The following is a 57671-nucleotide window of genomic DNA, read 5'->3' as shown; positions in this document are numbered from 1 at the left end:
GGCGGCGGGGGTGAGCCCGGAGCGGGCGATCAGTTCGGCGGCGAGCGCCCGGCCGTCGGAGCCGGTCTGCAGCAGGGCGGCCAGGGTGCGGGCGCGTTCGCCGCCGGCCAGGAAGGGGCCGAGCGGTTCGCGCCAGATCGCGCCGAGGAGTTCCTTGTACTGGTAGGGCGCCTCGGGCAGCTCGCGGTAGAGCGGGTGGTCGACGGTGACGGAGGCGATCTCGCCGAGCAGGATCACCCGGCACTCGTCGCGCAGGTAGGGGTCGGCGTCGCGCAGGCCGTGGATCCAGGCGGTGACGGCGGGCGCGGCGAGGGTGCGTTCGGTGGGCAGACCGCGCCAGACCAGGGTGTTGAGGACGGACAGCGGCAGTTTGACGGTGCAGCGCTCGGGGTGGGCGGTGTTGAAGAAGGAGCGGATGGACTGCTGGGGCAGCCGTGGGTCGCCGTCGGAGGGCAGCGGGACGATCTCGCCGGAGGCGATCCAGGGCGCGAACAGCGGGACGATCGTCTCGTCCCACTGCCAGGGGTGGACGGGCAGCAGCAGGTAGTCGGCGGCGGCCGGGCCGAGGGCGGCGCGCAGCGCGTCCGGGTCGTCGAGTTCGCGGGCGTACAGCTGCTCGGGCCGCTCCAGGCCGGGCACGCCGCGGTACTCGGCGAGCCGGCGGTGGACGGCGATCCAGGGCAGCGGGCGCGGGGTGCGGGCCTCCGGGGCCCAGCGGGCGGCGTCGGTGGCGGAGAAGCCGATCCGGCCCTTGTTGGGGACGATCCAGGGGTGGCCGTCCTGGCGGCCCTCCAGGGCGGGGTGGTCGAGGTCGGCGAGTTCGGCGGCGGTGAGCGCGGTGGCGAGCTGGTGCGCGTCGGCGGTCAGGGTGGCGGTGAGTTCGCGGATCAGGTGGCCGGTGGTCTCGCCGCGCAGGCCGAGGGCGTGCCGGGCGTGCGGGAGGAAGCGCAGCGGGTCGAGGCCGTCCGGGTCGGAGCAGCGGACCGACTCCGGGTCGACCCGCCAGCTTCCGTACGCGCCGCGGCGGGCGGTGAAGCGGTACTCGGCCTCGGGCAGCCAGAGCAGGTACTCGCCGTCGGAGGCGGCGCGGACGGGGGTGAGCAGTTCCTCGTAGGCGAACTCGCCGAGCATCTTGGCCAGCAGGGCGCGCCCGGCCCGCCGCCAGTGCCCGGCGGTCAGGTGCGGGGGCAGGTACAACGGCGGTTCAGCGGCCGACGGTTGCGGCACGGGTCAGCTCCTGGGGACGGGGGATGGCGGGGGTGCTCTCGGTGGGGGTGCCCTCGGCAACAGCCGCGGCGGCGCCCGCGGCAGCGCCCGCAGCGGCGGGGGCGGTCCCGGGCGGCGCGAAGCCGGTCCAGGCGGTGCGGGCGGGCAGCCGGTGGACGGTCCGGCCGGTGACGGCGTTGAGGATGACGGCGGCCCGGTGGGCGCCGAGCCCCAGGTCGGGGGCGCCGACGCCGTGGGTGTGCAGTTCGGCGTTCTGGACGTAGAGGCCGCCGGTGAGTTCGGGCCGGGTGGCGACCCGGTGGTCGAGGTCGACCCGGTAGCGCCCGTCCCCGTCCCAGTCGATCAGCCGGGCGAGTGGTTCGAGCGCGGTCGGCCGGGCGGCCCGGTAGCCGGTGGCGAGCACCACGGCGTCGGTGCGCAGGACGTGTTCGACGCCGGAGTCGCCGTGCCGGCAGTGCAGTTCGAGGCCGCCGCAGGGGCCGGGGCGGGCTTCGGTGACGGCGGTGCCGGGGGTGATGTCGACCGGGGCGGTGTCGATCGGGCGGCCGATGGTGCGTTCGTAGAGGTGGTCGTGGATCTCGGCGAGGGTTTCGGCGCTGGCGGCCTTGTGCAGTTGCCACTGGGCGGCGACCAGCGCGTCCCGGACGGGTTCGGGCAGGCTGTGGAAGTAGTGGGTGTAGTCGGGGGTGAAGTGCTCCAGGCCGAGCTTGGAGTACTCCATCGGCGCGAGCGCCCTGGTCCGGGTGAGCCAGCGCAGCCGGACGCCGTCGCCGTCGTGGCGCCGGAGCAGGTCGAGGAAGACCTCGGCGCCGGACTGCCCGCTGCCGACCACGGTGATGTCCCGGGCGCCGGCGAGGTCGCCGCGGCGGTCCAGGTAGTCGGCGGAGTGGAAGGCGCGCGGGTGGCCGTCGAGGGCGGTGAAGGCCGCGGGCAGGACGGGCCGGGTGCCGACGCCGAGGGCGAGGTTGCGGGCGTGCACCTCGGTCCGCCGCCCGGTCGCGGTGTCGGTCAGCTCGGCCCGGAAGTGCGGGGCTTCCCAGTGCAGGGCGGTGACCTCGGTGCCGAAGCGGCAGTTGGCGAGCCGTTCGGCGGCCCACCGGCAGTAGTGGTCGTACTCGCGGCGGGGCAGTTGGAAGCGCTCGGCGAAGTAGAACGGGAAGAGCCGGTCCTGGTCGCGCAGGTAGTTGAGGAAGGACCAGGGGTTGGTCGGGTCGACGAGGGAGACCAGGTCGGCGAGGAACGGCACCTGCATCCGGGCCCCGTCCACCAGCATGCCGGGGTGCCAGCGGAACTCCGGGCGCTGGTCGCAGAAGAGCGTGCGCAGGCCGGGGACGGGCGCGGCGAGCGCGGCGAGCGAGAGGTTGAAGGGGCCGATGCCGACGCCGAGCAGGTCGTACGGCGGCTGGGGTGCTGGGGTGTCCACGGGGGTGTCCTAGGCGACGAAGGGGACGCGGGCACGGACCATCAGGGCGGCGCGCTTGTCGGGCAGGTCGAGTTCGGTGTCCAGCCGGAATCCGGCCTGTTCGAAGGCCCGGACGGAGCGCCGGTTGCGGACGTCCGGTTCGGCGACGACCCGTTCGCAGCGGGGCCGTTGCCGCAGGATCCGCTCGGCGAGGGCGGCCAGCAGGACGGCGCCGAGGCCCCGGCCGCGGCTCTCGGCGGGGCCGATCAGGAGGTGGACGCCGGTGTCGTGCGGCCGGGCCGGGTAGTGCCGGGCGAGCGGGTCGAGGTCGGCGCGGTAGACCTCCCAGTAGCTCGTCGCGGCGCCGTCGAGCAGGCCGAGGCAGGGCACGCTGCGGCCGTCGCCGTCGAGTTGGGCCCGGAGGTGCCGTTCGGTGGCGTCGGGCGGCCCGGCGAGCCGCCAGAACGCGGCGATCTCGGGGTCGTTCATCCACCCGGCGAGCAGGTCCAGGTCGGTGGGCAGTCGGACCGGGCTGAGCCGGAACTCGCCGGCCGGGGTGGGGATCGCGCCCCATCCCGGCGGGTCGTCGAGCAGGCTCATGCGCCCGCCAGCGGGTTGGGGATGTCCACGTAGACGGACTGGGTGGCGACCGGGCCGACCAGTTCGTCCAGGCCGTTGATCCGGGTGAGCAGGTTGGCCTTGCAGGGCAGGGTGGGCGCGTCGAGCAGCAGCCCGGGCAGCGCCGAGCCGGTGGCGGCGGCCCGCGGGCCGGCCAGGAAGCGGCGCAGCCCGGCCAGCAGCACGGTCTCGTCGGCGAGCCCCTGGCTGCCGAAGGCGCCGACCAGGCCGAGGACGTGGTTGATGCCGAGGTAGTAGGCGAAGTGGTGGTCGATCACCTCGTCGGGCAGGAAGGTGTCGCTGTGCTCGCCGAGCCCGGGCAGCCGCGCGGTGAGCCGGTCGGCGGCGCTCTCCCGGTAGTAGTAGCCCTGGTTGTCGCGGTAGCGGCCGCCGCTGGGCCAGCCGTCGGCGTCGAGCAGGACGAGGCTGTTCTGCTGGTGCGCCTCCAGGGCGATGCCGGCCGTGCCGTCCAGCCAGAGGACGGGCAGTACGACGGCGTCCAGGTAGCGCAGGAACCATTCGGCGGCGACGGTCCGCAGCGGGCGGCCGCAGCGGACGGCGAGCGCCCGCAGGGTGTCGCCGAGCCGGGACGGCACGGTGTCGCCGGTGCCGAGCGGCTGTTCGGCGACCAGCCCGGCGACGCACAGCGCGCGGTCGGCGGGGGCGAAGGGCTGGGCGCGCAGCACGGTGTCCAGGCCGCCCGGGTCGCCGAGGGCGGGGTGGTCGACGCCGATCCAGGCCGGGTCGCGGACGATGTCGAAGCCGGGGTGGGCACGGTGCCATTCGGCGGCCAGGCCGCTCTCCAGCAGCCGGTGCACCTCCAGGCCGCGGTGGAGTTCCTTGCGCAGGTTCTCCCGGCGGGAGTTGGTGATCCGCAGGCCGAGCGAGAGCTTGAGCATCCAGGGGGTGCCGGGGCGGTAGACGGTGCGCACCGAGGAGGTGGGGTACCAGGGTTCGCCGGCCGGGCCGAGGTCGTGCAGCAGCCCGTCGGCGAGCAGGGCGGCGACGGCCGGGCGGTGGGCGAGTTCGCGGGCCTGCCAGGGGTGCAGCGGCAGGGCGGCGGTGCCGGGCGGCAGGGCGGCGTGGTCGCCGAGCAGGTCCGCGGTGATCCGGTCGGCGCTGTCGGTGAGGGCGGAGCCGGCGGCGAGCAGGTCGCGGTGGACCGCGTACCAGTGGAGTTGGAAGGAGCCGTGCAGTTCGGGCGAGTAGGCGGCGCTCTGGGCCGGGCCGAGGCCGTCGCGGCTCTTCGGGGTGGGGTGCAGCGGGTGGCCGAGCAGCAGGGACTGTTCGGCGGCGAGGAAGTGCGAGCGTTCCGGGCCGCCGGCGGGGGCGGCGGTGCGGCGGTGGGCGAGGATGTCGGCGGTGCGGACGACCGAGTCGGCGACCCGGGCGGCGAGGTCGGCGACCTGCCCGGGGTCGGGGCGGTCGGCGGCCGCGGCGGCGAGCAGCGCGGCGGTGGTGACGGCGTCCACGGGGGCGTCGGCGGTGCCCTCCCCGGCGGAGAGGACGGCGGGGCCGAACCGGTGCCAGCCGCCGGGCGACCAGTAGCGGACGGGGGCGGAGAGCCGGGCGGCGCCGCCGAGGACGGCGATCCGCAGCCGGCCGTCGGGGCCGGGGCGGGCGCCGGTCTCGCGCGTCCAGCAGCGCAGCAGGGCTTCCAGGGCGGCCTGTTCGGCGGCGACGGCGGGGTCCGGGTGCAGCAGCGGATCGGGCTCGGCCGGCCGGTCCGCGTGCAGCAGCGGGGCGGGCGGGGCTCCGGTGAGGGCGGTGCTCAAGGCTGCTCCTTGGGGCGCGTGGGGGTGCGGACGCGCGCGGGTGGTGGAGAGGATCGGCGGGCGCTCGCACCGTCGCGTCAGGTAAGGGTTACCTATCCCTGACGGGTGATCACAAGGTCGGCTCACTCGTCCGGGTGAAGATCGGGGATTGTCCGCGTCCGGCGCGCGGGGCCCTGCTGGGTCGGCGGGCCGATCGTGGCCACGTCACGGATCGGTGACCTCCGGTCAGGGCCGCAACCCGGGGGGCGGCCGCCGCCGTCCTGGTGACCGGTGGAAGACTCCACAGCGGCGAGTCGCCGCACGACAGCCCGATCGAGCACAGGGGGAAGCGCACACATGCCATCGATCCACCGGTCAGCCATGGCCGTCGCCCTCGTCACGGGGACGCTGCTCGCGGCGAGCGCCTGCGGGCCGGACGGTCCGGCGGGCGACGGGGGCGGCAGCGCCGCGCCGCCGCCCGCGTCCAGCACCGCCGCCCCGGGGAGCGGCGTGATCGGCGGGATCACCCTCCCGTCGGGCATCCCGACCAGCCTGCTGGAGGGCCTGCCGAAGTCCTGGGACGACCTGAAGAAGTGGAAGTTCGAGGACTGGGACTCGTGGGCGTCCAAGCACGTCTTCAACAACCCGGTGGTGAAGGACTTCTGGAACCCGGACAAGATGGGCGACTCCAAGCCCGCCGATCCGGCCCCGCCCACCGCCAAGCCGGCCGCCGACAACGGCGTGACGGACCCGGACCCGCCGGTGGTCAAGGCCGTGCCGGTGCCCCGCCCGTACACCAAGCAGCCGTCCGGGAAGGTGTTCTTCAGCGCCCAGGGCGGCCGGGGCAACTGCTCGGCGACGGTGATCACCGACCCGCAGCACCCCGGCAAGAGCAATCTGGTCTGGACGGCCGGCCACTGCGTGCACGCGGGCAAGGGCGGCGACTTCTTCAAGGACCTGGTCTTCGTGCCCGCCTACAACAACTCGGGCGCCTCCAGCGGCGGCAAGAAGGCCCCGCTGTCCGAACTGGCCCCGCTGGGCACCTGGTGGGCCGACCTGGTCACCACCTCGCCGCAGTGGATGGTCGAGGGCGGCGGCACCGGTGACGCCGCGAACCAGTACGACTTCGCCGTCATGCGGGTGCACAACCAGAACGACTCCGGCAAGTCGCTGGAGGAGACGGTCGGTTCGGCCGTCCCGGTCTGGTTCGACGCCCCGCGCGACAAGATGTCCGTCGCGGCGGTCGGCTACCCGCTCTACAAGCCGTTCGACGGCCAGGAGCTGTACAAGTGCGACGGCGGCAAGCCGACCCGGCTGTCGTTCGACGCCAAGCGCCCGTCGATGCTCACCATCGGCTGCAACATGACCCAGGGCTCCAGCGGCGGCGGCTGGTTCGCCACCATGCCGGACGGGAAGACCGCCCTGGTCAGCAACACGTCCATCGGCACCGAGGACCACACCTCGCTGAGCGGCCCGTACCTGGAGACGGTCGCCAAGCAGGCGCTGGACTGGATCTCCAAGAAGCCGTAGGCCCTTTCCGGTCGGACCGGACCAAGCCGTACGGGCGGCGGAGGCCGCCCCCGGGGGACGATGCAGCATGCCGAAGCACACCGGCCGCGGACCGCGGCGCCGATCCGGACCGACCGGCGCCGCGGTGCTCGCCGTGCTCGCGCTCGCCGCGACCGCCTGCGGGCCGGACGACTCCGGCGCCACGGCGGCCGCACCGCCGCCCGCCCTCCCCACGTCGGCCCCCACCAGCCTGGGCGACCTGACGGGCTGGAAGGTGGAGGACTGGGCCCGGTTCGTCTCCGGCAGCGGCTTCGCCAACGAGGTGGCCCCGGGCTTCTGGTCGACCACCCGGATGGCCGCCGCCAAGGGGCGGGCCACCCCGGAGTACCCGCTCACCGCCGCACCGGACGACGGCCGGCCGGACGCCCCGCCCGCGGCCGTCGCGGCCACGCCGCAGCCGCACCCGTACGGCCCGGCCACCGCCGTGGTCGGACGGCTCTTCGTCACCACGCCCCAGGGCGACGCGGCCTGCTCCGCGACGGTGGTCTCCGACCCGGCCAACCCGGGCCGCAGCAACCTCGTCTACACCGCCGCGCACTGCCTGCACGACGGCAAGGGCGGCGGCTGGCTGCGGAACATCACCTTCGTGCCCGGTTTCAACCGGGACGGCCAGGCGGCCCGCGGCAAACCGCTCACCGAGCAGCAGGCCGCCCCGTACGGCCGGTGGGCGGCGGTGCGCGCGCTGGTGTCGCCGACCTGGCTCGGGGAGGGCGGCGTCGGCGCCCACCACCAGTACGACTACGGGATCATCCGGGTGCGCGGCGAGGGCGGCTCCGGCGCGTCGCTGGAGGAGGCGGTCGGCGGCTCGGTCCCGGTCTGGTTCAACGCCCCGCGCGAGCAGATCGGCTCGGCGGCCGCCTACGGCTACCCGACCGATCGGCCGTTCGACGGCCTGGAGCTCTCCCGCTGCGAGCCCCCGGTCCCGCCGGCCAGGCTCTCCCCCGACCGGAGCCGCCCGCCGATGTACGTCACCGGCTGCACCGTGACCGGCGGCTCCAGCGGCGGCGGCTGGTTCATCACCAAGGACGGCAAGCCCAACCTGATCAGCGTCACCGCGATCGGCAGCCGCAACCCGCCCGGGTACCTGGCCGGCCCCTCGCTGCAGGACCAGGCGAAGCAGGCCTTCGACTACTTCGCCAAGAACGTGAAGTAGCCCGCACGCCCACACCCACACGCCCACAGGCCCACACGCCCACAGGCCCGCAGGCCCGGACGAGCCCCCGGGCGGACCCCGGAACGGACGCCCCGGTACCCCGGACGGGCACGCGAAGGGCCCCCGGACGCTCGCGCGATGCCCAGCGGCATCACGGTCACGTCCGGGGGCCCTTCGTCGGCCCGACGCCTCAGACCTGCAGCGCCACCGCGTAGCGCTCCAGCTCGGCGGCCAGCTCGGCCGGCACCTTGGCGTGCAGCAGCGTGCCCTCGCCGGTGTGCTCGGTGCCGAGCAGCTCGCCCTCGGCGTGCACCCGGGAGACCAGCCCGCCCTGGGTGTAGGGCACCAGGGCCCGCACCTCGATCGCCGGGCGCGGCAGCTCGTCGTCGATGAGCTTCAGCAGCTCCTCGATGCCCTCGCCGCTGCGGGCCGACACCACGATGGCGTGCGGCTCGCGGCGCAGCAGTCGCTGCAGCACGTGCGGGTCGGCGGCGTCCGCCTTGTTGATCACCACGATCTCCGGCACGTTCTGCGCGTCGACCGAGACGATGACCTCGCGGACGGCGGCCAGCTGCGTCTCCGGCTCGGGGTGCGAGCCGTCGACCACGTGCAGGATGAGGTCCGCGTCGGCGACCTCCTCCATGGTCGAGCGGAAGGCCTCGACCAGGTGGTGCGGCAGGTGCCGGACGAAGCCGACGGTGTCGGCCAGGGTGTAGAGCCGCCCGCTCGGGGTCTGGGCCCGGCGCACGGTCGGGTCCAGGGTGGCGAACAGGGAGTTCTCCACCAGGACGCCCGCCCCGGTGAGCCGGTTGAGCAGGGACGACTTGCCGGCGTTGGTGTACCCGGCGATGGCCACCGACGGCACCTGGTGGCGCTTGCGCTCCTGGCGCTTGGTGTCGCGGCCCTTCTTCATCTCGGCGATCTCGCGGCGCAGCTTCGCCATCTTCTCGCGGATCCGGCGCCGGTCGGTCTCGATCTTGGTCTCACCGGGACCACGGGTGGCCATGCCGCCGCCGGACGAGCCGGCGCCGCCACCACCCATCTGCCGGGACAGCGACTGACCCCAGCCGCGCAGGCGCGGCAGCATGTACTGCATCTGCGCGAGCGAGACCTGCGCCTTGCCCTCCCGGGACTTGGCGTGCTGGGCGAAGATGTCCAGGATCAGGGCCGTCCGGTCGACGACCTTGACCTTGACCACGTCCTCCAGGTGGATCAGCTGGCCGGGGGTGAGCTCACCGTCGCAGACCACGGTGTCGGCGCCGGTGGCCGCGACGATGTCGCGCAGTTCCTTCGCCTTGCCGGAGCCGATGTAGGTGGCCGCGTCGGGCTTGTCGCGGCGCTGGATGACGCCGTCCAGCACCTGGGAGCCGGCCGTCTCGGCGAGGGCGGCGAGCTCGGCCATCGAGTTCTCCGCCTCCTCCAGGGTGCCGTCCGTCCAGACGCCGACGAGCACCACGCGCTCCAGGCGGAGCTGGCGGTACTCGACCTCGGTGACGTCTTCGAGTTCGGTGGAGAGGCCGGCGACACGGCGCAGGGCGGCACGCTCGCTGCGGTCGTACTGGTCGCCGTCGTAGTGGTGGTGGCCGTGGCCGCGGTCCTCGTCGATGGCCGCGAGGTCCTCGTCCATGAGGGCTTCCGCCCGCAGACCGTTCAGGCGGCGCGGGGCGTCGGCGTGGTCGCGGGTGTCGGACGTGGAGGTCATTCTGTCCTTTGGTCGCTGGTGCGGATGGCCTGTGGGGACCGCCTTGTGCGGTCCCACCCGGAGTCTGCCCAGCTGCCGCCCCGGTTACCGCCGGGCGAGGTGAGCTACCCCTCAGGTCCTCGGGTGCCGTCGGGGCTCCTGTGCCCTGAGAACGCCGTGGACCGGCCGTGAATTCCCCATGATGGTCCCACGCCCGGCGCGGACCGGTCATCCCCATTTTCCCCGGGGTGGCGGGCCCCGCCGGTGTCCGGGGCCTGCGGCCGGCTGACGTCGTACACCCCGGAGACCTTGAGCATGGCGCGCATCAGCGCGGGCAGCGCGGCCGGCTCGGGCAGTTCGACGGTGTAGGTGTGCCGGACCCGCAGCTCCTGCGGCGGTTCGACCTCGGCCGAGACGATGCCGACGTCCTCGGCGGAGATGGCCGCGGTGAGGTCGGCGAGCAGCCGGGGCCGGTTGAGCGCCTCGGCCCGCAGGGTGGCCCGGTGGCCGGCCGCCGGGGTGCCCTCCGGCCGCCAGCGGACCTCCAGCTCGGCGCGCCCGGCCGCGCGCATCCGCTCCCCGGCCGGGCAGCCGGTGCGGTGCACGGCGACGGCTCCGCCGCGGATCGGGTAGCCGGCCACCTCGTCCGGCGGCACGGGCGTGCAGCAGCGGGCCAGCCGGACCGGCGCCCCGGGCCGGCCGGCCACCGCGACCGGGGCCGGCCGGCGCTCGGTGGTGCGGTGCGCGGGCGGGGCGGGCTGGCCGCTGGAGGGGCCGGTGCGCACCGGCGGGAGCCGGGCCGGGTGGTCGGCGAGCCAGCGTTCGATGGCCAGCCGGGCGGCCGGCGTCCGGGCGTGCGCGAGCCACTCGGGCGCGGGCCCGGAGGGTTCGGCGGGGCGCGGCCCGTCCTCGGTGAGCACGGTCCCGGTGGGCACGGCCTCGGTGAGCACGGCGAGCAGGTCGCCGTCCTGCAGGACGGTGGAGAGCGCGGTGAGCCGGCCGTTGACCCGGGCCCCGATGCACCGGTGGCCGGTCTCCTCGCCGAGCAGGTAGGCGGCGTCCACGCAGGTGGCGCCGGCCCTCAGCTGAAGCGTTTCGCCGCTCTCCGTCACGACGGTGATCTCGCGGTCGCCGGCCAGGTCGGCGGTGAGCGCGGACCAGAAGGCGTCCGGGTCGGGCGTCTCCTGCTGCCACTCCAGCAGCCGGCTGAGCCAGCCGGGCCGGGCCGGGTCGGTGCGGTCGAGTTCGTCGGCGTCCTGGACGGCGCCGGCCGGCTCCGGGTCGCCGAGCGCGACCACCCCGGTCTCGGCGACCTCGTGCATCCGCCGGGTGCGCACCAGCACCTCGACGACCGTGCCGCCGCTGAGCGCCACCGCGGTGTGCAGCGACTGGTAGAGGTTGAACTTGGGGGCGGCGACGAAGTCCTTGAACTCGCCGGGCAGCGGCGTCCAGCAGGTGTGCAGCTCGCCGAGCACGGCGTAGCAGTCGGCGTTCTCCTCGACCACCACCAGCAGCCGCCCGAAGTCGGCGGGCTGCGGCCGCTGCGGCCGCCCGTCCGGGCCGGGCGCGGCGGCCCGCTTGAGCAGCACCCGGTGCAGCGACACGCAGTGCCGGGGCCGGACGGTGACCTCGGCGGCCACCCCGGTCTCGGACAGCTGGCGGGCCAGCAGCCGGGCGAAGGGGGCCAGCTGGGTGTCCGGCTCGCCCTCGTGACCGGCCATCAGGGCCCGGGTGCGGGCGTGCTCCTCGGGGTGCAGGGTGGCGAAGACGATGTCCTCCAGCTCCGCCTTGAGCACCTGGATGCCGAGCCGTTCGGCCAGTGGGATCAGCACGTCCCGGGTGACCTTGGCGATCCGCACCTGGCTGGCCGGCTTCATGTGCCGGATGGTGCGCATGTTGTGCAGCCGGTCGGCGAGCTTGATCACCATCACCCGGACGTCGTCGCCGGTGGCGACCAGCATCTTGCGGAAGGTCTCGGCCTCGGCGGCGGCGCCGAAGTCGACCTTCTCCAGTTTCGTCACCCCGTCGACCAGGTAGGCGACTTCGGGCCCGAAGCCGGCGCTCACCTGATCGAGCGTCAATTCGGTGTCCTCGACGGTGTCGTGGAGCAGCGAGGCGACCAAGGTGGTCGTCCCGGCGCCGAGTTGGGCCAGGATCATGGTGACGGCGAGCGGGTGGGTGATGTACGGCCCGCCGCTCTTGCGCTTCTGGCCCCGGTGGCTGGCCTCGGCGAGCCGGTAGGCCCGGGCGAGCAGGCCGAGGTCGGCCTGCGGATGGTGCTCGCGGTGGACTCGGACGAGCGGTTCGAGGGCGTCCGGGACGGGCGGCCGGCCGGTGGCCAGCAGGGCGGCCCGCCCGGCCCGGCCGAGCGCGGCCCGGCCGAGCTCCCCCAGGGGCCGCCTGGCCCCGGCTTGCCGTGCGGACGTCGGCTGCCCCGTCAGGGACTGCCCGGCTTCGATGGTCATCGGCGCACCTCCGGCAGCGATCACCGGCCGCCACCCCGCCGAGGGGCGCCTTCCCGGTGGTCCATGCTACCGAGCAGAGCACGTTCCGCGATGCCTTGCTTCCCGTCCGCGACACGCGTCACTCGAACGGGCGGATTCACCGGCACGCGAAATGGGCAAACCGGGCCGTCAGCTGCCCGAGCCGCGCCCCAGACGTGTCAGACACGCCCCAGTTCGGCCCACCAGCGGGCGTCGATCTCACCGGCGGCCACGATGACCGCCGGGCCGGTCTTCTCGATCCGGCCGTCCGGGTGCTCGGTGATGACCAGTCGGCCGCCCGGCACGTCCACGGTGTAGGTGGCCGGCTCGCCGGTGACCGCCGGGTCGACGCCGTCCCGGCGGATGGCGGCCACCGCGACGGCGCAGGTGCCGGTCCCGCAGGAACGGGTCTCGCCGGAGCCGCGCTCGTACACCCGCATGGCGACGTGCCGCGGCCCGCGGTCCACCACGAACTCGACGTTCACGCCCTCCGGGTAGGCCCCTTCGGGGCTGGTCAGCGGCGCGGACAGCAGGTCCCCGGCGTGGTCGAGGCTGTCCACGAAGGCCACCGCGTGCGGGTTGCCCATGTTGACGTTCAGCGCGGGCCAGCGCCGCGCGCCGACCGTGACCTCGACGCCGTCCGGCCCGGGCAGCCGGGCCCGGCCCATGTCGACGGTGACCTCGCCGGGCGTCCCGTCCCCGGCGTCCTCGGCGACCCGCACCGTCCGCACCCCGGCGCGGGTGGCGACCGCGAACTCGCCGGGCTCGGCCAGGCCGGCCTCGACCAGGTACCGGGCGAAGACCCGCACGCCGTTGCCGCACATCTCGGCGATGCTGCCGTCGGAGTTGCGGTAGTCCATGAACCACTCGGCCCGGTCGGCCTGGTCCGCGGCGGCCGGCTCGGCGGCGGAGCGCACCACGCGCAGCAGCCCGTCCCCGCCGATGCCGGCCCGCCGGTCGCACAGCGCGGCGACGGCCGCGGGGCCGATCTCCAGCACGCCGTCCGGGTCCGGGACGATGACGAAGTCGTTCTGGGTACCGTGCCCCTTGAAGAAGGGGACACCGACCGGCTGCGGGGAGGATGCGCTCACCCTCCCGATGGTACTGAACGGGCGCACCGGCCACCCGGGCGGTCCGACCGGTGGATCGGCGCGGGCAGCCGAGGGGCCGGCAGGGGCGGCCGACGGATCAGCGCAGGTAGGCGACCCGCCAGACGGCCAGCGCACAGGCCACCAGCGCGATCAGGGTGTACAGCGCGATCGCCTTCCAGCCGGCCCGCTGCCCGGAGCCGCGGCGCGGCAGGCCCGGCCACTTGTACCCGGCGTGCCGGGCGGCCATCGCCCCCCAGCCGACCGAGGCGGCGGTGAGCAGCAGCCCGAGCATGCCGACCATGGTGGCGCGCGCCCCGGCCGAGCCGAAGGCGAGCGGGAAGGCGAACATCAGCGAGCCGAGGATGCCCAGCAGGGCGATCGGCAGGGTCTGCCACCAGCGGAGCCGGCGCAGCGGTCGGATCTCCCGCTCGTGCACCGCGCCCGCCGGGGTGCGGGTGTCCAGGGCCGGCAGTGCGACCGCGTAGGAGGTGGGTGCCTCCAGGCCGGTCAGCACGGGGAGGTCACCCATCGTCGACTCGTCGGCCGGTGCGGTGACACTCCCGCTCTGGCCGGGTTCGGGGCCGGTACCCGTCGACACGCGGCCTCCCCTGACAGTTCGACACGAGCGGACTCGCGGTCGGGCACGGTCGGCCCGCGCGGCCGACCCCTACGCCTTCGATGATGGCATGTCCAGACGGGCGTTCCGGGCCTGACCGGCGTCGACGGGTGATCCGTGGCCATCACGTGATCGGGCCGTGACCGCCGGTTCGTCCTGCACGGCCACCTGCGCGCGCAGGTGCACCGCCGGATTGGCCGGAACCCGCCTACCCGGCCGGACGCTCCTGACGGTCGATCAGCTCCAGGGAGCGTTCCAGCAGCTCGACGGGGTCGGTGCCGGCCGGCCGGGACAGCCAGTGGATCCGGCCGTCGCGGCGGAACCAGGACTCCTGACGGCGGGCGAAGCGCTTGGTGGCCCGGACGGTCTCGGCCCGCGCCTCGTCCTCGGTGCACTCGCCGGCGAAGTGGTCCAGCACCTGCTGGTAGCCGAGCGCCCGGGAGGCCGTCCGCCCCTCCCGCAGCCCGAGCCGCTCCAGCGCGCGCACCTCGTCCAGCAGTCCGGCCCGCCACATCAGGTCGACCCGCAGCGTGATCCGCTCGTCCAGTTCGGGGCGCGGCAGCGCGACCCCGATCTGCACCGCGTCGTAGACGGCGGTGTTGCCGGGCAGGTTCGCGGTGAACGGCTGCCCGGTGATCTCGATGACCTCCAGCGCGCGGACGATCCGCCGCCCGTTGCCGATCAGGATCGCCTCCGCGGCCGCCGGGTCCAGCTCGGCCAGCCGCCGGTGCAGCGCGTGCGGGCCGGCCTCCTCCAGCTCGGCCTCCAGCCGGGCCCGGACCGCCGGGTCGGTGCCGGGGAACTCCATCTCGTCGATCGCCGCCCGGACGTACAGCCCGGAGCCGCCGACCAGGACGGGCGTGCGCCCGGCCGCGAGCAGCCGGTCGATCTCGGCCCGGGCCAGCCGCTGGTACTCGGCGACGCTGGCGGCCTCGGTGACGTCCCAGACGTCCAGCAGGTGGTGCGGCACGCCGCCGCGCTCGGCGGGGGTGAGCTTGGCGGTGCCGATGTCCATGCCCCGGTACAGCTGCATCGAGTCGGTGTTGATCACCTCGCCGCCGAGGCTGCGGGCGATGGCGACGGCCAGGTCGGACTTGCCGGCGGCGGTCGCGCCGACGATGCAGACCACTCGGGGCTGGGCGGCGCGGGACTGGACGGTACGGGAGCTGCTCACCGCTCCAGTCTCGCAAAACCGCCGCCGCACCGGTGACCGGGCTGCCCGTCGGCCCCGACTGCGCGACGATGTGACTGTGTCCGGCCGTCTCCGGCCATCTCCAGCCGTTTCCGCAGTTGAGCCGGTTTGCGAACGGTTCGGCGGTGACGGACGTTGGGCAGGAGACAGGGACGAAAGGGTGAGATCGCCATGGGTCTGATGGACAACCTCAAGGGCAAGGCCGAAGAGCTCAAGGGCAAGGCCAGTGAGCTCGCCGGCAAGCACAGCGAGCAGATCGAGCACGCGGTGGACAAGGCCGGCGGCGCGATCGACAAGGCGACCAAGGGCAAGTACAGCGAGAAGATCGAGCACGGCGCCAGCAAGGCCAAGGGCGCGGTGGGCGACTTCGCCCACAAGCCGAAGCCGGGCGAGGAGGGGCCGGCCGGCGGCAACGGCCAGGCGCCGCAGGCCTGACGCCCCGCGCTCCGATCAGCTCCAGGACGCCACGACGTAGCCGACCCCGTACGGGGCGTCCTGGTAGCCGAGCCGCGCGGTGAGGCCGGCGCCCTCCGCGGCGCCGGCCAGCACCTGCCAGGGCGCCCGGCCCTCGGCCTTGAGCTCGGCGGCCAGCCCGGCGTCCAGGGCGGCGAGCGCGGGCAGGTCGGCGGAGCCCAGGGCGGCGGCCAGGGCGGCGTCGAAGCCCTCGGCGCGCTCGTCCAGGTAACCGGGCGCCTTCACCGAGCGGCAGGCGCTGCCGTCGCCCACCACCAGCAGGCCGACCCGGTCGGCCAGCTGGGCCAGGCCCTGGCCGAGCCCGAGCATCCGGTCGGCGGGCGCGTCGGCGGGCACCGCGCAGGCGTGCGTCGGCAGCGTCACCCCGGCGCGCTCCAGCAGCCAGGCGCCGACCGTCAGAGACGGTGCCAGCTCCGGCCCCTCGACCCGGCCGCCGGGCAGCTTGGCGACCAGCGGCACCCCGTAGCGGTGGAAGGAGCCGGCCCCGCCCTCGGTCCACACCTCGGCCTCCGGCCCGGCGCCGACCACCACGACCAGTTGCGGCCCGGCCGCGACCAGTGCCGCCAGGGCCTCGTCGCAGGCGGCCCGCAGCGGGTCCAACTCGGCGGCCGCCCCGGCGGCGACCTCCGGGACGAGCAGCGGTGGACAGGGGCACACGGCGGCGGCTACCAGCATGCGGATCACTCTAGCCAAACGGCGACGGCGGCCCGGCCGGACTCGAAGTCCCGCCGGGCCGCCGTTCGAGCAGCGGGCCCCGTTCGAGGAGCGGGCCCCGTTCGAGAAGCAGGCCGTCAGTCGCCGCAGCAGGCCCCGCCCGCCGGAGCGGCCAGGGGCAGCGCGGCCGGGGCACCGATGCCCGGCAGGCCGAGCATCACCCCGGCCGGCTTGGCCGCGGGCTTGGCCTGGCGCTTCTCCCAGGCGTCGCCGGCCCGGGTGCGGCGCACCGCGAGCGACGGGCCCTCGGCGAGCAGGTGGTGCGGGGCGGCGTAGGTGATCTCGACGGTCACCACGTCGCCCGGGCGCACCGGCTCCGTCGGCCTGCTGAAGTGCACCAGCCGGTTGTCGGGGGCGCGGCCGGAGAGCCGGTCGGTCTTGTCGTCCTTCTTGCCCTCGCCCTCGGCGACCAGGATCTCCAGGACGCGGCCGACCTGCTTCTTGTTCTCCTCCCAGGAGATCTCCTCCTGGAGGGCGATCAGCCGGTCGTAGCGGGCCTGCACGACGGCCTTCGGCACCTGGTCCGCCATCTCGGCGGCCGGGGTGCCGGGGCGCTTGGAGTACTGGAAGGTGAAGGCGTTGGTGAAGCGGGCCTCGCGGACGGCGTGCATCGTCTGCTCGAAGTCCTCCTCGGTCTCGCCGGGGAAGCCCACGATGATGTCGGTGGAGATCGCCGCGTCCGGCATGGCCTCGCGGACCTTCCGGATGATCCCGAGGAAGCGCTCCTGGCGGTAGGAGCGGCGCATCGCCTTGAGGACGGTGTCGGAGCCGGACTGCAGCGGCATGTGCAGCTGGTGCATCACGTTCGGCGTCTCGGCCATCGCGGCGATCACGTCGTCGGTGAAGTCGCGCGGGTGCGGCGAGGTGAAGCGGATCCGCTCCAGGCCCTCGATCTGGCCGGCGGCGCGCAGCAGCTTGGAGAAGGCCTCGCGGTCGCCCAGGTCGGAGCCGTAGGCGTTGACGTTCTGGCCGAGCAGGGTCACCTCGATGACGCCCTCGTCCACCAGCGCCTCGATCTCGGCGAGGACGTCGCCGGGGCGGCGGTCCTCCTCCTTGCCGCGCAGCGCGGGGACGATGCAGAAGGTGCAGGTGTTGTTGCAGCCGACGGAGATGGCGACCCACGCGGCGTACGCGGACTCGCGGCGGGTCGGCAGGGTGGAGGGGAAGGTCTCCAGCGACTCCAGGATCTCGACCTGGGCCTTGCGCTCGACCGCGGCCCGCTCCAACAGCGCCGGCAGGTGGCCGATGTTGTGGGTGCCGAACACCACGTCGACCCAGGGGGCCTTGCGGACGATGGTGTCGCGGTCCTTCTGGGCGAGGCAGCCGCCGACGGCGATCTGCATGCCCTTGTGGCGGGTCTTGACCGGCGCCAGCTGCCCGAGGTTGCCGTACAGCTTGTTGTCGGCGTTCTCCCGCACCGCGCAGGTGTTGAACACGACCAGGTCCGGGTCGCCGTCCTGCCCGGCCTTGACGTAACCCGCGTCCTCCAGCAGGCCGGACAGCCGCTCGGAGTCGTGGACGTTCATCTGGCAGCCGTACGTGACGACCTTGTAGCTCTTCAATCCGCTCTCACCGCTCACCAGACCAGGGTACGGGCAGCCGCGAAGCGCTTTTCCCCCACCGTTTCCCCTCCCGTTCCGGCGGAGCGCCTGGCAGTATCCCTGCATGACCCCCACCACCCCGTCCCGTCTCGGCGCCGCCGTCCGCACCGCGGCCCGCAGCCCGCTGTGGCGGACGGTGCTGGTGCTGGTGCTGCTGGTCGCGGGGCTGGGCGGCTGGTGGCTGTCGGCGGGCCGCTCGCCCGGCTACCCGCGCGGCGAGACGCGTTTCGCGACCGGCGTGCAGCGCGGCGTCTACGACCGGTACGGGCAGTTGCTGGAGGCCCACGTCGCCAAGGCCATGCCGGGGGTGCGGCTGGCCCTGGACAACACCGAGGGCTCGATCGACAACCTGGCCCGGGTGACCAGCGGCCAGGACGACTTCGCGATCGCCACCGCCGACGCCGTCGCCGACTACCAGGGCCCGGGCAAGGACCGGCTGCGGGCGATCGCACGGCTGTACGACGACTACCTCCAGCTGATCGTCCCGTCCTCCTCGACGGTGCACCGCACGGCCGACCTCAAGGGGCTGCGGGTCGGCGTGGGCCTGCCGCAGTCCGGGGTGAACCTGGTGACCAGGCGGCTGCTGGCCGCGGCCGGCCTGGACCCGGACCACGACATCGTCCCGGTGTCGGCGGGCGTCGGCGACGCCGCCGACCAGCTGCGCGAGAACAAGCTCGACGCCTTCTTCTGGTCCGGCGGCCTGCCGACCAGCGCCCTCACCGACCTGTCCGACCACATGCGGATGCGGGTCGTGCCGCTGGGGGACCTCGCCGGGGCCATCCACAAGATGGAGGGCGGCGGCACCGACGCCTACCGGGCGGCCACCATGCCCAAGGGCACCTACCCGAACGCCGACCCCAAGGACGCCGTCGCCACCGTGGCCGTGCCCAACCTGCTGATCACCCGGGACGACGTGGACCCGGGCCTGGTCGAGGGCATGACCCGGGCGGTGATCGACAGCCGCGACCAGATCGGCTCCCAGGTGCACGCCGCCCAGTTGGTCGACCTGCGCACCGCCGTCTACACCGACCCGCTCCCGCTGCACGAGGGCGCGGCCCGCTACTACCGCTCGGTGAAGCCCTGAAGGTGGAGCCCTGAGATCCACCGCTCGGTGAAGCCCGGAAGCCCGGAAACCGTACGGGCGCTGCGGGCCCGTACGGGCTACCGCTTCTCCGGCCGCGGCACCGTCAGCGTCACCGCGAGCCCGGTCGGCTCGACCGGGGCGAAGGCGAGCGAACCGCCGCCCGCCGCCAGCAGGGTGCGGGCGATCGACAGGCCGAGCCCGGAGCCGTCCACGTTCTGGTGCCGCGGGCTGCGCCAGAAGCGGTCCCCGGCGCGGGGCAGCTCGTCCTCGGCGAGGCCGGGCCCGGCGTCCGTGACGGTCACCGCGACCTCGTCCCGGCGCACCGAGACCTTCAGCCGCACCCCGCTGCCGGCCGGGCCGAACTTGAGCGCGTTGTCCAGCACGGCGTCCAGGGCGGAGCCGAAGCCGATCGGGTCCGCCATGCCGACGGCGAGCGCCGGGCCCTCCCAGCGCAGCTCGATCCCGCGCTGCTCGGCGACCGGCCGCCAGGCGTCGACCCGGGCCAGGGTGAGCGCGGCGAGGTCGGTCTGCTCGGGTTCGGGGCGGGCGTGCTCGGCGGTGGCCAGGCCGAGCAGGTCGTCCAGCACCCGGGCCAGCCGGACGCCCTCCTCCCGGACGCCGCCGAGCTCCTCCTCGTGCCCCTCGGGCAGTTCCAGGCCGAGCACCTCGACCCGCAGCAGCAGGGCCGCCAGCGGGTTGCGCAGCTGGTGCGAGGCGTCCGCGACGAAGGCCTTCTGCTGGTCCATGGCGAGCACCACGTGGTCGGCCATCTCGTTGAACGAGCGGGCCAGCCGTTGCAGCTCGGGCGGGCCGCCGCCGGGCGCGACCCGGGCGGCCATCCGGCCGGTGGCGATGTCGTGGGTGGCCCGGTCGAGGGTGCGGACCGGGCGCAGCACCCACTCGGTGAGCCGGCCGGCCAGCAGCACCGCGACGATCATCGCGGCGGCCTCGCCGGCGCCGATCACCAGCCAGCTGTGCAGGATCCGGGTGCGCAGCGCCCCGGTGGGGGACTCGCTGAGCACCACCGCGACCACGTCGCCGTCGCGCACCACCGGGGTGGCGACGGTCAGGGTGCGGTCGTCGGTCCACGGCCAGACCTGGGGCGGGTTGTGGCTGCGCCGCCCGTCCAGCGCCTCCTGGAAGGCCTGCGCGCCCCAGCCGCGGGGCACCCGCCAGTCGGCGGGGGCGGCGGCGATCGGCACGCCGTCGCGCTGGAAGATGCCCAGTCGCACGCCGTACAGGTCGTGGTAGCGGCGGACCTCGGCGTCGATCGCGCGCCGGCGGCTGACGTCGCCGGGGGCGGGCTCCGGGTCGCCCTTGAGCGCGGACTCCACCGCCGAGGGGCCGGAGGTGGGCAGGTCCTGGGCGAAGCGGGCGGCGTCGTCGAGCCGGTCGACGACCACCTTGCTCTGCTCGGCCGCCGCGACCGCCGCCGCGAGCGGCAGCCCCAGGGCGGCCAGGACGCAGAGCATGAGGGCGATCAGGATGCCGAGCAGGCGGGTGCGCACGTGCGGTCAGCGCTCCGCGGGGGCGGGCGGGGCCGGGTCCGCGGCGGGCGCCGGGGACTCCGGGATCAGGCGGTAGCCGACGCCGCGGACGGCCTCGACCAGGCCGGGCAGCGCGAGCTTGTTGCGCAGCGAGCCGATGTGCACCTCCAGGGTGCGCCCGTTGCCCTCCCAGCCGCTGCGCCAGACCTCGCTGAAGATCTGCTCGCGCCGGTAGACCACGCCGGGGCTCTGGGCGAGCAGGGCGAGCAGGTCGAACTCCTTGCGGGTGAGCGGCACGTCCCGGCCGTCCACGCTGACCCGGCGGCGCTCCCGGTCGATCCGGATGCCGCGGGACTCCAGCGGGCCGCGCTGCTGCGGGACGGCGTCGGGCGCGGGCACCGCCACCGAGGCGGGGGCGGCGCCGCGGCGGGCCACCGCGTGGATGCGGGCGAGCAGCTCGCCCATGTCGTAGGGCTTGGTGACGTAGTCGTCGGCGCCCAGGTTGAGGCCGTGGATCCGGGAGCGGATGTCGGCGCGGGCGGTGACCATGATCACCGGGACGCCGCTGCCGGCCCTGATCCGGCTGCACACCTCGAAGCCGTCGCGGTCGGGCAGCCCGAGGTCGAGCAGCACCACCCGGTACGGGTCGTTTCCGTCCGGCACCAGGGCGTCCAGCGCCTCGTGCCCGCTGCGGGCGTGCCGGACCTGGAAGCCGTGCCGGCCCAGTACCGCGACCAGCGCGGCGGCCACGCGTTCGTCGTCCTCGACGAGCAGCAATCGCATCCTGTTCTCCTCCTTCCCCCACCTGATCGCCGGGACCGCCTGGTCGGGCCCCGGTCCTGCGCAGTATGAGCCAGTGGGCGGCCCGGCGCCAGGCTCGGTCGCCCGACGGCTGCCACGGGGCGGGGCTCGCCGGCTGCCACGGGACGGGGCGCGCCGGCGCGGACGCCCGCTGTCACATGCCCCGTTGGCGCCCCGGCGAACAGCCCGCGAGCAGCGTGTGGCCGTTTCGTGATCCTCAAGTTCCGCTCAGATCGGCTGACGGCACGTCGTCATCACTCCTATGGTCGGCCCACCGGGGGCTGCGGCTCCGCCGGTCGCGGCTCCCGGATTTCGTACCACCATTGCCGCCCAAGGGAGTTCAGACTTTCACGGGCCGACACGAGGGAGCAGGCGCGATGGCCGAGAATCCGGTCGAGGACTCCACCCCTGCAGCCGCCCCCCTGGTCGTGCTGAGCAGCGTGAACAAGCACTACGGAGCGCTGCACGTCCTGCAGGACATCGACCTGAAGATCGTCCAGGGCGAGGTCGTGGTCCTGATCGGGCCGTCCGGCTCCGGCAAGTCGACGCTCTGCCGGACGATCAACCGGCTGGAGACCATCGACTCCGGCACGATCACCATCGACGGCCGCCCGCTGCCCGACGAGGGCAAGGAGCTGGCCCGGCTGCGCGCCGAGGTCGGCATGGTGTTCCAGAGCTTCAACCTGTTCGCGCACAAGACGGTGCTGGAGAACGTCGTCATCGGCCAGGTCAAGGTGCGCGGGATCGCCCGGGCGCAGGCCGAGAAGACCGCCCGCGGGCTGCTGGAGCGGGTCGGCGTCGGCGCGCAGGCGGACAAAGTCCCCGCCCAGCTCTCCGGCGGCCAGCAGCAGCGCGTGGCGATCGCCCGGGCGCTGGCGATGAAGCCCAAGGTGATGCTCTTCGACGAGCCCACCTCGGCCCTCGACCCGGAGATGGTCAACGAGGTGCTGGAGGTCATGCGCCAGCTGGCCGCCGACGGCATGACGATGGTCGTGGTCACCCACGAGATGGGTTTCGCCCGCTCCGCCGCCAACCGCGTGCTGTTCATGGCCGACGGCCGGATCGTCGAGCAGAACACCCCGGACGCCTTCTTCACCGCGCCGCGTTCCGACCGTGCCAAGGACTTCCTCTCGAAGATCCTCCACCACTGACGCTTCGAGACGACGCGGGGCCGCCGCCGGCAAGGACGCCGGGCGGCCCTGCCCGTGCACGCACCTTCCAGACGCCAGAGCCCGGTTAGCCGTGGCCCAGCTCCCAGGAGAACAACCCTCATGAGGACTCGTCGCACCCTCGCCGTCGCGCTCTGTGCCGTCGCGCTCACCGCCACCGCCGCCTGCGGCAAGGACGGCTCCCCCGGCGCCACCGCCGCGAGCAGCGGCAACGCCCCGGCGCTGCCCGCCTACACGGTCAAGACCGACGTCAAGATCGACTCGGCGATCCTCGCCGAGGCGAAGAAGCGCGGCCAGCTGATCATCGGCGCCAAGGCCGACCAGCCGGGACTGGGCTTCGAGGACGTCGCCAGCGGCGACCGCAGCGGCTTCGACATCGAGATCGCCAAGATGGTCGCCGCCGACCTCGGCTTCAGCCCGCAGCAGATCAAGTGGCAGACGCTGGTCTCCTCGCAGCGCGAGCCGGCCATCGCCAAGGGCCAGATCGACTTCTACGTCGGCACCTACAGCATCAACGACGAGCGCAAGAAGACGGTCTCCTTCGCCGGCCCGTACTACATCGCCGGTCAGGACTTCCTGGTGAAGGCCGACAACACCTCGATCACCGGCCCGGAGAGCGTCGGCGGCAAGAACGTCTGCACCGCCACCGGCTCCACCTCGATCAAGAACATCCAGCAGTACAACCCGAAGATCACGCAGTTCGACACCTACTCGGCCTGCGTCGAGAAGCTGCTGTCCGGCGAGGTCGACGCGGTCACCACCGACGACGCGATCCTCAAGGGCTACGCCTCCAAGTACGCCCCCAAGCTCAAGGTGGTCGGCAAGCCGTTCACCAAGGAGAACTACGGCGTCGGTCTCAACAAGGACGACGCGGTCCTGCGCAACGCCATCGGCGACGCGCTCAAGGCCCACGAGGACAACGGCGACTGGAAGAAGGCCTACGACGCGACCCTGGGCGCGTCCGGCTCCGCCGCGCCGGCCGTGCCGGCCCTCGAACGCTACTGATCCGGTCCACGCCCGACCATCCGTCCTGACCATCTGATGAGAGGAGGGCCGCCGGATGGGGTTCCTGTTCGAGCAGGACAACTTCACGTTGTTCCGCGACGGCTTCCTGCAGACGATCGAGCTGAGCGCGCTCAGCGCCCTGCTCGCCCTGCTGCTGGGCACCCTGCTGGCGGCCTTCCGGGTCTCCCCGGTGCCGGTCCTGCGTGCCTTCGGCACCACCTGGGTCACGCTGTTCCGCAACACGCCGCTGACCCTGCTGTTCTTCGCCGTCACCTTCGGCCTGCCGCCGCTCGGGGTGCACTTCAGCCACCTCACCTTCGCGGTGCTGGCGCTCGGCGGCTACACCGCCTCGTTCGTCTGCGAGGTGATCCGCTCGGGCATCAACACCGTGCCGCTCGGCCAGGCCGAGGCGGCCCGCAGCCTCGGCATGAGCTTCGGCCAGACCCTCACCCTGATCATCCTGCCGCAGGCCACCCGGACCGTCCTGGCCCCGCTGAGCAGTGTGTTCATCGCGCTGCCGAGGAACTCGGCGATCGCCGGCGCCTTCAGCGTCAGCGAGCTGTACAGCGTCCAGCAGACCCTCTCCGAGCGCGGCTACGCGATCTTCGGGATCTTCTTCTGGGTGGCCTGCGCCTACCTGGTGATCAGTGCCACGGTCGCCACGCTGTTCCGCGTCCTGGAATCCCGACTGGCGGTGGCCCGATGAGCAACCTCTTCACCCGCACCCCCACGGCCAGCGTCCTCTACGACGCCCCCGGCCCGCGGGCCCGCTTCCGGTACCAGCTGTTCGGGGCGCTGGCGCTGATCGGCGTCGCCGCCCTGCTCTGGTACGTCTTCACCGCGCTCTCCGACAACGGCCAGTTCGACCCGCAGATGTGGGACGCGTTCCAGTACAACACCGTCCAGCAGCGCATCGTGGACGGCCTGCTCTCCACCCTGAAGGCCTTCGGCCTGGCCGCGCTGTTCTCGCTCACCCTGGGCGGCCTGCTCGCCGCCGGGCAGCTCTCCGACCACAAGCCGGTCCGCTGGGCGGCCGTCGGCTTCGTCCAGTTCTTCCGGGCGATGCCGCTGCTGATCCTGATCGTCGCGCTGTACTACGCGTTCTTCGCGAAGGAGCCGATGTGGGCGCTGGTGCTCGGCCTCACCCTCTACAACGGCTCGGTGCAGGCCGAGATCATCCGCAGCGGCGTCAACGCCGTCCCGCGCGGCCAGGGCGAGGCGGCCTACGCGCTCGGCATGCGCAAGACCCAGGTGATGGCCTCCATCCTGGTGCCGCAGGCCGTCCGTTCGATGCTGCCCACGATGATCGGCCAGCTGGTCGTCACCCTGAAGGACACCTCGCTCGGCTTGATCATCACGTACCAGGAACTGCTGTTCGTCGGCAAGGCGATCGCCAGCCAGCCGATCAACGCCGCGGGCTTCCCCTACATCCCCGTGGTGCTGGTGATCGGTCCGATCTACATCGCCATGTGCCTGCTGCTGACCGCCCTCGCCCGGTGGATCGAAGCGCGCGGCCGTCGCGGCGCGAACCGGCGCACTTCAGCTGCTGCTTGACGCACACGCAGGTGAACTGTTGCATTGCTCTTCGTGACACCTCCCGGGAGCATCCACGCGGCATATGCGGCAGCGGTAACTGACGCCGGCCCATCGGCCGGTTCGTGCCCGGAGGTCACCGCATGGACCCGGTGATCGTGGTCGGGGCCGGACCGGTCGGTCTGGCCCTGGCCCTCGCCCTCGCCCGGCACGAAGTGCCGACCATCGTCCTGGACGAGGGCTCCGGGCTCTGCCCCGAGGGCCCGCGCAGCGTCGTCCTCGGGGCCGACACCGCCGCCTTCCTCACCCGGATCGGCTACCCGCGGGCCGTCTCGGACTCCGCCCTCTGGGACTCCTTCACCGTCTGGCGCCGCCGCCAGGAAGTGCTGCGGATCGACCTCACCGACTCCCCCGCCTTCCACCTGCCCCAGCACCGCCTCCAGCGCGGCCTGCGCGACGCCCTCACCGGCACCCCGCTGGTCCGGCTGGTCCCGCTGAGCCGGGTCGTCGAACTCGAACAGGACCGCGACGGCGTCAGCGTCCGCACCCACGGCACCCAGGACGGCTCCAGCACCTGGTGGCGCGGCAGCCACCTGGTCGGCTGCGACGGCGCCAGATCCGCCGTCCGCAAGCTCCTGAAGATCCGCTTCCCCGGCCGCCCCGCCGTCGACCGCAACGCCATCGCCACCGTCCGGGTCGACCTGCCCTTCCACGAGGCCCGGCTGCACCGCGAGCCCCCGTGGCGCGGCGACCGCGAGGCCTCCGCCCGCCCGCTGCCGGACGGCGTCTGGCGGCTCGACTGGCGGCTGCCCCCCGGACGGCCCGCCCCCACCGAAACCGTCGACCCGCACGCCACCTGGCCCGGCGTCGTCACCGGCGACACCCTGCTCACCCGGGTCACCGCCACCCTCACCGGCTGGTGCGGCGAACTCCCCCGCTTCGACCTGCTCGCCGCCGCCGACCACACCGCCCAGCAGCGCCTCGCCGCCCGGTTCCGCAGCGGCCGCTGCTTCCTCGCCGGCGACGCCGCCCACCTGCACGGCGCGCTCGGCATGCAGAACCTGGCCGACGGGCTGCGCGACGCCGACAACCTCGCCTGGCGGCTCTCCCTCGCCTGGCACCTCCACTCCGGCGGCCCGCAACCCGGCGGCTCCCTGCTGGACGGCTACGAGGCCGAACGGCGCGGCGCGGTCGGCGCCCGGCTGCGCGCCGTCGACCAGTCCATGCCGCTGCTGCGCCCGCTGCGCGGCTGGCAGCAGACCCGGCGCTCGCTGCTGGTCGGCGGCTTCCGCAAGCACGCACCGCTGCTCGCCGACGGACAGCTCGGCACCGGCCGCTTCGGCGGCGCGCCCGCCTACCCGGCCGCGCCCTCGGGCGTCCCCGGCCGGGTACCGGTCCAGCGCGGCGCCCGCGGCACCACCTCGCTCAGCGAACTGCTGCCGGCCACCGCCCCCGGCGTGCTCGTCCCGGACCTGCCGGTGCTCGCCGCCGACGGCACCCCGGACCACCTGCACGCCCGGCTCGGCGTCACCTTCCTGCTGCTGCTGGTCGCCCCCGGCACCGCCGTGTGGTCCGCCGAGCACTGGCTGGGCGCCGGCCTGATGCCCCGGCTCGCCGAGGTCGCCGCCGCGCTGCCGGTGCCCGCCGAAGTGCTGGTCACCGAGGAGTACCCGGAAGCCGGACCGCACACCGTGCTGCTGATCCGGCCGGACGGGCACCTGGTCGGCGCCACCCAGGGCGCCGCCGCCGAGGACCTGCTGGCGCTCGCCGACCGCGCCCGGGGCGGGCCGGCCCCGCTCGCCGGCGCACCCGAACCCGAACCCGACCAGAGCCCAGCGCCGGAGCCCGCCGCCCGCCAGGCGCCCCAGCAGGTGGACTCCCCCAGCGCGTAGGTCCCTGGCGCGAGCCCCAGGCGTGCACCCCGGACGTGCGCCGGACAGGGCTGGGCTGGGCAGGGCAGGGCAGGGCCTAACTCGCCACCGCGATGGCCCGGCTCTCCCGGACCACCGTCACCCGGATCTGGCCCGGATAGGTCAGCTCCTCGGAGACCTGCCGGGCGACCTCCCGGGCGATCAGCTGCGCCCCGAGGTCGTCCACCTCCTCCGGCCGCACCATCACCCGCACCTCGCGCCCCGCCTGCATCGCGTACACCTCGGCCACGCCCTCGTGCGCGCGGGCGATCTCCTCCAGGCGCGCCAGCCGCCGCACGTACACCTCCAGCGACTCCTTGCGCGCCCCGGGCCGCCCGCCCGAACAGGCGTCCGCGGCCTGCGTGAGCACGGCCTCCACGGTGCGCGGCTCCACCTCGCCGTGGTGCGCGGCGATCGCGTGCACCACCTCCGGGGACTCCCCGTGCCGGCGGGCGAAGTCCGCGCCGACCGCCGCGTGGCTGCCCTCGACCTCGTGGGTGAGCGCCTTGCCGATGTCGTGCAGCAGCGCCGACCGCCGCACCGGCTCCGGGGCCACCCCGAGCTCGGCGGCCATCATCCCGGCCAGGTGCGCGGACTCCAGCAGGTGCCCGAGCACGTTCTGCCCGTACGAGACCCGGTAGCGCAGACTGCCCAGGGTGCGGACGAGTTCGGGGTGCATCCCGCCGACCCGGGCGTCCAGCAGGGCGTCCTCACCGGCCCGGACGCAGCACTGCTCGACCTCCTCGCGGCTGCGCTCGTGGACGTGTTCGATCCGGGTCGGGTGGATCCGGCCGTCCTCGACCAGTTGTTCCAGGGTGAGCCGGGCGGTCTCCCGGCGGACCGGGTCGAAGCAGGAGAGCTGCACCGTCGCGGGGGTGTCGTCGATGATCAGGTTGACGCCGGTGACCGCCTCGAAGGCACGGATGTTGCGGCCTTCGCGGCCGATGATCCGGCCCTTCATGTCCTCGCTCGGCAGCCGGAAGACGGTGACCGCCGTCTCGGCGGTCTGCACCGTCGCCAACCGCTGGATCGCCCCGGCGAGGATGCCCCGGGCCCGGCGCTCGCCCTCCTCCCTGGCCTCGCGCTCGATCTCCCGGACCGTGACCGCGGCCTCCCGCCGGGCCGTGGTCGCGGCCTCGCGCAGGAGTTCGGCGCGGGCCTGCTCGGCGGACAGTCCGCCGGCCCGTTCCAGCACCGCCACCCGGCGGGTCACCAGCGCCTCGGCCTCGCCCCGGGCGCGCTCCAGCTCGGCGGAGCGCGCGGCGAGTTCGTCCTCCCTGGCCCGGACCCGGCGCAGCTCCTCGGCCAACTGCTCCTCGCGCCTGGCGAGTTCGGCCCGCTGCCGGGAGGTCTGCTGCTCGGCCCAGCCGCGGACGCGCTCGGCCTCGACGCCGGCGCGCCGCTGGGCGGCCCGGAGCCGCTTGGCCAGCAGCCCGACCAGGACGGCGAGGAGCAGCAGGACGGCGCCGGCCGACCCGGCGAGTGGCAGCAGGGAGGCGTCCGGTCCGGTGCCCGCAGAGATCCTCATGCCGCCCACTCCCCGTCACCACTGTCCGGCGCCCGGCGTGGACCGCCGTCCGGAAGCGCCCCCGCACTGAGTGCGAGGCTAGGTGCGGGTCACGAAACGGTCAAGACTCGGCCTGGACTGGACCAAGAACCGTACGCAATGGCTACCTGCCGGCCACTGCTCCCTCCCGGTTCCCGACGGTCAGCCCGGCCCCTCCTCGTCCAGCGCGCTCCGCACCACCCGGAACGCCAGCCCCTCGGAGTAGCCGCGCCGGGCCAGCACGCCGACCAGCCGCCGCATCCGGACCTGCGGGTCCAGCCCCCGGGTGGACCGCAGCTTGCGGTCGACCAGCGCCCGGGCGGCCTCGGTCTCGTCGTCGTGGTCGAGCTGGGCGACGGCCTGTTCGACCAGGTCCGCGGCCACGCCCTTGGTGCGCAGTTCCTGGGCCAGCGCCCGCCGGGACAGGCCCCGGACGGCGTGCCGGGACTCCACCCAGGCCGCGGCGAAGGCCGCGTCGTCGATCAGCCCGACCTCTTCGAGCCGGGTGAGCACCTCGTCGGCGACGTCGTCCGGGATCTCCCGCTTGCGCAGGGCGTCGGCGAGCTGTTTGCGGCTCTTGGCGGCGCCGGTGAGCAGCCGCAGGCAGATGTCGCGGGCGCGGGTCTCGGGATCGGCCGTCTCCTCGGCCCCGGCCCGCTTCCGCCCGGTTCGGCCGGTACGGGCGGAGGGGTCGTGCTCGTCGCCCGGAGCGCCCTCCTCGTCCGAGGCGTGCCCGGCGGAACGCCCGGCCGCAGCGCGCCGCCCACGACGCGCGCCGGGACCGGTGTGCGGGGCCGGGGCGGTCACACCCCCATGACCGACCGCCCCGGCCTCGCCCCGGCCCTCGCCGGCCGCCGGGAAGCCGGCCTCGTCGAACTCCTCGGCCGCCAGTGCCGAGCGCCGCCTGCGGCGGCCGGTGGGCAGTTCTGAGGCGGAGACCAGCCCGAGCTCGCCGACCGACGGCTCCGCCGGTGCCGGCCCGGGCGCCGCGCCGCGCACCGCCCGGACCGGCTCCCGGTCGAACTCCGGCTCCGGGCCGGATGCCCACTGTGCGGCGGAGGACCGCTCCCGCCGCCGCCCCTTCCGGGACTGCGACCGCGCCCGGGGCGTCGCCTCGAACGGCGGCTCCGGCTCCCCCGCCACGGCGGCGAACCAGTCCGGCGGCCCGTAGTCGTCGCCGTCCGGACCCGCCGGGCCGCCCTCACCCACTGCGTCGTGCTGCGTCAACGGTTCAGGCCTTGGCGGCCGCCGCCGTCTTCTTCGCCGCGGCCGTCTTGGCGGCGGTCGCGGTGATCGGCTTCGCGGCGCCGTCGGCGGCAGCAGCCGCCTCGCCCTCGGCCGGCTCCTCGGTCTTCGGGCCGATGCCGAGCTTGCCCTTGATCTTCCGCTCGATCTCGTCGGCGAGCTGCGGGTTGTCCCGCAGGAAGTTGCGGGCGTTCTCCTTGCCCTGGCCGAGCTGGTCGCCCTCGTAGGTGTACCAGGCGCCGGACTTGCGGATGAAGCCGTGCTCGACGCCCATGTCGATCAGGCCGCCCTCGCGGCTGATGCCGATGCCGTAGAGGATGTCGAACTCGGCCTGCTTGAACGGCGCGGCGACCTTGTTCTTGACCACCTTGACGCGGGTGCGGTTGCCGACCGCCTCGGTGCCGTCCTTCAGGGTCTCGATCCGGCGGATGTCCAGCCGGACCGAGGCGTAGAACTTCAGCGCCCGGCCACCGGTCGTGGTCTCCGGCGAGCCGAACATGACGCCGATCTTCTCGCGCAGCTGGTTGATGAACACCGCCGTGGTGCCCGACTGGTTCAGCGCACCGGCGATCTTGCGCAGCGCCTGGCTCATCAGCCGGGCCTGCAGACCGACGTGCGAGTCACCCATCTCGCCCTCGATCTCCGCACGCGGGACGAGCGCCGCGACCGAGTCGATGATGATCAGGTCGACAGCGCCGGAGCGGATCAGCATGTCCGTGATCTCCAGCGCCTGCTCACCGGTGTCCGGCTGGCTGACCAGCAGGGCGTCGGTGTCCACGCCGAGCTTCTTGGCGTACTCGGGATCGAGCGCGTGCTCCGCGTCGACGAAGGCGACCGTGCCGCCGGCCCGCTGGGCGTTGGCCGCCAGGTGCAGGGTCAGGGTGGTCTTGCCGGAGGACTCGGGGCCGTAGATCTCGACCACCCGGCCGCGCGGGATACCGCCGACACCGAGGGCGACGTCCAGGGCGGTGGACCCGGTGGGGATCACGTCGATCGGCTCGTTGGCCTTCTCGCCCAGGCGCATCACCGAGCCCTTGCCGAACTGCCGCTCGATCTGAGCGAGTGCGTTCTCAAGGGCCTTCTCGCGGTCCGTACCTGCCATGGCTTCCACCCTCGGGTTCTGTGCTGTGCGCTTCATCGTCCTCGACGCTAGCGCGTCCCACTGACAAACGAGCCCGACCCGGCTCCGCCTGTGGAAAACTCCTCGCCGGAGAGTACAGAGAACAAATGTTCGATTCAAGCTTCGCACGTCCGAACGGTGCCACCACCACCGGCCGGGTCACCTCCCGTCGCCGCCGACCATCCGCCGCAGCCGCCGCGCCGCCTCCCGGCGCAGCTCCCGCCGGGCCCGCCGCTGCTCGCCCCGGTCGATCCGCGGGTCGGTGGCCACCTCGTACCGCCGCACGTACGTCCCGACGAAGCCCTGCAGGGTGGCCGCCGCCGGGATGGCGATCAGCGCGCCCACCGCGCCGAGCAGCGCCGCGCCCGCGATCACCGCGCCGAACGCGACCGCCGGGTGCACGTCCACCGTCCGCGCGGTGATCCTCGGGTGCAGCAGGTAGTTCTCGACCTGCTGGTAGACCACCACGAAGATCAGCACCCAGAGCGCGTCCACCGGCTGCACGGTGAGCGCCACCAGCACCGGCAGCGCGCCGGCCAGGTACGTCCCGATGGTCGGCACGAACTGCGACATGACGCCGACCCAGACCGCCAGCGCGGCCGCGTACGGCAGGTCGAGCAGCGCGAACATCACCCAGTGCCCGGCCGCGGAGACCACCGCGAGCAGCGCCCGGGAGTACAGGTAGCCGCCGGTCTTGGCGAGGGCGATCTCCCAGGCCCGCAGCACCTCGCCCTGCTTGGCGGGCGGCAGCATCGAGCAGACCGTCCGGCGGACCCGCGGGCCCTCGGCGGTGAAGTAGAAGGTGAACAGCCCGACCGTGAAGGCCTGGAAGAGCCCGCCGATCACGGTGGAGGAGAGGCCCCAGACGTTGTCGGCGGCCTGCTGGGCGTAGCTCTCGATCGCGCCGGAGTCCTTGAGCAGCTTCTTCTGCAGCTCGCCCAGCGACAGGTCCTGATGGAACGTCCGGTTCACCCAGTTGATCAGGTTGTCGACCAGGTGCGGCAGGTCCCCGGCGATCTTCGCGACCTGATCGACCAGCAGCGTGCCGAGCGCCGCGAGGAACCCGATCACCGCGATCCCCACCGCGACGAACACCAGGAAGGTGCCGATCCCGCGACGCACCCCGCGTGCCGCCATCCGGTCGACGGCCGGCTCCAGCGCCAGCGAGAGGAAGAAGGCCACCAGCAGCATCACGAAGAGGTCGATCAGCTGGTGGAAGGCCCAGTCGGCGAGCTGGAACAGCCCGACCAGCACCAGGGCCAGCACCATCGCCCGGGGCAGCCAGCGCGGCATCCCGCCACCCCAGAAGCCGCCGGCCTCGCCCTCCGGCAGCCGCGGTTCGGGCGGCGGGCCCGGAGCCTCGTCGGCGACCCGCGCCGCCCTGTCCGAATTCCGTGCTTCTGCGCTGCTTGTCACTCCGACAGTCTCACCCATCCCCCGGAGCCGCCCGAGCACCGGGCACCCCGCCGGGGCGGGGTCGGTCCCACGGGCGGGCGGTGGTCAGCGCAGCACGCCGGAGACGCCCTGGGTCTCGCAGACCACCCGCCAGACGTCCTTGGCCTCCCAGCCCGACTCCAGTGCCTGCCGCACCGTCCGCCCGCCGAGTTCGCTCATCACATGGTCGGAGGCGAAGGACTCCGCGTACGTCTCCCCGAAGTGCGCGTGCATCCGTCGCCAGAACTCCGTCAGCCTCATGGCTCCAGTATCCCGGACCGCGCGGCGCCGTCCCGGGCCCGCCACTGCCCGGCCGTCAGCGCGTACTCGACCTCGCCGTGCTCGCTGCCGGGGATCGCCTCCGGGTAGTCCTCGTGGAAGGTGCGGACGAACGACAGCCCGGTCTTCTCCATGACCCGCCGCGAGCCCGCGTTGACCGTCATCGTGTACGCCACCACCCGCCGCACGCCCAGTGCGGTGAAGCCGCGGCGGACCAGCGCCCGCACCCCCTCGGTCGCGTACCCCAGCCCCCAGGCGGCCCGGCGCAGCCGGTACCCCAGCTCGACCTCGGAGCGGTCGCCCTCCCGCGTCGGCCGGAACTCGAACCAGCCCAGGAAGGCCCCGCCGGCCCGCTCCTCGGCCGCCCACCAGCCGAGGTCGCCGTACCGCCGGTAGTGCGCGAGGTACAGCGGCAGCAGTTCGCCCTCGACCTGCTCCCGCGCGGTCGGCCGCCCGCCGGTGAGGTGGCGCATCACCTCCGGGTCGCCGTCCAGTTCGACCAGGTGGTCGACGTCCGCTGCGGTGAAGCGGCGCAGCACCAGCCGCTCGGTGGTGAGGAAGACGGTCACGCCCCGATCCTCACCCACCGGCTCGGGCGGCGTCACCCGGTTTTCCGCCCGCCTCAGCGCGGCAGCGCGAGCAGCCCGGCACCGAAGTACTGCCGGGCCCCGCAGGCGTACGGCCCGGGCGGGCAGGCGGCCGCCGCGGTGCCGGCGAGCAGGGCGGCGAGCGGGCCGGAGCCGTAGTCCGGGTGCAGGGCGGCGGCCACCGCGACCGCGCCGGTGACGTGCGCCGCCGCCATCGAGGTGCCGGCCAGTGCCGCGTACTGCCCGCCCGGCCAGTCGGAGACGATCGCGCCCTGCGGCCCGCTGTCCGGGTCGCCGCCGGGGGCGGCCAGCGAGACCCGGCCGCGGCCGTAGTTCGAATAGCCGGACGGGCGGCCGTCCCGGTTGACGGCGGTGACGGTGACGACGCCGGGCAGTTCGCCGGGCAGCCGGATGCACTCGGTGCCCAGGTAGCGGGAGCGGGCCGGGCCGGAGACCCGGTCGTTGGGGCTGCGCTCGTCCGTCCGGGCGGCGCCGAGGTCCTGCCCGTCGTTGCCCGCCGAGGCGACCACCACGGCGCCCTTGCGCTGGGCGTAGCCGGAGGCCCGGCCGACGGCGGCGATCAGCGCGGCCTGGTCCTGGTCCTCCGGGCAGTTGTACTTCCACGGGTCGGCGAAGTAGCTGTTGTTGATCGCCTTGGCGCCGTGGTCGGCGGCCCAGAGCATGCCGCAGACGATGTTCTCGGCGTAGTACTGGCCGAGCGGTCCGAGCAGCCGGACGGCGGCGATCCGCACGCCCGGCGCGACCCCGGTGATGCCGTGGCCGTCCCGGGTGGCGCCGACGATCCCGGCGACGTGGGTGCCGTGGCCGCTCTCGCTGACCCCGGGGTCGGGCCGCCAGGAGCCGGAGCGGGCGTCGGGCCGGCCGTCGGCGCAGGAGACGGAGGCCTTCGGGTCGACGGCGGCGCGCAGGTCGGGGTGGGTGTCGTCGACGCCGGAGTCGAGCACCGCGACCAGCACCTTGTGCAGTGCGTCGGCGGTCGGCGCGCCGGCGGGACCGCGGATCCCGGTGGAGGTGTCGCCGGCCCGGGCGCCGGCGCCGCCGAGCATGGCGAGGTTCCACGGGTCGCCCTCGCTCGGGTCGGGCACCGTGACGGTGCCGCCGTCCTGCCGGTCGGTGCTGTCGCGCCGGGCGCTGTCGGTGCTGCTGCGACGGGCGTGACCGCTGTCGCGCCGGGCGTGATCGGTGCTGCTGCGGCCGGCGCGGTCGGCGCGGTCGGTACCGGCGGCGAAGTCCCCGGCGCCGTCCAGCAGGCGGGGCGGGGCGACCACCGGTTCGGTCCGGGTGGTGCCGACGGCGGCGATCCCGGGCCGGGCCCGCAGCGTGCCCGCGAAGCCGCCGGTGGCGTACGCCAGGACGGCCCCGATCTGCGGGTACTCCTGGACCACCTGCCCGCCCGCCGCCCGACTCTCGGCCCCGGCCAGGGCGGCCCCGGCGGCGTCCTCCTGCTCGGCGAGCACCAGGTAGCTGAGGTAGGGCCGGCCGGATCCGGAGACGTACGGGACGGCGCCGCCGACCACGAGTGCGGTGAGCAGCATCGCGAGCAGCGCCCGGGCGGGCCCGCGGACGCGGCGGCGGGCGGCACGGGCGGGACCGCCGGACGGGTTCACCTGCGCCATCGCACGGTCTCCGCTCGTCGGTCCGGTGGGTCGGGGGTGGGTCACTGGCCTGATTCATCACCATATGAGCGGATTTGCCTTTTTGCTCCTTTAACTACACCCATGCTCACCACACCCGTGCGACCTCCGCTCCCCCACCCCGGTTGTCGGTGCCACCCGGCACCATGGGGGCATGGCGCCCCCGCACCCGACCCCGCCGAACGACGACCCCCTGGCCGGATTCGCCCCGACCACCCGGGCCTGGTTCACCGGCGCCTTCTCCGCCCCCACCACCGCCCAGGCCGAGGCCTGGCGCGCCATCCGGCAGGACACCGACGTCCTGGTGGTCGCCCCCACCGGCTCCGGCAAGACGCTCGCCGCCTTCCTCTCCGCCCTGGACCGGCTGAGCAGCACCCCGCCCCCGGCGGACCCCAAGCGCCGCTGCCGGGTCCTGTACGTGTCACCGCTCAAGGCCCTCGCGGTGGACGTCGAGCGCAACCTGCGCGCCCCGCTGACCGGCCTGCGCCAGGCCGCCGTCCGGCTCGGCCTGCCCGAGCCCGAGGTCCAGGTCGCCACCCGCTCCGGCGACACCCCCGCCGCCGACCGCCGCCGCTTCGCCACCCACCCGCCGGACATCCTGATCACCACCCCCGAGTCGCTGTTCCTGCTGCTCACCTCCGCCTCCCGGGAGGCGCTGCGCGGCGTCGACACGGTGATCCTCGACGAGGTGCACGCCGTCGCCGGCACCAAGCGCGGCGCCCACCTCGCGCTCAGCCTGGAGCGGCTGGACGAACTCCTGGAGCGCCCGGCCCGCCGGATCGGCCTGTCCGCGACCGTCCGCCCGGTCGAGGAGGTGGCCCGCTACCTCAGCCCGCAACGCGGCGCCGTCGTCGTCCAGCCCGCCGCCGCCAAGGAGTTCGACCTGTCGGTGGTCGTCCCCGTCCCCGACCTGGACGACCTGCCCGCGGCCCCGGCCACCGGCGCCTCCTCCGACGCCGACCCGCAGCGGCAGGCGTCGATCTGGCCGCACGTCGAGGAGCGGATCGTCGACCTGGTCCAGGCGCACCGCTCGACCATCGTCTTCGCCAACTCCCGCCGCCTCGCCGAGCGCCTGTGCAACCGGCTGAACGAGATCGCCCTCGAACGGGCCACCGGTGAGCCGCTGCCCGAGGCGCACTCCCCCGCCCAGCTGATGGCCGAGTCCGGCGTCGCCAAGGGCGCCCCGCCGGTCATCGCGCGCGCCCACCACGGCTCGGTCTCCAAGGAGCAGCGGGCGCTGGTCGAGGAGGAGTTGAAGGCCGGCCGGCTGCCCGCCGTGGTCGCCACCTCCAGCCTGGAACTGGGCATCGACATGGGCGCCGTCGAGCTGGTCGTCCAGGTCGAGTCCCCGCCCTCGGTCGCCTCCGGCCTGCAACGGGTCGGCCGGGCCGGCCACCAGGTCGGCGCCGTCTCCACCGGCGTCTTCTTCCCCAAGTACCGCGGGGACCTGGTGCAGTCCGCCGTGGTCACCGAGCGGATGCGGGCCGGCCGGATCGAAGCGCTGCGCGTCCCGCGCAACCCGCTGGACGTGCTCGCCCAGCAACTGGTCGCGATGACGGCGCTGGACGCCTGGCCGGTGGACGACCTGCTCACCGTGGTCCGCCGCGCCGCGCCCTTCGCCACCCTCCCGCAGTCCGCCTTCGAGGCCGTGCTCGACATGCTGGCCGGCCGCTACCCCTCGGACGCCTTCGCCGAGTTGCGCCCCCGGGTGGTCTGGGACCGGGTGGCCGGCACCGTGACCGGCCGCCCCGGCGCCCAGCGGCTCGCCGTCACCTCCGGCGGCACCATCCCCGACCGCGGCCTGTTCGGCGTCTTCATCGCCGGCGCCGACCCTAAAAAAGGCGGCGGCCGGGTCGGAGAGCTCGACGAGGAGATGGTCTACGAGTCCCGCGTCGGCGACGTGTTCACCCTCGGCACCACCTCCTGGCGGATCCAGGAGATCACCCACGACAAGGTGCTGGTCACCCCCGCCCCCGGCGTGCCCGGCCGGCTCCCGTTCTGGAAGGGCGACACCCTCGGCCGCCCGCTCGAACTCGGCCGCGCCCTCGGCGCGTTCACCCGCGAGCTGGGCGCCCTGGAGCCCGAGGCCGCCACCGCCCGGCTGCACCGGGCCGGCCTGGACGACTGGGCCGCCGCCAACCTGCTCGACTACCTCGCCCAGCAGCGCGCGGCCACCGGCCACCTCCCGGACGACCGCACCATCGTCGTCGAGCGCTTCCGGGACGAGCTCGGCGACTGGCGGATCGTCATCCACTCCCCCTTCGGCGCCCAGGTGCACGCCCCCTGGGCGCTCGCGCTCGGCGCCCGGCTGCGCGAGAAGCACGGCCTCGACCCCCAGGTCATGCACGCCGACGACGGCATCGTGCTGCGCCTGCCGGACGCCGACCTCCTCGCCACCGACTTCGACTTCAACAGCCCCTCGGAGCAGTCCGGTTCGGACGAGGCCCCGGTCGGCGCCGACGCCGCCCTGTTCGACGCCGCCGAGATCGAGCAGCTGGTCACCGACCAGGTCGGCGGCTCCGCCCTGTTCGCCTCCCGCTTCCGCGAGTGCGCCGGCCGTGCCCTGCTGCTCCCGCGCCGCAGCCCCGGCCGCCGCACCCCGCTCTGGCAGCAGCGCCAACGCGCCGCCCAACTGCTCGAAGTCGCCTCCGAGTACGGCTCGTTCCCGATCGTCCTGGAGGCCGTCCGCGAGTGCCTCCAGGACGTCTTCGACGTGCCGGGCCTGGTCGAGCTGATGGGCGACCTCGAATCCCGCGCCGTCCGCCTGGTCGAGGTCACCACCCCCGAGCCCTCGCCCTTCGCCCGCTCCCTCCTGTTCGGCTACGTCGCCCAGTTCCTCTACGAGGGGGACTCCCCGCTCGCCGAGCGCCGCGCCGCCGCCCTCTCGCTCGACTCCCGGCTGCTGTCCGAGCTCCTCGGCCAGGCCGAGCTGAGCGAACTGCTCGACCCGCAGGTGCTCGCCGAGTTGGAGGCCGAGCTCCAGCGCCTCACGCCCGAGCGCCGGATCAAGGACGCCGAGGGCGTCGCCGACGCGCTGCGCCTGCTCGGCCCGCTCACCGAGGCCGAGCTGGCGGCCCGCGGCGCCGAACCGCTCTGGGCCCTGGAGTTGGAGGCCGCCCGCCGGGTGATCCAGGTCCGGATCGCCGGCGAGCGGCGCTGGTCCGCCGTCGAGGACGCCGGGCGGCTGCGCGACGCGCTCGGCACCCCGCTGCCGGTCGGCGTCCCCGAGGCCTTCACCGAGCCGGTCAAGGATCCGCTGGGCGACCTGCTCGCCCGCTACGCCCGCACCCACGGCCCGTTCGCCGCCGCCGAGGCGGCCGCCCGCTTCGGCCTCGGCACCGCCGTCGTCACCGGCACCCTGCACCGGCTCACCGCCGCCGGCCGCCTGGTCCAGGGCCAGTTCCGCCCACCCGTCGCCCGCCGGTCCCCTTCGCCGGAGGCGCTCCACACCACCCCTCCCGACCACACCACCACCGAGTGGTGCGACGCCGAGGTCCTGCGCCGGCTGCGCCGCCGCTCGCTGGCCGCCCTGCGCCAGGAGGTCGAACCCGTCCCGCCGCGCGCCCTGGCCGCGTTCCTCCCGCAGTGGCAGCACCTGGCCGGCCACCGGCTGAGCGGCCCGGACGGCCTGCTCCGGGTGGTCGAACAGCTCCAGGGCACCGCCCTGCCCGCCTCCGCCCTGGAGAAGCTGATCCTCCCGGCCCGGCTCACCGGCTACTCCCCCGGCCTGCTGGACGAGTTGACGGCGGCCGGCGAGATCGGCTGGTGCGGGGCCGGCGCGCTGCCCGGCAAGGACGGCTGGCTCAGCCTGCACCTGGCCGAGCACGCCCACCTGCTGCGCCCCGAGCCCGTCCCGCCCGCGCTCACCCCCGTGCACAGCGCGCTGCTGGCGGCGCTGGCCGGCGGCTACGGCCTGTTCTTCCGCCAGTTGGTCCAGCAGCTGCCGGAGGAGACCCCGGAGCCGGAGGTCGTCGAGGCGCTCTGGGACCTCGTCTGGGCCGGGTACGTCACCAACGACACCCTCGCCCCGCTGCGCGCCCTGCTCGGTTCCGGCCGGACGGCCGGTGCCACCGCCCACCGCGCGCCCCGGGCGACCCCGCGCGGCCGCTACGGCGGCGCCGGCCGCGCCTTCGGCCGGGTCGGCGGCGCGCTGCGCGGCGGCCCGCCGACGGTGGCCGGGCGCTGGTCGCTGCTGCCCGCCTTCACCACCGACCCGACGGTCCGGGCCACCACCCAGGCGCAGAGCCTGCTGGACCGGCACGGCCTGGTCACCCGGGGCGCGGTGGCGGCCGAGCGGGTCCCGGGCGGCTTCGCCGGGGTGTACCGGGTGCTCGCCGCGATGGAGGAGCGCGGCCGGGCCCGCCGGGGCTACTTCGTCGAGGGGCTGGGCGGCGCCCAGTTCGCCATGGAGGGCGCGGCCGACCGGCTGCGCTCGGTCAACGGCCGGCTGGAGCGGGCCCGGGCCGCCGAGTGGCCGGCCGCCCCGGCCACCGAGCCGCCGCAGGTGCTGGTGCTGGCCGCCGCCGATCCGGCGAACGCCTACGGCTCCGCACTGCCCTGGCCGGAGCCGCCGACGGCCCCCGGAGCCAAGGAGGCCCGGGCGCACCGCCCGGGCCGCAAGGCGGGCGCCCTGGTGGTGCTGGTGGACGGCGAGTTGGCGCTGTACGTCGAGCGGGGCGGCAAGTCGCTGCTGGCCTGGCCGGAGGACGGCGCCATCCGGGCGCTGGCGGTGGGCGCGCTGGCGGCCGCGGTCCGCGAGGGTGCGCTCGGCAGCGTCACGGTCGAGCGGGCGAACGGCGAGCCGGCCCTCGGCTCGGCGCTGGGCGCCGCGTTGGAGGAGGCCGGCTTCCACGCCACCCCGCGCGGCCTGCGCCTGCGGTCCTCCTGAGGTCCGCCGACGCCGAAGGCCGCGGGGCATCCGGTGCCCCGCGGCCTTCGTTCGCTCGTATCACCCGTTCGAGTGGTTCAGCCGACCGTCGGCGGTTGCGCCGCCACCCGGGCCACGGCCTCCTTTGACGGGCGCCGCTGCGGCCCGGTGGCGTTCCGGTCGGCGTGGACCGGGATCAGGCCGAGTCCCCAGCCGCCGGCCGCGAGCAGTCCCAGCACGGCGCCGTCGGCCAACTGTCCCCGGACCGCCGGCAGCCACCAGACCAGCCCTGCCGTCAGGATCACCAGGACCCGGCGGGCCGGCCACGGTATCAGTAGCCGCAGCCGTATTCGAGCCTCCGTGCACGCCGTCGCGGATCTCCGCACGACCGCCCTCCTTCGCTCGCCCCGGGCACCAGGAGCCCGGGAGTCGAGGCCGGGTTCAGGCGGCGACCACGTCCATCGCGGCGGCCTTGGGCGACATGTTCGCCCGGTCGGTGCCGGGGGCGGGCAGCGGAACCGGTTCGAGTACCGGCCTCAGCAGATCACCTTCGGAGAGGGTGGCCATCGCCGCAAGTTCAGCGAGCGACAGTTCGTCGCTGACCTCGCGCATGACCTCGGACATCCGGACGTCGAGCGCGTCGCAGATGGCGGAGAGCAGCTCCGAGGAGGCCTCCTTCTGTCCCCGCTCGACCTCGGAGAGGTAACCGAGCGAAACCCTGGCTGCCGCCGACACCTCGCGGAGTGTGCGGCCCTGGCGCTGGCGCTGCCGACGCAGTACATCGCCCAGTAGGCGACGAAGCAGGATCATCGGTGCCTCCCTCCTCGGACTGCGGATCGAGATGTCACGACCCCACCGTACCGCCTTGCCCGCTTCGCGTGCGGGGACCCTGGTCGTGTTCACTCTGGGCTGCAAGGCTGTCCCCCTCCTCGTTCCGGTGTCGTTTCCGGGTCCGCGGGCCCCTCGTGGTACCCCTCGCGGACCGCCCGGCCACCGTCACGCAACTCGTTCGCCACCTGGTTTCTGCCCAACCAGGCCCTTGGATGTAACACGATCCTCCAGCTGTGCCGTGCCCGCGGACCGGATCGGCGGATCTCGGTTCGGTGGAGATCGCCGCGATCGGGGGGCTCCACCACGCCTCCGCGGCGCCTCCAACGGGCTGCGGGACGCCCGGGTGCGGGCCCCGCGGGGTTCAGGTCGTGGGCGTACCGGCCCGGAGCCGCCCGACGAACAGCTCCAGAGCGGCGGTCACCGCCCCGTGACGGATTCTGGCACGCCCGCCCGACAGCCGGGGCGAACTGACCAGAGTTCCCTCCGGACCGGCGACCGCCAGGTGTACGGTGCCCACCGGCTGCCCGTCCTGCGGGTCCGGCCCGGCCACCCCGGTCGTCGCGATCCCGTACGTGGCCCCCAGCAGCCGGCGCACGCCCTCGGCCATCTGCCCCGCCACCACCGGGTGGACCGGCCCGTACACCGCCAGGAGCCCCTCGTCCACGCCGAGCACCGAGGACTTCAGCTCGGTGGCGTACGCGGTGACCGAGCCCCGGAAGGTCGCGGACGCCCCGGGGACGTCGACCAGGGCGGCCGCGAGCAGCCCTCCGGTCAGCGACTCGGCGACGGCCAGCGTGCCGCCCCTGGCGCGCAGCGCCTCGTGCGCCCGTACCGCCAGCTCGTGCTCCGTCACCCGGTCTCCCCCGTCGCTCACCGGCCCGCGCGCTCCGCGGCCAGTCCCTCGCGGCGCATGCGCAGCGCCTGTCCGACGTAGTCCAGCGCGGTGCCGATGGTCAGCAGTACCGCCAGGGCCATCAGCACGGCCCGGGCGGTGGCCAGCCAGCCGGTCAGCTCCAGGACGTACATGCCGACCGCGATGCCCTGGGTCAGCGTCTTGATCTTGCCGCCGCGGCTGGCCGGGATGACGCCGTAGCGGATCACCCAGAAGCGCATCAGGGTGATGCCGAGTTCGCGGGCCAGGATCACCGCGGTGACCCACCAGGGCAGGTCTCCGAGCAGCGAGAGGCCGATCAGCGCCGAGCCCATGATCGCCTTGTCGGCGATCGGGTCGGCGATCTTCCCGAAGTCGGTGACCAGGCCCTTGCGCCGGGCCAGCTCGCCGTCGAACAGGTCGGTGATCATCGCGATGGCGAACGACGCCCAGGCGACCGAGCGCCACTTGGGGTCGTGCCCGCCGTCGGCGAACAGCAGCGACACGAAGACCGGCACCAGCAGCAGCCGGAGCATCGTGAGCATGTTGGCGATGTTCCAGACAGCCGGCACCGGCGGCACCGCGGCCGGCGGTCTGCCCGGATGGGCCGCGGCCGGGGCGCCGGGCCCCTTGGTCATTCCCCGGCTCCCGGGGCCTGACGGACCCGGACCGGCTCCAGCGCCTCGGCGATCAGGTCGACGCCCTCGCTGGCGACCACCTTGGCCCGGTGGAACTGGCCGATCTGCGGGTCCTCGACGCCGGTGAGGGTGGTCAGGCCGTCGGTCTCGGGGGCCTGGTGGGCGGCCCGGCCCTCGACCACGCCGTCCTCGATGGACTCGATCAGGACCTCGACCTCGGTGCCGACGCGCTGCTCGGCCCGCTGGGCGGTCATCTCCTCGGCCAGCCGGCTGAGCCGGTTCAGCCGGTCGGCGATCACGTCCTCGGACAGCTTGCCGTCGTAGGTCGCGGCCTCGGTGCCGTCCTCGTCGGAGTAGCCGAAGACGCCGATCGCGTCCAGCCCGGCGTGCGTGACGAAGCGCTCCAGCTCGGCGAAGTCCGCCTCGGTCTCGCCGGGGAAGCCGACGATGAAGTTGGACCGGGCGCCGGCCTGCGGGGCTCGGTCGCGGATGGTCTTCAGCAGGTCCAGGAACTGGTCGGTGGAGCCGAAGCGGCGCATCCGGCGCAGCACGGCGGGCGCCGAGTGCTGGAAGGACAGGTCGAAGTAGGGCACCACGTCCGTGGTCCCGGTCATCGCGTCGATCAGCCCGGGGCGCATCTCGGCGGGCTGCAGGTAGGAGACCCGGACCCGCTCGACGCCCTCGATCGCGGAGATCTCGCCGAGCAGCGTCTCCAGCAGCCGGATGTCGCCGAGGTCCTTGCCGTACGAGGTGTTGTTCTCGCTCACCAGGACGACCTCGCGCACGCCCTGCTCGGCCAGCCACTGGGCCTCGTGCAGCACGTCGGAGGGGCGGCGGGAGATGAAGGAGCCGCGGAACGCCGGGATGGCGCAGAAGGAGCACCGCCGGTCGCAGCCGGAGGCGAGCTTGACCGAGGCGACCGGGTTGTCGTCGAGCCGCTTGCGCAGGGTGCGCGGGCCGGAGGCCGGGGCGAGGCCCTCGGGCAGGTCGGTGATCGGCTCGGCCGGGGTCTCGGCGGCGCCGTGGCCGGGCAGCGCGACGGCCTCGGCGGCGGACTGCCGCTCGGCCGGGCTGATCGGCAGAAGCTTGCGGCGGTCGCGCGGGAGGTGCGGGGCGTGGTGGCCGCCGGAGAGGATGGTCTGGAGGCGGTCGGAGATGTCGGAGTAGTCGTCGAAGCCGAGCACGCCGTCGGCCTCGGGCAGGGCGTCGGCGAGCTCCTTGCCGTAGCGCTCGGCCATGCAGCCGACCGCGACGACGGCCTGGGTGCGGCCGTGCCCCTTGAGGTCGTTGGCCTCCAGCAGGGCGTCCACGGAGTCCTTCTTGGCGGCCTCGACGAAGCCGCAGGTGTTGACGACGGCGACGTCCGCTTCGGCGGCGTCGTCGACGAGCAACCAGCCGTCGGCTTCCAGTCGCCCGGCGAGTTCCTCGGAGTCCACCTCGTTGCGGGCGCATCCGAGCGTGACAAGGGCGACAGTACGGCGTTCAGGCATAGGGCCAAGATTAACGCGCGGCCTCCGGTGCCGTTCGCCCCGGAGGCCGCGCGCCTCGGATTACCAGATCTTCGCCAGGCCGCAGGGCCGCTCTCCAGGGCCTCCGCAGGCCTGTGGTCAGCCCGCCTGCGGATCGCCGGGGGTGTACGTGACGTGCACCACCTGGCCGTCCTTGCCGAGGAGGCCGAGATCCTTGCCGTTGACGTACGCGTGCACGGCCCCGCCGTTTCCGAGCACCAGCTTGATCTGCTTGGGGTCGGTGAAGGTCTGGTCCTGGCCGTCGCTGATGTTGTTCTGGAACAGCGACTTCCCGCTGCCGTCCACCGCGGACACCCAGCTGGTGCTGCCCTCGGCGACCAGTTTCACGGTGACCTTGTCGGCCGGGACGGCGGCGATCGCGGCCGCACTCGGCACGGGCGCCGGCGGCTGCACGGTGGGCGAGGGCACGGAGGCGACCGAGCCGGTGCCGGAGCCGCTGGGCAGCGGCGCGCTGGCGGAGCCGGTGCCGGTGTGGCCGTCCTTGCCGCTGACCAGGTTGAAGCCGATCAGGACGACCACCACGACGATCGCGGAGACCATGGCCGCCGCCCAGTTCGGCCGGCCGCGGCCGGGCACCTTGATCGGGCCGCTGTCGATCAGCTGGGTCGGCCGCTTGGAGGCGGGCGAGCCGCCGTGCGCGGCGTCGTACCGGGCGATCAGGGCCTCGCCGTCGACGCCGACCTCGCGGGCGATCGCGCGGATGTGCCCGCGGGCGTAGAAGTCGCCGCCGCAGCGGCCGAAGTCGTCCTCCTCGATGGCGTGGACGATCGGCACCCGGACCCGGGTCGCCGTACTCACCTGGTCCACCGTGAGCCCGGCCTCGATCCGGGCGGTGGACAGCACCCGGCCGATGCTCGGGGCATCGGCCGCCTGCACCGCGTCGTCGGTCGGCTCGACGGACGACGGGGCGTTCTCGCGGTCGGGGGACTTGCCGATGGTCACGGGGCACGCCTTTCGAGCGGATGGCCACCTGCTGGGGAACAGTCTAGGGGCGCGGGCGGATCGTTTCTCAAGCGGAACAGGCCCGAATGCGCGCGCCCGCCCCGACGGGTGCCCGGCACCCCGCTGAACGGCCGTCAGCGGGCCCGCGCGGGGAACCCGGGGGGTTCGCTTTCCGGCCTGTGACGCGGCGTACGGGCGTTCGGTTCCCCTTCACGCGCCTACCCTCCTCCGAACGGGTGAACACTCGTCGCAGGCGCGGGTCGTCAGCCGCGCAGACCGACCAGCACCCCGTCCAGCTCGTCCGGCTTCACCAGGACGTCGCGGGCCTTGGAACCCTCGCTCGGCCCGACGATCCCGCGCGACTCCATCAGGTCCATCAGCCGCCCCGCCTTGGCGAAGCCGACCCGGAGCTTGCGCTGGAGCATCGAGGTCGAGCCGAACTGGGTGGAGACCACCAGCTCGGCCGCCTGGATCAGCAGGTCCAGGTCGTCGCCGATCTCCTCGTCGATCTCCTTCTTGGCCCCGCCGCCGACCGTCACGTCGTCCCGGTAGACGGCGGTCAGCTGGTCCTTGCAGTGCTGCACCACCGCGGCGATCTCCGCCTCGGTGACGAACGCGCCCTGGAGGCGGATCGGCTTGCCGGCGCCCATCGGCAGGAACAGCGCGTCGCCCTTGCCGATCAGCTTCTCCGCGCCGGGCTGGTCCAGGATGACCCGGGAGTCGGCCATCGCGGAGGTCGCGAAGGCCAGCCGGGACGGCACGTTGGCCTTGATCAGACCGGTGACCACGTCCACCGAGGGCCGCTGGGTGGCCAGCACCAGGTGGATGCCGGCCGCGCGGGCCAGCTGGGTGATCCGGACCACCGAGTCCTCGACGTCGCGCGGCGCCACCATCATCAGGTCGGCCAGCTCGTCGACGATCACCAGCAGGTACGGGTACGGGGTCAGCTCGCGCTCGCTGCCGAGCGGCGGGGTGACCGTGCCGGCCTTCACCGCCGCGTTGAAGTCGTCCACGTGCCGGAAGCCGAACGCCGCGAGGTCGTCGTAGCGCAGGTCCATCTCGCGGACCACCCACTGGAGGGCCTCGGCGGCCTTCTTCGGGTTGGTGATGATCGGCGTGATCAGGTGCGGGATGCCCTCGTACGCGGTCAGTTCGACCCGCTTGGGGTCGACCAGCACCATCCGCACCTCGTCCGGGGTGGCCCGGGCCAGGATCGAGGTGATCAGGCAGTTGATGCAGGACGACTTGCCCGCGCCGGTCGCGCCGGCCACCAGGATGTGCGGCATCTTGGCGAGGTTGGCCATCACGGTCTGGCCCTCGACGTCCTTGCCCATGCCGACGACCATCGGGTGGGTGTCCTCGGCGGCCGTGCGCGAGCGCAGCAGGTCGCCGAGGTTGACCATCTCGCGGTCCCGGTTGGGGATCTCGATGCCGACCGCGGACTTGCCCGGGATCGGGCTGATGATCCGCACGTCGGCGCTGGCCACCGCGTACGCGATGTTCTTGGCGAGCGCGGTGATCCGCTCCACCTTGACGGCCGGGCCGAGCTCGACCTCGTAGCGGGTCACCGTCGGGCCCCGGGTGAAGCCGGTGACCCTGGCGTCCACCTTGAACTCGGCGAAGGTGCTGCTGAGCTGGGCCACCACCTCGTCGTTGAGGGCGCTGCGGGCCTTGGCCGGGCCACCGCGCTCCAGCAGGTCGAGCGGGGGCAGCGCGTAGGTGACGTCGCCGGCCAGCTGGAGCTGCTCCATCCGCACCGGGGCCGGGCCGTGCTCCTCGGGCGCGCCCGGGCCCGCGCTGCGGGCGGCCGGGACGGCGGCCTCCTCCGGCGGGGCGGTGCGGTCCTGCACCTGGTGCATCATGTTCGCCACCGCCGAGGAGGCGGGCACGCCGTAGACGAGTGCCCCGTCCAGGTCGGCGGCGGCGCCGGCGGCGAGGTCGCGGGTGGCGTACGGGTCCAGCGGCTCCTTGTCCAGGGACACCCGGACGGCGTCGGGCTGGTCCTCGTCGTCCGTCGGCTTGCGGCGGCGGCGCCGACGGCGGGCGGCCACCTCGTCGCCCGGGTCCTCGCTGCCCACGGTGAACGGCAGCGCGGCGGGGTCCGCGTCCTCGGGCGGCTCGGTGGACAGGTCGCGCTCCGGCGTACGCCCCTCGCGCAGCTCGTCCTCCGGCCCGGGCTCCACCACGCCGAGGCGCACGCCGGCCGACCGCAGCCGCTCGGGAATGCGGTTGACCGGGGTGGCGGTGACCACCAGCAGGCCGAAGAAGGACAGCAGCAGGAGCAGCGGCACGGCCAGCGCCGGCCCGGCGGCGGCCATCATCGGGGTGGACACGGCCCAGCCGATGATCCCGCCGGCCGCCCTTATCCGCGAGGCGCCGCTGCCCATCATGGGCGCGCCGCAGCCGATGTGCACCAGGCCGAGGACGCCGACCAGCAGCGCGCTCAGGCCGATCATGATCCGGCCGTTGGCCTCCGGCAGCTCCGGGTGGCGCCAGAGCCGGACCGCGATCCCGGCCAGCAGGAACGGCACCAGCACGTCGAGCCGCCCGAACAGCCCGGACACCACGGCGGTGGCCGCCTCGCCCAGCCAGCCCTGCGGGCTGAACCAGGTGCCGGCGGCGGTCACCAGCGCGAGTGCGAACAGCAGCAGGCCCAGCCCGTCCTTGCGGTGGGCCGGGTGGAGGTTCTTGGCCCCGTCGCCGAAGCCCCGGAAGATCGCGGCGATGCTGTTCGCCACGCCGAGCCAGACGGCCCGGACGGCCCGGAAGAGTATCGGTTTGGGCGGCGGCGGGGACGGCGGGGCCGGTTTGGCCGCCGCCTTCTTCGCCGGGGCCGCCTTCTTGGCCGCCGCCTTCTTCGCGGGCGGCTTGCCCGGGGCCTTCGCCGCGGCCTTCTTGGACGGTCCCGGACTCGGGTTGCGTGCCGCGCTTCCGGGCGTACGAGTGGCCATGGGTCAGCAGCCTACCGGGGTGGGCCACCAGTGCACATGTGCCCGAGCCGGGACTCAGGGACGTGTCGCAGACACACCGTCACGCTGACCCGGTTTCACCCGGCCGCGCCAGAAATTCACCCGCAGGAGTGAACCCCGCCGACCGGTTACGCGGTTCCCGGCCGGAGCGCGTCCAGGGCCCGGCGCAGCCCTGCCAGCTTGCGCTCCAGGTGCGCCGCGGTGGCCGCCACCCCGGCGTCCTCGACGCCGTCCAGCTGCTTGCCCAGCGCCTCCGCCTGCTCCTCGACCGCCGCCAGCCGCGCGGACAGCTCGCCCAGCAGCGCCCCTCCCAGGGGCGGCTCGCCGCCGCCCGCCTCCAGTTGCAGCCGCAGCAGCGCGGCCTGCTCCTTCAGCTGGCAGTTCTTCACGTACAGGTCGACGAAGACCGAGACCTTGGCGCGCAGCACCCACGGGTCGAAGGGCTTGGAGATGTAGTCCACGGCCCCGGCCGCGTAGCCGCGGAAGGTGTGGTGCGGTCCGTGGTTGATCGCGGTCAGGAAGATGATCGGGATGTCCCGGGTGCGCTCGCGGCGCTTGATGTGGGCGGCCGTCTCGAAGCCGTCCATCCCGGGCATCTGGACGTCCAGCAGGATCACCGCGAAGTCGTCGGTGAGCAGCGCCTTGAGCGCCTCCTCGCCGGAGACGGCGCGCACCAGCGTCTGGTCCAGCGCGGAGAGGATCGCCTCCAGCGCCAGCAGGTTCTCCGGTCGGTCGTCGACCAGGAGGATCTTCGCCTTCTGCATCAGGGCTCGCCCTCCTGTCGCCTGCCTGCCGCCCGGTGATGGCACTCGCGTCCTGCCCACCGCTACCCCGGTCATGCTAGCCGCACCCCCTCGCCCGGCACATCGCTCCGTCGTGACCCGATCCGGAGCGGCGCGCGGCCAGTGCTCCGGCGCACGCTCAGCAGCGTGTCGCCGTCCGGTCACTGTTCGCAACGATCGGTGACCCTACCGGGTTCCCGGGCCCGACCGCCAGCAAACCGGCCCACCGGACGGCGCGAACCCCGGAGCCCGCCCCGGAGTTCGCGCCCTCCCCCGGCGCTACGCGCGGTCCGACCGCAGCCACTCGCGCATCACCGCCAGCAGGTGGTCGGTCTCCACCGGCTTGGTGATGTGGTCGGTGGCGCCCGCCTCCAGCGACTTCTCCCGGTCGCCCTTCATCGCCTTCGCGGTCAGCGCGATGATCGGCAGGCCCGCGAACTGGGGCATCCGGCGGATCGCCTCGGTGGTCGCGTAGCCGTCCATCTCCGGCATCATGATGTCCATCAGGACCAGCGCCACGTTCTCGTGCTGCTCCAGCATCTCGATGCCCTCGCGCCCGTTCTCGGCGTACAGGACGGTCAGGCCGTGCTGCTCCAGCACGCTGGTGAGGGCGAACACGTTGCGGACGTCGTCGTCCACGATCAGCACCTGCTGGCCGTCGAAGCGCACGTCGCTGCGGCTGGGGCGGGGCGGGGCGGGCTCCACCGGGCGGGCCCCGGCGGCGGCGTCCAGGGCGGCGCTGCGCCGGCGCTCCACCGCTCCGCGGCGGCGCTCCTCGGCCAGCTCGCGGACCTCCTGGGCCCAGTGGTCGGCCGGGTTCTCGCCGACCGGCACGGGCACCCCGATCGGGGTCACGCCGACGGAGGCGCGCAGCGTCGGGACGCTCGACACGGCCGGGCGCTCGACCTGGGTCGCGCCCGGGGCCTCGGTGCGCAGCGGCAGGTAGAGCGTGAACGTGGAGCCCTTGCCCAGCTCGCTCTCGGCGTGGATCTCGCCGCCCAGCAGCCGCGCGATCTCGCGGCTGATCGACAGGCCGAGCCCGGTGCCGCCGTACTTGCGGCTGGTGGTGCCGTCGGCCTGCTTGAACGCCTCGAAGATCTCCCGCAGCTTGTTGCCGGGGATGCCGATGCCGGTGTCGGAGACCGCGAAGGCGATCAGCTCGTCGTCCGGGTCCTTGATCGAGCCGGACTCCAGCAGCCGCTCGCGCACGTGCTGCGGGACCTCCGCGCCGGCCGGGGAGATCGAGAAGTCGACCGCGCCGGCGTCGGTGAACTTGACGGCGTTGGAGATCAGGTTGCGCAGCACCTGCTGGAGCCGCTGCTCGTCGGTGTGCAGGGTGACCGGCAGGGCGGGCGAGACCCGGACGGCGAAGTCCAGGTTCTTGTCCAGCGCGACCGGCTGGAAGGTGGCCTCGACGTAGTCGACCAGCTGGACCAGGGCGATCCGGGCCGGGCGGACGTCCATCTTGCCGGCCTCGACCTTGGAGAGGTCGAGGATGTCGTTGATCAGCTGGAGCAGGTCGGAGCCGGCGCCGTGGATGGTGTCGGCGAACTCGACCTGCTTGGGCGAGAGGTTGCCCTCGTTGTTGTCGGAGAGCAGCTTGGCCAGGATCAGCAGCGAGTTGAGCGGGGTGCGCAGCTCGTGCGACATGTTGGCGAGGAACTCGCTCTTGTACCGGGAGGCCAGGGCGAGCTGCTCGGCGCGCTCCTCCAGGACCTGCCGGGCCTCCTCGATCTCGCTGTTCTTGATCTCGATATCGCGGTTCTGCTGGGCGAGTTGCTCGGCCTTCTCCTGCAACTCCTCGTTGGTGCGCTCCAGTTCCTCCTGGCGCGCCTCCAACTCGGCGGATCGCATCGAGAGTTCGGCGGTGAGCCGCTGGGACTCCAGCAGCAGACCCTCGGTCTTGGTGTTGACGCTGATGGTGTTGACGGTGACGCCGATCAGGTCGGCGATCTGGTTGAGGAAGTCCAGCGCGACGGTGGTGAAGGAGCTGAAGGTGGCCAGCTCGATCACGCCCAGCAGCCGGCCCTCGAACAGCACCGGCAGCACCACGATGTGGGCCGGCGAGGCCTCGCCGAGGCCGGAGGCGATCTTGAGGTATCCGGGCGGCGCCTCCTTGAGGATGATCGCCCGCTTCTCCACCGCGGCCTGCCCGATCAGCGACTCGCCGGGCCGGAAGGTGGTCGGCATCGCGCGCCGCTGGTAGCCGTAACTGCCGATCAGCCGCAGGACGGTGTCGTTCTCGTCGTCGTCCTCGGTGATCAGCTCGGCGGTGCGGCCGGCCGGCTGGGCGAGGAAGAAGGCGCCGTGCTGGGCGGAGACCACCGGGGTCAGCTCGGTCATGATCAGCGAGGCGACGGCCTCCAGGTCCCGGCGGCCCTGGAGCAGGCCGGAGATCCGGGCCAGGTTGGTCTTGAGCCAGTCCTGCTCCTGGTTGGTGCGGGTGGTCTCGCGCAGGTTGGCGATCATCTGGTTGATGTTGTCCTTGAGCTCGTCGAGCTCCCCCGCGGCGTCCACGTCGATCCGCAGGCTCAGGTCGCCCCTGGTCACGGCGGTGGCGACCTGGGCGATCGCGCGCACCTGCCGGGTCAGGTTGTTGGCCAGTTCGTTCACCGATTCGGTGAGGTCCTGCCAGGTGCCGTCCACGCCGGGTACCCGGGCCTGGCCGCCGAGCCGCCCGTCGGTGCCCACCTCGCGGGCGACCCGGGTGACCTCGTCGGCGAACGCGGACAGCTGGTCGACCATGGTGTTGATGCTGGTCTTGAGCTGGAGGATCTCGCCGCGCGCGTCGACGTCGATCTTCTGCGAGAGGTCGCCGCGGGCCACCGCCGTGATCACCAGCGCGATGTTGCGGACCTGGCCGGTGAGGTTGTTGGCCATCAGGTTGACGTTGTCGGTCAGGTCCTTCCAGATGCCGGCCACGCCCGGCACGCTCGCCTGACCGCCCAGGGTGCCGTCGGTGCCGACCTCGCGGGCCACCCTGGTCACCTCCACCGCGAAGGAGGAGAGCTGGTCGACCATGGTGTTCAAGGTCCCGGCGAGGGCGGCGACCTCGCCCTGCGCCTCGATGGTGATCTTCTTGGACAGGTCGCCGCGGGCCACCGCGGTGGCGACCTCGGCGATGTTGCGGACCTGCCCGGTCAGGTTGGACGCCATGAAGTTGACGTTGTCGGTCAGGTCCTTCCAGATCCCCGACACCCCGCGCACCCGCGCCTGGCCGCCCAGGATCCCCTCGGTGCCCACCTCGCGGGCGACCCGGGTCACCTCGTCGGCGAACGCCGACAGCTGGTCGACCATGGTGTTGACGGTCGTCACCAGCTCCAGGATCTCGCCCCGGGCGTCGACGGTGATCTTCTTCGACACGTCGCCGCGCGCCACCGCCGTGGTCACCTCGGCGATGTTGCGGACCTGGCTGGTCAGGTTGTTGGCCATCAGGTTGACGCTGTTGGTCAGGTCCTTCCACGTCCCGGACACCCCGGGCACGCTCGCCTGACCGCCGAGGATGCCCTCGGTGCCGACGTCCCGGGCCACCCTGGTGACCTCGTCGGCGAAGGCGCCCAGCTGGTCCACCATCGTGTTGATGGTGTTCTTCAGCTCCAGGATCTCCCCGCGCGCGTCCACCTGGATCTTCTGCGACAGGTCGCCCTTGGCGACCGCGGTCGTCACCTGCGCGATGTTGCGCACCTGATCGGTGAGGTTGTTCGCCATGAAGTTGACGTTGTCGGTCAGGTCGCGCCACACCCCGGCCGCCCCGGGCACCTGCGCCTGACCGCCGAGCCGCCCCTCGGTGCCCACCTGGCGGGCCACCCTGGTCACCTGTTCGGCGAAACCGGAGAGCTGGTCGACCATCGTGTTGATGGTGTTCTTCAGCTCCAGCATCTCGCCGCGCGCGTCCACCTCGATCTTCTGCGAGAGGTCCCCGCGCGCCACCGCCGTGGTCACCTGGGCGATGTTGCGCACCTGGCCGGTCAGGTTGTCGGCCATGAAGTTCACCGAGTCGGTCAGGTCCCGCCAGACCCCGGCCACGCCCGGCACCTGCGCCTGGCCGCCGAGCCGGCCCTCGGTGCCCACGTCCCTGGCCACCCCGGTGACCTGGGCGGCGAACCCGTTCAGCTGGTCCACCATCGTGTTGACGGTGTTCTTCAGCTCCAGCATCTCGCCGGCCACCTCGACGGTGACCTTGCGGGACAGGTCGCCCTTGGCCACCGCGGTGGTCACCTGGGCGATGTTGCGCACCTGCGCGGTCAGCCGGCCGGCCATGGTGTTGACCGAATCCGCCAGGTCCTTCCAACTGCCGGACACACTGCGGACCTTGGCCTGGCCGCCCAGCTTGCCCTCGGTGCCCACCTCGCGGGCCACCCGGGTCACCTCGTCGGTGAACTCCGAGAGCTGGTCCACCAGCCCGTTGACGGTCCGGCCGATCTTCAGGTATTCGCCGCGCAGCGGGTGGCTCACCCCGTTGCTGTGCAGCGAGCGCAGCTCCATCTTCTGGTCCAGGTCGCCCTCGGCGATCGAGGAGAGCACCCGGCCCACCTCGGCCATCGGACGGGCCAGATCGTCGATCAGCGCGTTGCAGTTGTCGACGGCCGCCATCCAGGCGCCCTCGCCCGCGCCGGTCTCCAGCCGCTCGTTCAGCCGGCCCTCGCGGCCCACCGCCCGCCGCACCCGGGCCAGTTCGCCGGTCAGGTGCTGATTGCGCTCGGCGACCTCGTTGAACACCGCGGCGATCTCCGCCAGCGGACCGTCCCCCGGAACCGTCAGCCGGCGGCGGAAGTTGCCGTCCCGCATCGCGGTCAGCGCGGCCAGCAGCTTCCGCAGTTCGGCCGGCTCCGCCCCCCGGTTGTGGCTCACTCGCCGGCCGGCCGCGTTCCGCGGCGCGGTCCCGGACCGCCCACCGCGCGGAACGGGCGGCGTCGTACCGGTTGCGTCCTTGGTGGCCGAACTCAACGGGCCCCTCCCACATCGTGAACTTTCCCGGTGACCGTCCGTGCCGGTACGGCACGCACCGGGGCACCGGCCCGGTCGGGCTGCGTACCGGCGCCCCACACGGCACACCGGCACCCGCATCGACCGTACTGCTCCGACCGGCCGTCGCGGACCCCCCAGTCTGGCAGCACCGGCGCCGGGTATACGGCCGGTTGCGCCCGGTTGGTAGCCGACCGTCCGAAACAGGTGGGCAGAATCACTCTCAGGTGCCTGTTTCAACGCCCCGTCCCCACGGGGAACCAAGCGGAAAGTAGGGTGGAGCGCTGCACCGGGCCATGACCCGACCCAGCGCCGCCACCCCGGCGGCACGCACCGGGAGTCGGCGCCACGCCCCGGACAGTCAAGGCCAGAGCAGCAGAGGAGAAGTGGCAACGTGGTCACCGCGCGCGCAGCCGCCACCTTCGACCCCGACGGCCGGTCCGCAGCCGCCGCCCGGGGCTTCGTACGGGACGCGCTGCTCGGCTGGGGTCTGCCCGAGGTCGTCGACGACGCCGTCGTCCTGGTCAGCGAACTGGTCACCAACGCCGTCGTCCACGCCGGCACCGCCGCCGAGGTGTGCTGCCTGCGGGAGGAGGGCACCGTCCGGATCGAAGTCACCGACCACCACCCCGAACGCGGCCTGCCCTCCCTCGGCGACGGCCCCGTCACCGCCTCCGACCGCTACGCCGACCCCGACGGCGAGGGCGGCCGCGGCCTGCTGATGTGCTCCGCCCTCGCCGAGCGCTGGGGCGTCGAGTACGCGGCCGGGCGCAAGACCGTCTGGTTCCGGCTCGCCCTGCCCGCCCCCGTGGCCGGCACCCGCTACGCCGTCCCCGCGACCCCCGGCAGCGACCTGCCCAGCGGCCCCGGCCCGGTGCACGTCGCCGTCGTCCAGCTCGACGAGGACGGCCGCGTCCTCGCCTGGAACCCGGACGCCGAGGCGCTCTTCCAGTACCCCGCCGCCACCGTCCTCGGCCGCCCCTGGGCCGACCTCGCCGTCTGGCCGCAGTCCGCCGGCCGCGGCCTCGGCCTCGCCGACACCCTGCGGCTGGCCCGCTGGGAGGGCGGCTACGGCGTCCGCCGCGCGGACGGCCACGAGGTCGAGGTGTACGGCGTCCAGGTCCGCGTACGCGACACCGAGGGCGTCCCCTCCACCCTCTGCCTGCTCGTCCTCGAACCCGACCGCGCGGTGCTTCGCTCCCCCGCCCGCGCCCTGCCCGGCGAGCGTTCCGACCCGACCGGCCCCCGGCTCGACCTGCTGGCCGGCCCGGTCGCCACCGACGACCTCGACACCCTGCTCCAGCGCACCGTCGAACGCGCCCGCGACCTGCTCGACGCCGACGCCGCATACCTGCTGCTGACCACCGACGACGAGACCGAGTTCGAGGTCCGCGCCGCCACCGGCTTCACCTCCGGACACCGCCGGCACACCCGCTTCCCGGTCGACACCGGCAGCCGCTACGACTCCGCCCGGCTGCCCTCCGTCCACGAGGACCTCACCTCCCGCCCGACCGGCCTGCCCCTGCTCACCGGCAGCGGCATGCGCTCCCTGGTCACCGTCCCGCTCAAGGTCGAGGGCCGGCTGATCGGCTCGCTCGGCATCGCCACCGCCGCGCCCGGCCGCTACGACAACGAGGACGCCCTGCGGCTGCAGTTCGCCGCCGACCGGGTCGCCCTCGCCGTCGAGAGCACCCGGCTGACCGAGCTCGAACGACTCCGCCGGGGCTCGCTGTCCTTCCTCGTCGAGGCCTCCGACCTGCTCGCCGGCACCCTCGAACACGAGCAGACCCTCGCCCTGATGGCCCAGATGGCCGTCCCCACCCTCGCCTCCTGGTGCGCCGTCTACACCAAGGGCGACCACGGCGCCGCGGCCGGCCTCGCCTTCGTCCTGCACGAGGACGAGGACCGGATCGACCCGCTGCGCGACCTGCTCGACAAGACCCCGGCCCCCGACGCCGGCCCGACCCACGGCGTCCGCTTCTGGTCGGCGCCCGCCGAGACCGCCGCCGCCGGCGGCCTCACCGACAGCCCCGAACTCGCCGGACTGCTCGGCGAGACCGTCGTCCTGCCGCTGACCGCCCGCAACCGGGTCATCGGCCTGCTCGCGCTCGGCGTCCCGGCCGGCGTCCGGTTCCGCCAGGAGATCCTCGAACTCGCCGAGGACCTCTCCCGCCGGGCCGCCCTCGCGCTCGACAACTCCCGCCTCTACTCCGAGCGCACCGCCACCAGCCAGGCCCTGCAACGCAGCCTGCTGCCGCCGGACCTGCCCGAGATCCCGGGCGTCGAGGTCGACGTCTACTACCAGGCCGCCGGCGAGGGCAACGAGGTCGGCGGCGACTTCTACGACCTGTTCACCATCCGCGAGGGCACCTACGGCTTCGCCATCGGCGACGTCTGCGGCACCGGCCCCGAGGCCGCCTCGGTCACCGGCCTCGCCCGGCACTCGCTGCGCCTGCTCGCCCGCGAGGGCCTGGACGCACCGCAGGTGCTCCGCCGCCTCAACGCGGCCATCCTGGACGAGGGTTCGCGCAGCCGCTTCCTCACCCTGCTCTACGGCGAACTGACGCCCCGCCCGGACGGCAGCATCGAACTGTCCCTGGTCTGCGCCGGCCACCCGCTGCCGCTCCGGCTGGGCACCGACGGCCAGGTCGACCGGGCCGCCACCCCGCAGCCGCTGCTCGGCGTCATGGAGGACCTCGACCTCACCGCCGAGCGCCTGGTGCTCTCCCCCGGCGAGGTCCTGCTGTGCGTCACCGACGGCGTCACCGAACGCCGCGAGGGCAGCCGGATGCTGGGCGACGACGGCCTCGCCGAGGTGCTCACCGGCTGTACCGGCCTGACCGCCGGGGCGGTCGCGATGCGGGTGCAGCGCGCCGTCGAGCGCTTCGCCCCGGAACCGCCGTCCGACGACATGGCCATCCTGACCCTGCGGGTGCCGACCCAGCGCGCCTCGTGAGCCGACACCGCCTCTCGGTCAGCCCCTGGCTCCCCGGTCGGCCCTGAGCGTTCCACAGCTGACATCGTCACAAATTGTTATATTCACAAGGGTACAAGCGAGTACGTCCGGGTACACCGATCTCACCGGGGAATCCCCCGGCGGGGACAGGACCGGCGGCTCTCCCGCCGACCCATCACTTCTGACCGCAGCCCGCGCACGCTCCAGCCGTGCGCCCTCGGCGCGGTCGCGCGCATCCACCTCATCGGACCACACCACTGCGTTGACTGCGCCCTGCGCGCGCCCAAAGTGAAAGGAGCCTCCGGTGAGCAACGAAGCTACCGGGGCAACGAACGCCCGCTCCACCGGAGCCGACGCGGGTAACCTCGGCTACCTCGCACTCGGCCTCACACTGCTCGCCTACGGCCTGCTCTCCACCGGCGTCTTCAGCGGCACCGGGGTCGGGGACGCGGCACACCTCGCCCATCTGGTCGGCGGAGTCACCCTCTTCATCGCGGGCCTGTGGCAGCTCCGCGGCGGCGAGGGCTTCACCGGAACGGCCTTCACCAGCCTCGGCGCCTTCTGGGCGACCTGGTCGACGGCCGGCGGGGCAGGCAAGAACGCCGCCGGCCTGTTCCTCCTGCTCTGGGCCCTGCTCGCCCTCACCCTGACCGCCGCCAGCTGGGGCGCGGGCCTGTTCAGCCGCGCCGTCTACGGCCTGCTCACGCTGTCCCTGCTGCTGAACGCCATCGCCGTCTTCGGCGGCTACAGCGGCCTCGCCAAGTTCGCCGGCTGGGTCGCGGCCGTCTCCGGGCTCACCGCCTGGTACTGGGCCACCTCCGCGCTCAGCAACGGCTCCTGGGGCAGGATCGCCCTGCCGGTCAAATGACCCGCTGCGGCTGATCCGCCGCGGCGTACCGGGGTCGGACCTCCGTGTCGACGGAGGCCCGACCCCGGCGACGTGCCAGCAGGGCCTGGGCGGCGTACGCGAGCAGCAGGATCACGACGGCGACGATGCCGTCCGCCCAGAAGTGGTTCGCGGTCACCACGACCACCGCGACGGTCAGCACCGGGTGCAGCACCATCACCCACCGCAGCGGACTCCGCGAGACCCGCACCACCGCGACCGCCGCCAGCACGCACCACGCGACGTGCACCGACGGCATCGCCGACAGCTGGTCGGCCACCACCACACCACCCATCGCACCCCCGTACACCGACTGCCCGTACTCGGCGGCCACGTCGACGAACCCGTGCTGCGGCAGCATCCGGGGCGGCGCCACCGGGATGAACTGCACCAGCAGACAGACCGCCGTGGTGATCACCACCGTGTTCCGCACCCACGCGTACCGCTCCCGGTGCCGCACGAACACCCAGAGCAGCACCGCCAGCATCACCGCGAAGTGCATCGCCGCGTAGTAGTAGTTCGCGAGCCTCACCAGCACCGGGTACGGCGTGACGGCCGCCTGCCAGGACGCCTCGTCCGGTAGACCGATCGCCGACTCGGTGCGGTGGATCCAATCCGCCCGGTCCAGCGCGTGGTCTCCGCTCATCACCGAGAGGTGGCCCACCAGCTGCCAGAGCGCGAACAGCGCCAGCAGCGTGCCGGCCTCCCGCAGCAGCGCCGACAGGGACGGCTTCCGGACCCTGGCGGCGGCGTACGCCCCGCCGTAGAGAGCGACCGCGGCGCCCCCGGCGGACTGCCAGGTAAGGGTCAGGTTCTGCAACGGATCGCGCCTCTCCGACAAACTCTGGTTCGTGTGTCGGCAGAGGTTAACGCAAAAAGACCCCCTCCCGAACGGGAGGGGGTCTTTTTGGAATGATTGTTCGGCGGCGTCCTACTCTCCCACAGGGTCCCCCCTGCAGTACCATCGGCGCTGTAAGGCTTAGCTTCCGGGTTCGGAATGTAACC

At 73.8% G+C, this 57671-nt stretch carries 42 protein-coding genes and 1 rRNA gene (1 of these 43 running past the window's edge); 12 read left to right on the top strand and 31 right to left on the bottom strand.

The genetic code is table 11. The features are described from left to right. The 4 genes in view from ACFVX9_RS25155 to ACFVX9_RS25140 are tightly spaced (at most 9 nt apart) and all read right to left on the bottom strand, a layout consistent with a single transcriptional unit that may run on beyond the window. On the bottom strand, positions 1–1227 hold the 5' portion of the coding sequence (locus tag ACFVX9_RS25155) for an IucA/IucC family protein (RefSeq protein WP_380336397.1). The gene continues 597 nt to the left of window position 1, outside the view; 1227 of the gene's 1824 nt are visible here — the first part of the coding sequence; the start codon lies at positions 1225–1227; its stop codon lies off the left edge, out of view. After that, positions 1205–2650, bottom strand: a complete 1446-nt coding sequence (locus tag ACFVX9_RS25150; RefSeq protein ID WP_380480636.1) for a lysine N(6)-hydroxylase/L-ornithine N(5)-oxygenase family protein — start codon at positions 2648–2650, stop codon at positions 1205–1207. The genes ACFVX9_RS25155 and ACFVX9_RS25150 overlap by 23 nt, the downstream gene beginning before the upstream one ends. A 9-nt stretch (positions 2651–2659) precedes the next feature. Then, on the bottom strand, positions 2660–3229 hold the full coding sequence (locus tag ACFVX9_RS25145) for a GNAT family N-acetyltransferase (RefSeq protein WP_380378876.1): 570 nt from the start codon (positions 3227–3229) through the stop codon (positions 2660–2662). Next, the gene (locus ACFVX9_RS25140) at positions 3226–5022 is read right to left on the bottom strand and encodes an IucA/IucC family protein (RefSeq protein WP_380378877.1); all 1797 of its coding nucleotides are present in this window, start codon (positions 5020–5022) and stop codon (positions 3226–3228) included. Before ACFVX9_RS25140 ends, ACFVX9_RS25145 begins: the two co-directional genes overlap by 4 nt. A gap of 336 nt (positions 5023–5358) precedes the next feature. Here ACFVX9_RS25140 and ACFVX9_RS25135 point away from each other — a divergent pair, with 336 nt between their 5' ends. Together ACFVX9_RS25135 and ACFVX9_RS25130 are read left to right on the top strand one after the other, a co-directional pair. Then, complete coding sequence (locus ACFVX9_RS25135) at positions 5359–6531, top strand: trypsin-like serine peptidase (protein WP_380378879.1); 1173 nt, start codon at positions 5359–5361, stop codon at positions 6529–6531. A gap of 67 nt (positions 6532–6598) precedes the next feature. Continuing rightward, positions 6599–7723: a serine protease gene (locus tag ACFVX9_RS25130; RefSeq protein WP_063349339.1), complete on the top strand. Its 1125-nt coding sequence runs from the start codon at positions 6599–6601 to the stop codon at positions 7721–7723. A 190-nt stretch (positions 7724–7913) separates the two neighbouring features. Here ACFVX9_RS25130 and hflX read toward each other — a convergent pair whose 3' ends face one another. The 5 genes from hflX to miaA form a co-directional block, all read right to left on the bottom strand. After that, positions 7914–9425 (bottom strand): GTPase HflX, encoded by a 1512-nt coding sequence (gene hflX, locus ACFVX9_RS25125; protein WP_363374353.1) that lies wholly within the window; start codon positions 9423–9425, stop codon positions 7914–7916. Between the two features lie 104 nt (positions 9426–9529). Then, positions 9530–11869, bottom strand: a complete 2340-nt coding sequence (locus ACFVX9_RS25120; protein ID WP_387983577.1) for a RelA/SpoT family protein — start codon at positions 11867–11869, stop codon at positions 9530–9532. 197 nt (positions 11870–12066) lie between these two features. Beyond that, positions 12067–12978, bottom strand: a complete 912-nt coding sequence (gene dapF, locus ACFVX9_RS25115; RefSeq protein ID WP_380425680.1) for a diaminopimelate epimerase — start codon at positions 12976–12978, stop codon at positions 12067–12069. A gap of 97 nt (positions 12979–13075) precedes the next feature. After that, a complete protein-coding gene (locus ACFVX9_RS25110) occupies positions 13076–13576 on the bottom strand; it encodes a hypothetical protein (RefSeq protein WP_363374361.1) in 501 nt (166 codons plus the stop codon). Between the two features lie 226 nt (positions 13577–13802). Then, positions 13803–14768, bottom strand: a complete 966-nt coding sequence (gene miaA / locus ACFVX9_RS25105; protein WP_380480630.1) for a tRNA (adenosine(37)-N6)-dimethylallyltransferase MiaA — start codon at positions 14766–14768, stop codon at positions 13803–13805. A gap of 189 nt (positions 14769–14957) precedes the next feature. Here miaA and ACFVX9_RS25100 point away from each other — a divergent pair, with 189 nt between their 5' ends. Next, a complete protein-coding gene (locus tag ACFVX9_RS25100) occupies positions 14958–15221 on the top strand; it encodes an antitoxin (RefSeq protein WP_063349333.1) in 264 nt (87 codons plus the stop codon). Positions 15222–15236: 15 nt separating this feature from the next. On the opposite strand, the gene ACFVX9_RS25095 is transcribed toward ACFVX9_RS25100, so the two are convergent. Further along, a complete protein-coding gene (locus ACFVX9_RS25095; protein WP_063349332.1) occupies positions 15237–15935 on the bottom strand; it encodes a class III extradiol dioxygenase subunit B-like domain-containing protein in 699 nt (232 codons plus the stop codon). Between the two features lie 116 nt (positions 15936–16051). Further along, positions 16052–17554 (bottom strand): tRNA (N6-isopentenyl adenosine(37)-C2)-methylthiotransferase MiaB, encoded by a 1503-nt coding sequence (gene miaB / locus ACFVX9_RS25090; RefSeq protein ID WP_380377600.1) that lies wholly within the window; start codon positions 17552–17554, stop codon positions 16052–16054. Between the two features lie 85 nt (positions 17555–17639). Between miaB and ACFVX9_RS25085 the strand changes: the two genes are divergently transcribed. After that, entirely contained in the window at positions 17640–18659 is a 1020-nt protein-coding gene (locus tag ACFVX9_RS25085; RefSeq protein ID WP_079135875.1) for a TAXI family TRAP transporter solute-binding subunit, read from the top strand. A gap of 77 nt (positions 18660–18736) precedes the next feature. On the opposite strand, the gene ACFVX9_RS25080 is transcribed toward ACFVX9_RS25085, so the two are convergent. Together ACFVX9_RS25080 and ACFVX9_RS25075 are read right to left on the bottom strand one after the other, a co-directional pair. After that, on the bottom strand, positions 18737–20167 hold the full coding sequence (locus ACFVX9_RS25080) for a sensor histidine kinase (RefSeq protein WP_387983574.1): 1431 nt from the start codon (positions 20165–20167) through the stop codon (positions 18737–18739). Positions 20168–20173: 6 nt separating this feature from the next. Next, positions 20174–20929, bottom strand: coding sequence for a response regulator transcription factor (locus ACFVX9_RS25075; RefSeq protein WP_350880177.1), 756 nt, complete (start codon positions 20927–20929; stop codon positions 20174–20176). Positions 20930–21324: 395 nt separating this feature from the next. Between ACFVX9_RS25075 and ACFVX9_RS25070 the strand changes: the two genes are divergently transcribed. The 5 genes from ACFVX9_RS25070 (at position 21325) to ACFVX9_RS25050 (ending at position 26546) form a co-directional block, all read left to right on the top strand. Then, a complete protein-coding gene (locus ACFVX9_RS25070; RefSeq protein ID WP_380377596.1) occupies positions 21325–22098 on the top strand; it encodes an amino acid ABC transporter ATP-binding protein in 774 nt (257 codons plus the stop codon). Positions 22099–22218: 120 nt separating this feature from the next. Continuing rightward, positions 22219–23121, top strand: a complete 903-nt coding sequence (locus ACFVX9_RS25065) for a glutamate ABC transporter substrate-binding protein (RefSeq protein ID WP_387983572.1) — start codon at positions 22219–22221, stop codon at positions 23119–23121. A 55-nt stretch (positions 23122–23176) separates the two neighbouring features. After that, on the top strand, positions 23177–23827 hold the full coding sequence (locus ACFVX9_RS25060; protein ID WP_380480621.1) for an amino acid ABC transporter permease: 651 nt from the start codon (positions 23177–23179) through the stop codon (positions 23825–23827). Beyond that, the gene (locus ACFVX9_RS25055; RefSeq protein ID WP_380377592.1) at positions 23824–24675 is read left to right on the top strand and encodes an amino acid ABC transporter permease; all 852 of its coding nucleotides are present in this window, start codon (positions 23824–23826) and stop codon (positions 24673–24675) included. The genes ACFVX9_RS25060 and ACFVX9_RS25055 overlap by 4 nt, the downstream gene beginning before the upstream one ends. A gap of 122 nt (positions 24676–24797) precedes the next feature. Continuing rightward, positions 24798–26546, top strand: a complete 1749-nt coding sequence (locus ACFVX9_RS25050; protein ID WP_063349325.1) for an FAD-dependent monooxygenase — start codon at positions 24798–24800, stop codon at positions 26544–26546. A 76-nt stretch (positions 26547–26622) separates the two neighbouring features. On the opposite strand, the gene rny is transcribed toward ACFVX9_RS25050, so the two are convergent. The 7 genes from rny to ACFVX9_RS25015 form a co-directional block, all read right to left on the bottom strand. Next, a complete protein-coding gene (rny, locus tag ACFVX9_RS25045) occupies positions 26623–28092 on the bottom strand; it encodes a ribonuclease Y (protein ID WP_387983569.1) in 1470 nt (489 codons plus the stop codon). A 180-nt stretch (positions 28093–28272) separates the two neighbouring features. Next, positions 28273–29337, bottom strand: a complete 1065-nt coding sequence (gene recX, locus ACFVX9_RS25040; protein ID WP_387983567.1) for a recombination regulator RecX — start codon at positions 29335–29337, stop codon at positions 28273–28275. 4 nt (positions 29338–29341) lie between these two features. Continuing rightward, positions 29342–30457, bottom strand: coding sequence for a recombinase RecA (gene recA, locus ACFVX9_RS25035; RefSeq protein ID WP_380336442.1), 1116 nt, complete (start codon positions 30455–30457; stop codon positions 29342–29344). A 177-nt stretch (positions 30458–30634) separates the two neighbouring features. Continuing rightward, positions 30635–31768: an AI-2E family transporter gene (locus ACFVX9_RS25030; protein WP_079135874.1), complete on the bottom strand. Its 1134-nt coding sequence runs from the start codon at positions 31766–31768 to the stop codon at positions 30635–30637. A 207-nt stretch (positions 31769–31975) separates the two neighbouring features. Then, entirely contained in the window at positions 31976–32170 is a 195-nt protein-coding gene (locus tag ACFVX9_RS25025) for a DUF3046 domain-containing protein (RefSeq protein WP_063349322.1), read from the bottom strand. Then, positions 32167–32757 carry a GNAT family N-acetyltransferase gene (locus tag ACFVX9_RS25020; RefSeq protein ID WP_387983564.1) on the bottom strand — a complete coding sequence of 197 codons (591 nt, stop codon included), beginning with the start codon at positions 32755–32757 and terminating at the stop codon, positions 32167–32169. Before ACFVX9_RS25020 ends, ACFVX9_RS25025 begins: the two co-directional genes overlap by 4 nt. Positions 32758–32810: 53 nt before the next feature. After that, positions 32811–34412 (bottom strand): S8 family serine peptidase, encoded by a 1602-nt coding sequence (locus ACFVX9_RS25015; protein WP_380377583.1) that lies wholly within the window; start codon positions 34410–34412, stop codon positions 32811–32813. Positions 34413–34584: 172 nt separating this feature from the next. Here ACFVX9_RS25015 and ACFVX9_RS25010 point away from each other — a divergent pair, with 172 nt between their 5' ends. Beyond that, entirely contained in the window at positions 34585–39318 is a 4734-nt protein-coding gene (locus ACFVX9_RS25010; RefSeq protein ID WP_387983562.1) for an ATP-dependent helicase, read from the top strand. A 77-nt stretch (positions 39319–39395) separates the two neighbouring features. Here the strand turns inward: ACFVX9_RS25010 and ACFVX9_RS25005 are convergent, their stop codons facing one another. From ACFVX9_RS25005 to ACFVX9_RS24965, 9 genes are all read right to left on the bottom strand, one after another. Next, the gene (locus ACFVX9_RS25005) at positions 39396–39683 is read right to left on the bottom strand and encodes a hypothetical protein (RefSeq protein ID WP_380377579.1); all 288 of its coding nucleotides are present in this window, start codon (positions 39681–39683) and stop codon (positions 39396–39398) included. A gap of 55 nt (positions 39684–39738) precedes the next feature. Continuing rightward, positions 39739–40107: a helix-turn-helix domain-containing protein gene (locus ACFVX9_RS25000; RefSeq protein WP_049660741.1), complete on the bottom strand. Its 369-nt coding sequence runs from the start codon at positions 40105–40107 to the stop codon at positions 39739–39741. Positions 40108–40489: 382 nt separating this feature from the next. Next, a complete protein-coding gene (locus tag ACFVX9_RS24995; RefSeq protein ID WP_387983586.1) occupies positions 40490–40966 on the bottom strand; it encodes a CinA family protein in 477 nt (158 codons plus the stop codon). A gap of 32 nt (positions 40967–40998) precedes the next feature. Further along, positions 40999–41637 (bottom strand): CDP-diacylglycerol--glycerol-3-phosphate 3-phosphatidyltransferase, encoded by a 639-nt coding sequence (gene pgsA, locus ACFVX9_RS24990; RefSeq protein WP_063349317.1) that lies wholly within the window; start codon positions 41635–41637, stop codon positions 40999–41001. After that, positions 41634–43127, bottom strand: a complete 1494-nt coding sequence (rimO, locus tag ACFVX9_RS24985) for a 30S ribosomal protein S12 methylthiotransferase RimO (RefSeq protein ID WP_063349316.1) — start codon at positions 43125–43127, stop codon at positions 41634–41636. Before rimO ends, pgsA begins: the two co-directional genes overlap by 4 nt. Before the next feature lie 117 nt (positions 43128–43244). After that, positions 43245–44108: a RodZ domain-containing protein gene (locus tag ACFVX9_RS24980; protein WP_363374410.1), complete on the bottom strand. Its 864-nt coding sequence runs from the start codon at positions 44106–44108 to the stop codon at positions 43245–43247. Between the two features lie 263 nt (positions 44109–44371). Further along, a complete protein-coding gene (locus tag ACFVX9_RS24975; RefSeq protein ID WP_387983560.1) occupies positions 44372–47059 on the bottom strand; it encodes a DNA translocase FtsK in 2688 nt (895 codons plus the stop codon). Positions 47060–47205: 146 nt separating this feature from the next. Beyond that, the gene (locus ACFVX9_RS24970) at positions 47206–47844 is read right to left on the bottom strand and encodes a response regulator (protein ID WP_063351395.1); all 639 of its coding nucleotides are present in this window, start codon (positions 47842–47844) and stop codon (positions 47206–47208) included. Between the two features lie 294 nt (positions 47845–48138). Then, positions 48139–52647 carry a HAMP domain-containing protein gene (locus tag ACFVX9_RS24965; protein ID WP_380377603.1) on the bottom strand — a complete coding sequence of 1503 codons (4509 nt, stop codon included), beginning with the start codon at positions 52645–52647 and terminating at the stop codon, positions 48139–48141. A 571-nt stretch (positions 52648–53218) separates the two neighbouring features. Here ACFVX9_RS24965 and ACFVX9_RS24960 point away from each other — a divergent pair. After that, positions 53219–55780: a SpoIIE family protein phosphatase gene (locus tag ACFVX9_RS24960; protein WP_387983558.1), complete on the top strand. Its 2562-nt coding sequence runs from the start codon at positions 53219–53221 to the stop codon at positions 55778–55780. A 304-nt stretch (positions 55781–56084) separates the two neighbouring features. After that, entirely contained in the window at positions 56085–56648 is a 564-nt protein-coding gene (locus ACFVX9_RS24955) for an acetate uptake transporter (protein WP_063349313.1), read from the top strand. Here ACFVX9_RS24955 and ACFVX9_RS24950 read toward each other — a convergent pair. Both ACFVX9_RS24950 and rrf read right to left on the bottom strand, forming a co-directional pair. Further along, positions 56641–57486 carry a phosphatase PAP2 family protein gene (locus ACFVX9_RS24950; protein WP_387983556.1) on the bottom strand — a complete coding sequence of 282 codons (846 nt, stop codon included), beginning with the start codon at positions 57484–57486 and terminating at the stop codon, positions 56641–56643. The two genes, ACFVX9_RS24955 and ACFVX9_RS24950, sit on opposite strands and share 8 nt — an antisense overlap. Positions 57487–57584: 98 nt before the next feature. Then, positions 57585–57671, bottom strand: a 5S ribosomal RNA gene (gene rrf / locus ACFVX9_RS24945); the annotation flags it as partial.

The organism is Kitasatospora sp. NPDC058243 (assembly GCF_042882025.1).
Classification (GTDB): domain Bacteria; phylum Actinomycetota; class Actinomycetes; order Streptomycetales; family Streptomycetaceae; genus Kitasatospora.
Note: the sequence above shows the minus strand (reverse complement) of the source record. Positions and strands in the feature narration are given on the sequence as shown.

Coding starts and splice junctions, on each gene's coding strand:
- pgsA (WP_063349317.1), bottom strand. CDS start 41,637: ATGACCAAGGGGCCCGGCGCCCCGGCCGCGGCCCATCCGGGCAGACCG.
- ACFVX9_RS25135 (WP_380378879.1), top strand. CDS start 5,359: ATGCCATCGATCCACCGGTCAGCCATGGCCGTCGCCCTCGTCACGGGG.
- rny (WP_387983569.1), bottom strand. CDS start 28,092: ATGAGGATCTCTGCGGGCACCGGACCGGACGCCTCCCTGCTGCCACTC.
- hflX (WP_363374353.1), bottom strand. CDS start 9,425: ATGACCTCCACGTCCGACACCCGCGACCACGCCGACGCCCCGCGCCGC.
- ACFVX9_RS25095 (WP_063349332.1), bottom strand. CDS start 15,935: ATGCTGGTAGCCGCCGCCGTGTGCCCCTGTCCACCGCTGCTCGTCCCG.
- ACFVX9_RS25075 (WP_350880177.1), bottom strand. CDS start 20,929: ATGCGATTGCTGCTCGTCGAGGACGACGAACGCGTGGCCGCCGCGCTG.
- rimO (WP_063349316.1), bottom strand. CDS start 43,127: ATGCCTGAACGCCGTACTGTCGCCCTTGTCACGCTCGGATGCGCCCGC.
- ACFVX9_RS25130 (WP_063349339.1), top strand. CDS start 6,599: ATGCCGAAGCACACCGGCCGCGGACCGCGGCGCCGATCCGGACCGACC.
- ACFVX9_RS25070 (WP_380377596.1), top strand. CDS start 21,325: ATGGCCGAGAATCCGGTCGAGGACTCCACCCCTGCAGCCGCCCCCCTG.
- ACFVX9_RS25030 (WP_079135874.1), bottom strand. CDS start 31,768: ATGCCGCGCTGGCTGCCCCGGGCGATGGTGCTGGCCCTGGTGCTGGTC.
- ACFVX9_RS24965 (WP_380377603.1), bottom strand. CDS start 52,647: ATGCGGGACGGCAACTTCCGCCGCCGGCTGACGGTTCCGGGGGACGGT.
- ACFVX9_RS24975 (WP_387983560.1), bottom strand. CDS start 47,059: ATGGCCACTCGTACGCCCGGAAGCGCGGCACGCAACCCGAGTCCGGGA.
- ACFVX9_RS25120 (WP_387983577.1), bottom strand. CDS start 11,869: ATGACCATCGAAGCCGGGCAGTCCCTGACGGGGCAGCCGACGTCCGCA.
- ACFVX9_RS25145 (WP_380378876.1), bottom strand. CDS start 3,229: ATGAGCCTGCTCGACGACCCGCCGGGATGGGGCGCGATCCCCACCCCG.
- ACFVX9_RS25000 (WP_049660741.1), bottom strand. CDS start 40,107: ATGATCCTGCTTCGTCGCCTACTGGGCGATGTACTGCGTCGGCAGCGC.
- ACFVX9_RS25025 (WP_063349322.1), bottom strand. CDS start 32,170: ATGAGGCTGACGGAGTTCTGGCGACGGATGCACGCGCACTTCGGGGAG.
- ACFVX9_RS25010 (WP_387983562.1), top strand. CDS start 34,585: ATGGCGCCCCCGCACCCGACCCCGCCGAACGACGACCCCCTGGCCGGA.
- ACFVX9_RS25055 (WP_380377592.1), top strand. CDS start 23,824: ATGAGCAACCTCTTCACCCGCACCCCCACGGCCAGCGTCCTCTACGAC.
- ACFVX9_RS25060 (WP_380480621.1), top strand. CDS start 23,177: ATGGGGTTCCTGTTCGAGCAGGACAACTTCACGTTGTTCCGCGACGGC.
- ACFVX9_RS25085 (WP_079135875.1), top strand. CDS start 17,640: ATGACCCCCACCACCCCGTCCCGTCTCGGCGCCGCCGTCCGCACCGCG.
- recA (WP_380336442.1), bottom strand. CDS start 30,457: ATGGCAGGTACGGACCGCGAGAAGGCCCTTGAGAACGCACTCGCTCAG.
- ACFVX9_RS25065 (WP_387983572.1), top strand. CDS start 22,219: ATGAGGACTCGTCGCACCCTCGCCGTCGCGCTCTGTGCCGTCGCGCTC.
- ACFVX9_RS25050 (WP_063349325.1), top strand. CDS start 24,798: ATGGACCCGGTGATCGTGGTCGGGGCCGGACCGGTCGGTCTGGCCCTG.
- ACFVX9_RS25015 (WP_380377583.1), bottom strand. CDS start 34,412: ATGGCGCAGGTGAACCCGTCCGGCGGTCCCGCCCGTGCCGCCCGCCGC.
- ACFVX9_RS25100 (WP_063349333.1), top strand. CDS start 14,958: ATGGGTCTGATGGACAACCTCAAGGGCAAGGCCGAAGAGCTCAAGGGC.